The organism is Yoonia sediminilitoris, assembly GCF_003058085.1.
GTDB lineage: Bacteria > Pseudomonadota > Alphaproteobacteria > Rhodobacterales > Rhodobacteraceae > Yoonia > Yoonia sediminilitoris.
In genome coordinates this window covers 970,614-1,027,437 of the sequence record NZ_QBUD01000001.1, presented here as the reverse complement: position 1 = coordinate 1,027,437, position 56,824 = coordinate 970,614, and the positions used below count along the sequence as shown (strand labels likewise).

General features: G+C 57.9%; 57 protein-coding genes (2 of these 57 only partly in view). 16 read left to right on the top strand and 41 right to left on the bottom strand.

Features of this window, described 5'->3' with window-relative positions; all coding sequences use genetic code 11:
• Positions 1–730 carry the 3' portion of a quinoprotein dehydrogenase-associated SoxYZ-like carrier gene (locus tag C8N45_RS05080; protein WP_108385053.1) on the top strand. The gene continues 68 nt to the left of window position 1, outside the view, so only the last 730 of its 798 coding nucleotides appear in the window; its start codon lies beyond the left edge, outside the window; the stop codon is at positions 728–730.
• 25 nt (positions 731–755) lie between these two features.
• Here C8N45_RS05080 and C8N45_RS05075 read toward each other — a convergent pair whose 3' ends face one another.
• From C8N45_RS05075 to pedA1, 20 genes are all read right to left on the bottom strand, one after another.
• Complete coding sequence (locus C8N45_RS05075) at positions 756–1,265, bottom strand: GNAT family N-acetyltransferase (protein WP_108385182.1); 510 nt, start codon at positions 1,263–1,265, stop codon at positions 756–758.
• A gap of 66 nt (positions 1,266–1,331) precedes the next feature.
• Positions 1,332–1,676, bottom strand: a complete 345-nt coding sequence (locus tag C8N45_RS05070) for a hypothetical protein (protein ID WP_108385052.1) — start codon at positions 1,674–1,676, stop codon at positions 1,332–1,334.
• Positions 1,673–2,317 carry a hypothetical protein gene (locus C8N45_RS05065; protein WP_181868896.1) on the bottom strand — a complete coding sequence of 215 codons (645 nt, stop codon included), beginning with the start codon at positions 2,315–2,317 and terminating at the stop codon, positions 1,673–1,675. Before C8N45_RS05065 ends, C8N45_RS05070 begins: the two co-directional genes overlap by 4 nt.
• Positions 2,318–2,365: 48 nt before the next feature.
• Positions 2,366–4,627: a PAS-domain containing protein gene (locus C8N45_RS05060; protein ID WP_108385051.1), complete on the bottom strand. Its 2,262-nt coding sequence runs from the start codon at positions 4,625–4,627 to the stop codon at positions 2,366–2,368.
• On the bottom strand, positions 4,624–5,790 hold the full coding sequence (locus C8N45_RS05055; protein WP_108385050.1) for an FIST N-terminal domain-containing protein: 1,167 nt from the start codon (positions 5,788–5,790) through the stop codon (positions 4,624–4,626). The genes C8N45_RS05060 and C8N45_RS05055 overlap by 4 nt, the downstream gene beginning before the upstream one ends.
• 7 nt (positions 5,791–5,797) lie before the next feature.
• Positions 5,798–6,526, bottom strand: coding sequence for a response regulator (locus tag C8N45_RS05050; RefSeq protein ID WP_108385049.1), 729 nt, complete (start codon positions 6,524–6,526; stop codon positions 5,798–5,800).
• A gap of 92 nt (positions 6,527–6,618) precedes the next feature.
• The gene (locus tag C8N45_RS05045; protein WP_108385048.1) at positions 6,619–7,845 is read right to left on the bottom strand and encodes a BatD family protein; all 1,227 of its coding nucleotides are present in this window, start codon (positions 7,843–7,845) and stop codon (positions 6,619–6,621) included.
• Complete coding sequence (locus tag C8N45_RS05040) at positions 7,845–8,528, bottom strand: tetratricopeptide repeat protein (protein ID WP_108385047.1); 684 nt, start codon at positions 8,526–8,528, stop codon at positions 7,845–7,847. Before C8N45_RS05040 ends, C8N45_RS05045 begins: the two co-directional genes overlap by 1 nt.
• Positions 8,528–9,454: a vWA domain-containing protein gene (locus C8N45_RS05035; RefSeq protein WP_108385046.1), complete on the bottom strand. Its 927-nt coding sequence runs from the start codon at positions 9,452–9,454 to the stop codon at positions 8,528–8,530. Before C8N45_RS05035 ends, C8N45_RS05040 begins: the two co-directional genes overlap by 1 nt.
• Positions 9,451–10,407: a VWA domain-containing protein gene (locus tag C8N45_RS05030; protein ID WP_108385045.1), complete on the bottom strand. Its 957-nt coding sequence runs from the start codon at positions 10,405–10,407 to the stop codon at positions 9,451–9,453. The genes C8N45_RS05035 and C8N45_RS05030 overlap by 4 nt, the downstream gene beginning before the upstream one ends.
• Positions 10,400–10,786, bottom strand: a complete 387-nt coding sequence (locus C8N45_RS05025; protein WP_108385044.1) for a hypothetical protein — start codon at positions 10,784–10,786, stop codon at positions 10,400–10,402. The genes C8N45_RS05030 and C8N45_RS05025 overlap by 8 nt, the downstream gene beginning before the upstream one ends.
• Positions 10,786–11,673: a DUF58 domain-containing protein gene (locus tag C8N45_RS05020; RefSeq protein ID WP_108385043.1), complete on the bottom strand. Its 888-nt coding sequence runs from the start codon at positions 11,671–11,673 to the stop codon at positions 10,786–10,788. The genes C8N45_RS05025 and C8N45_RS05020 overlap by 1 nt, the downstream gene beginning before the upstream one ends.
• The gene (locus C8N45_RS05015; protein WP_108385042.1) at positions 11,670–12,629 is read right to left on the bottom strand and encodes an AAA family ATPase; all 960 of its coding nucleotides are present in this window, start codon (positions 12,627–12,629) and stop codon (positions 11,670–11,672) included. Before C8N45_RS05015 ends, C8N45_RS05020 begins: the two co-directional genes overlap by 4 nt.
• Positions 12,630–12,700: 71 nt before the next feature.
• On the bottom strand, positions 12,701–13,654 hold the full coding sequence (locus C8N45_RS05010) for a hypothetical protein (RefSeq protein WP_133175940.1): 954 nt from the start codon (positions 13,652–13,654) through the stop codon (positions 12,701–12,703).
• A gap of 129 nt (positions 13,655–13,783) precedes the next feature.
• Positions 13,784–14,209, bottom strand: coding sequence for a hypothetical protein (locus C8N45_RS05005; protein WP_108385040.1), 426 nt, complete (start codon positions 14,207–14,209; stop codon positions 13,784–13,786).
• A 20-nt stretch (positions 14,210–14,229) separates the two neighbouring features.
• Entirely contained in the window at positions 14,230–14,823 is a 594-nt protein-coding gene (locus C8N45_RS05000; protein WP_108385039.1) for an ABC transporter ATP-binding protein, read from the bottom strand.
• Positions 14,820–15,557 carry an ABC transporter permease gene (locus tag C8N45_RS04995; RefSeq protein ID WP_245882547.1) on the bottom strand — a complete coding sequence of 246 codons (738 nt, stop codon included), beginning with the start codon at positions 15,555–15,557 and terminating at the stop codon, positions 14,820–14,822. The genes C8N45_RS05000 and C8N45_RS04995 overlap by 4 nt, the downstream gene beginning before the upstream one ends.
• 28 nt (positions 15,558–15,585) lie before the next feature.
• Positions 15,586–16,575, bottom strand: coding sequence for an ABC transporter substrate-binding protein (locus C8N45_RS04990; RefSeq protein WP_211095446.1), 990 nt, complete (start codon positions 16,573–16,575; stop codon positions 15,586–15,588).
• A gap of 21 nt (positions 16,576–16,596) precedes the next feature.
• On the bottom strand, positions 16,597–17,586 hold the full coding sequence (locus C8N45_RS04985) for a YVTN family beta-propeller repeat protein (protein WP_211095445.1): 990 nt from the start codon (positions 17,584–17,586) through the stop codon (positions 16,597–16,599).
• A gap of 11 nt (positions 17,587–17,597) precedes the next feature.
• Positions 17,598–18,785 carry a lanthanide ABC transporter ABC transporter substrate-binding protein PedA1 gene (gene pedA1 / locus C8N45_RS04980; protein WP_108385036.1) on the bottom strand — a complete coding sequence of 396 codons (1,188 nt, stop codon included), beginning with the start codon at positions 18,783–18,785 and terminating at the stop codon, positions 17,598–17,600.
• A gap of 258 nt (positions 18,786–19,043) precedes the next feature.
• Between pedA1 and C8N45_RS04975 the strand changes: the two genes are divergently transcribed.
• From C8N45_RS04975 to gnd, 5 genes are all read left to right on the top strand, one after another.
• The gene (locus C8N45_RS04975; RefSeq protein ID WP_181868895.1) at positions 19,044–19,580 is read left to right on the top strand and encodes an SRPBCC family protein; all 537 of its coding nucleotides are present in this window, start codon (positions 19,044–19,046) and stop codon (positions 19,578–19,580) included.
• Entirely contained in the window at positions 19,501–20,532 is a 1,032-nt protein-coding gene (locus tag C8N45_RS04970) for a YncE family protein (RefSeq protein WP_108385034.1), read from the top strand. Before C8N45_RS04975 ends, C8N45_RS04970 begins: the two co-directional genes overlap by 80 nt.
• Positions 20,529–21,365 (top strand): quinoprotein dehydrogenase-associated SoxYZ-like carrier, encoded by an 837-nt coding sequence (locus C8N45_RS04965; protein ID WP_245882545.1) that lies wholly within the window; start codon positions 20,529–20,531, stop codon positions 21,363–21,365. The genes C8N45_RS04970 and C8N45_RS04965 overlap by 4 nt, the downstream gene beginning before the upstream one ends.
• A gap of 176 nt (positions 21,366–21,541) precedes the next feature.
• Positions 21,542–22,519, top strand: coding sequence for a calcium/sodium antiporter (locus C8N45_RS04960; RefSeq protein WP_108385033.1), 978 nt, complete (start codon positions 21,542–21,544; stop codon positions 22,517–22,519).
• Positions 22,520–22,563: 44 nt separating this feature from the next.
• On the top strand, positions 22,564–23,964 hold the full coding sequence (gnd, locus tag C8N45_RS04955; RefSeq protein WP_108385032.1) for an NADP-dependent phosphogluconate dehydrogenase: 1,401 nt from the start codon (positions 22,564–22,566) through the stop codon (positions 23,962–23,964).
• Positions 23,965–24,007: 43 nt separating this feature from the next.
• On the opposite strand, the gene phoB is transcribed toward gnd, so the two are convergent.
• The 7 genes from phoB to C8N45_RS04920 all read right to left on the bottom strand — a co-directional run bounded on the left by phoB (position 24,008) and on the right by C8N45_RS04920 (position 30,977).
• Positions 24,008–24,694 (bottom strand): phosphate regulon transcriptional regulator PhoB, encoded by a 687-nt coding sequence (phoB, locus tag C8N45_RS04950; protein WP_108385031.1) that lies wholly within the window; start codon positions 24,692–24,694, stop codon positions 24,008–24,010.
• Positions 24,695–24,700: 6 nt separating this feature from the next.
• Positions 24,701–25,408: a phosphate signaling complex protein PhoU gene (gene phoU, locus C8N45_RS04945; protein WP_108385179.1), complete on the bottom strand. Its 708-nt coding sequence runs from the start codon at positions 25,406–25,408 to the stop codon at positions 24,701–24,703.
• A 13-nt stretch (positions 25,409–25,421) separates the two neighbouring features.
• Positions 25,422–26,183, bottom strand: coding sequence for a phosphate ABC transporter ATP-binding protein PstB (gene pstB, locus C8N45_RS04940; RefSeq protein ID WP_108385178.1), 762 nt, complete (start codon positions 26,181–26,183; stop codon positions 25,422–25,424).
• Between the two features lie 48 nt (positions 26,184–26,231).
• Positions 26,232–27,551 (bottom strand): phosphate ABC transporter permease PstA, encoded by a 1,320-nt coding sequence (gene pstA / locus C8N45_RS04935; RefSeq protein WP_108385030.1) that lies wholly within the window; start codon positions 27,549–27,551, stop codon positions 26,232–26,234.
• The gene (pstC, locus tag C8N45_RS04930; RefSeq protein WP_108385029.1) at positions 27,548–28,750 is read right to left on the bottom strand and encodes a phosphate ABC transporter permease subunit PstC; all 1,203 of its coding nucleotides are present in this window, start codon (positions 28,748–28,750) and stop codon (positions 27,548–27,550) included. The genes pstA and pstC overlap by 4 nt, the downstream gene beginning before the upstream one ends.
• Positions 28,751–28,813: 63 nt before the next feature.
• The gene (locus C8N45_RS04925; protein ID WP_108385028.1) at positions 28,814–29,848 is read right to left on the bottom strand and encodes a substrate-binding domain-containing protein; all 1,035 of its coding nucleotides are present in this window, start codon (positions 29,846–29,848) and stop codon (positions 28,814–28,816) included.
• Positions 29,849–29,963: 115 nt separating this feature from the next.
• The gene (locus C8N45_RS04920; protein ID WP_108385177.1) at positions 29,964–30,977 is read right to left on the bottom strand and encodes a sensor histidine kinase; all 1,014 of its coding nucleotides are present in this window, start codon (positions 30,975–30,977) and stop codon (positions 29,964–29,966) included.
• A 165-nt stretch (positions 30,978–31,142) separates the two neighbouring features.
• Between C8N45_RS04920 and C8N45_RS04915 the strand changes: the two genes are divergently transcribed.
• Positions 31,143–31,544 carry a hypothetical protein gene (locus C8N45_RS04915; RefSeq protein WP_108385027.1) on the top strand — a complete coding sequence of 134 codons (402 nt, stop codon included), beginning with the start codon at positions 31,143–31,145 and terminating at the stop codon, positions 31,542–31,544.
• 16 nt (positions 31,545–31,560) lie between these two features.
• On the opposite strand, the gene C8N45_RS04910 is transcribed toward C8N45_RS04915, so the two are convergent.
• Genes C8N45_RS04910 through C8N45_RS04900 form a run of 3 tightly spaced genes read right to left on the bottom strand, consistent with a single transcriptional unit; the run spans position 31,561 to position 33,611 of the window.
• On the bottom strand, positions 31,561–32,082 hold the full coding sequence (locus tag C8N45_RS04910) for a gamma carbonic anhydrase family protein (RefSeq protein WP_108385026.1): 522 nt from the start codon (positions 32,080–32,082) through the stop codon (positions 31,561–31,563).
• Positions 32,079–32,717, bottom strand: coding sequence for a guanylate kinase (gene gmk, locus C8N45_RS04905; protein ID WP_108385025.1), 639 nt, complete (start codon positions 32,715–32,717; stop codon positions 32,079–32,081). Before gmk ends, C8N45_RS04910 begins: the two co-directional genes overlap by 4 nt.
• 3 nt (positions 32,718–32,720) lie before the next feature.
• Positions 32,721–33,611: a YicC/YloC family endoribonuclease gene (locus C8N45_RS04900; protein WP_108385176.1), complete on the bottom strand. Its 891-nt coding sequence runs from the start codon at positions 33,609–33,611 to the stop codon at positions 32,721–32,723.
• A 196-nt stretch (positions 33,612–33,807) separates the two neighbouring features.
• Between C8N45_RS04900 and C8N45_RS04895 the strand changes: the two genes are divergently transcribed.
• A complete protein-coding gene (locus C8N45_RS04895) occupies positions 33,808–34,449 on the top strand; it encodes a PAS domain-containing protein (RefSeq protein WP_108385175.1) in 642 nt (213 codons plus the stop codon).
• A gap of 125 nt (positions 34,450–34,574) precedes the next feature.
• Here C8N45_RS04895 and C8N45_RS04890 read toward each other — a convergent pair whose 3' ends face one another.
• Positions 34,575–35,945, bottom strand: coding sequence for a class II 3-deoxy-7-phosphoheptulonate synthase (locus tag C8N45_RS04890; RefSeq protein WP_108385174.1), 1,371 nt, complete (start codon positions 35,943–35,945; stop codon positions 34,575–34,577).
• Positions 35,946–36,024: 79 nt separating this feature from the next.
• Between C8N45_RS04890 and C8N45_RS04885 the strand changes: the two genes are divergently transcribed.
• The 4 genes from C8N45_RS04885 (at position 36,025) to C8N45_RS04875 (ending at position 40,437) form a co-directional block, all read left to right on the top strand.
• Positions 36,025–37,149: a GlxA family transcriptional regulator gene (locus C8N45_RS04885; protein ID WP_108385024.1), complete on the top strand. Its 1,125-nt coding sequence runs from the start codon at positions 36,025–36,027 to the stop codon at positions 37,147–37,149.
• A 109-nt stretch (positions 37,150–37,258) separates the two neighbouring features.
• Complete coding sequence (locus tag C8N45_RS23150) at positions 37,259–37,417, top strand: hypothetical protein (protein WP_168769398.1); 159 nt, start codon at positions 37,259–37,261, stop codon at positions 37,415–37,417.
• 99 nt (positions 37,418–37,516) lie between these two features.
• Positions 37,517–37,804 (top strand): hypothetical protein, encoded by a 288-nt coding sequence (locus C8N45_RS04880; RefSeq protein WP_133175939.1) that lies wholly within the window; start codon positions 37,517–37,519, stop codon positions 37,802–37,804.
• A gap of 167 nt (positions 37,805–37,971) precedes the next feature.
• Positions 37,972–40,437 carry a penicillin acylase family protein gene (locus C8N45_RS04875; RefSeq protein WP_108385022.1) on the top strand — a complete coding sequence of 822 codons (2,466 nt, stop codon included), beginning with the start codon at positions 37,972–37,974 and terminating at the stop codon, positions 40,435–40,437.
• Position 40,438: 1 nt separating this feature from the next.
• Here the strand turns inward: C8N45_RS04875 and hflX are convergent, their stop codons facing one another.
• The 9 genes from hflX to dusB form a co-directional block, all read right to left on the bottom strand.
• Entirely contained in the window at positions 40,439–41,713 is a 1,275-nt protein-coding gene (hflX, locus tag C8N45_RS04870) for a GTPase HflX (protein WP_108385021.1), read from the bottom strand.
• 2 nt (positions 41,714–41,715) lie between these two features.
• Complete coding sequence (hfq, locus tag C8N45_RS04865) at positions 41,716–41,949, bottom strand: RNA chaperone Hfq (RefSeq protein WP_007204924.1); 234 nt, start codon at positions 41,947–41,949, stop codon at positions 41,716–41,718.
• Between the two features lie 114 nt (positions 41,950–42,063).
• Entirely contained in the window at positions 42,064–43,584 is a 1,521-nt protein-coding gene (locus tag C8N45_RS04860; RefSeq protein WP_108385020.1) for a TrkH family potassium uptake protein, read from the bottom strand.
• Complete coding sequence (gene trkA, locus C8N45_RS04855) at positions 43,584–44,960, bottom strand: Trk system potassium transporter TrkA (RefSeq protein WP_108385019.1); 1,377 nt, start codon at positions 44,958–44,960, stop codon at positions 43,584–43,586. Before trkA ends, C8N45_RS04860 begins: the two co-directional genes overlap by 1 nt.
• Entirely contained in the window at positions 44,957–46,360 is a 1,404-nt protein-coding gene (ntrX, locus tag C8N45_RS04850) for a nitrogen assimilation response regulator NtrX (RefSeq protein ID WP_108385018.1), read from the bottom strand. Before ntrX ends, trkA begins: the two co-directional genes overlap by 4 nt.
• A gap of 8 nt (positions 46,361–46,368) precedes the next feature.
• Positions 46,369–48,618, bottom strand: coding sequence for a sensor histidine kinase (locus C8N45_RS04845; RefSeq protein ID WP_245882544.1), 2,250 nt, complete (start codon positions 48,616–48,618; stop codon positions 46,369–46,371).
• A 102-nt stretch (positions 48,619–48,720) separates the two neighbouring features.
• Positions 48,721–50,094, bottom strand: coding sequence for a response regulator (locus C8N45_RS04840; protein ID WP_108385017.1), 1,374 nt, complete (start codon positions 50,092–50,094; stop codon positions 48,721–48,723).
• The gene (locus tag C8N45_RS04835) at positions 50,094–51,170 is read right to left on the bottom strand and encodes a two-component system sensor histidine kinase NtrB (RefSeq protein WP_108385016.1); all 1,077 of its coding nucleotides are present in this window, start codon (positions 51,168–51,170) and stop codon (positions 50,094–50,096) included. Before C8N45_RS04835 ends, C8N45_RS04840 begins: the two co-directional genes overlap by 1 nt.
• Complete coding sequence (gene dusB / locus C8N45_RS04830; RefSeq protein WP_108385015.1) at positions 51,167–52,168, bottom strand: tRNA dihydrouridine synthase DusB; 1,002 nt, start codon at positions 52,166–52,168, stop codon at positions 51,167–51,169. The genes C8N45_RS04835 and dusB overlap by 4 nt, the downstream gene beginning before the upstream one ends.
• A 187-nt stretch (positions 52,169–52,355) precedes the next feature.
• Between dusB and C8N45_RS04825 the strand changes: the two genes are divergently transcribed.
• From C8N45_RS04825 to C8N45_RS04810, 4 genes are all read left to right on the top strand, one after another.
• Entirely contained in the window at positions 52,356–53,489 is a 1,134-nt protein-coding gene (locus tag C8N45_RS04825; protein ID WP_108385014.1) for a bifunctional 2-C-methyl-D-erythritol 4-phosphate cytidylyltransferase/2-C-methyl-D-erythritol 2,4-cyclodiphosphate synthase, read from the top strand.
• Positions 53,486–53,974, top strand: coding sequence for a phosphatidylglycerophosphatase A family protein (locus C8N45_RS04820; protein ID WP_108385013.1), 489 nt, complete (start codon positions 53,486–53,488; stop codon positions 53,972–53,974). Before C8N45_RS04825 ends, C8N45_RS04820 begins: the two co-directional genes overlap by 4 nt.
• Before the next feature lie 5 nt (positions 53,975–53,979).
• The gene (locus C8N45_RS04815; RefSeq protein WP_108385012.1) at positions 53,980–54,453 is read left to right on the top strand and encodes a CinA family protein; all 474 of its coding nucleotides are present in this window, start codon (positions 53,980–53,982) and stop codon (positions 54,451–54,453) included.
• A 146-nt stretch (positions 54,454–54,599) separates the two neighbouring features.
• On the top strand, positions 54,600–55,781 hold the full coding sequence (locus tag C8N45_RS04810; RefSeq protein WP_108385011.1) for an ammonium transporter: 1,182 nt from the start codon (positions 54,600–54,602) through the stop codon (positions 55,779–55,781).
• On the opposite strand, the gene C8N45_RS04805 is transcribed toward C8N45_RS04810, so the two are convergent.
• Positions 55,771–56,824, bottom strand: the 3' portion of a protein-coding gene (locus tag C8N45_RS04805) for an MmgE/PrpD family protein (RefSeq protein WP_108385010.1). Its footprint extends 161 nt past the window's final position; the window shows 1,054 of its 1,215 coding nt (coding positions 162–1,215); its start codon lies beyond the right edge, outside the window; it ends in the stop codon at positions 55,771–55,773. The two genes, C8N45_RS04810 and C8N45_RS04805, sit on opposite strands and share 11 nt — an antisense overlap.

Genomic DNA, 56,824 nt, shown 5'->3' with positions numbered 1-56,824 from the left:
GCTGATCGACGGACCGAGTTGGGCCGACCTGCGTGAGGATTTTGTCGGTGATACACCGTTACTCGTCGCGGACGATCTGTTTACGGTCGATGCCCCCTACAGGGCCCACGACGCCGCCACCGTGCCAATCGTTATCGCACAATCCGCAGGGGCAACGCCAATTGATCATGCCGTTGTGATCATTGATGAAAACCCTGCCCCAATGGCGGCTGATCTGACATTTGGATCAGCGATGCATCCGCTGAAGTTTGAACTTCGCGTGCGGGTAAACCAGTATTCCAATGTGCGCATTCTGGCCGATACGGCTGAAGGCACGTTTATGAAAGGGCGTTACGTCAAGGCATCGGGTGGCTGTTCGGCCCCCGCGTCACGCGACCCTGAGGTTGCGCTTGCCTCTATGGGGTTGATGCGCTTGCAGCAGTTTGACGACCCCGTGCAGATGTCGGGACAGATTCGCGATGCGCAGATCATGATCCGCCATCCCAACTACTCTGGCCTGCAACGCGATCAGGTGACCCAGTTGTTTATTGGCGCCCACTTCATCGACAAATTGGAAGTGTTTCAGGGCGACGAGATGCTGTTCACGATGGAGGGCGGCATTTCTGTCAGCGAAAACCCTGTGTTTCGCTTCTCGTACCGTGAAAACGGCGCGCCTGCATTCCATGTCCGGGCACGGGACACCGAAGGCAATGTCTTTGAAGAAACCCTGCAAAAGAACGTGGAAAGCTAGGTCATCCGGGGTGCGAGAGACCGCCTCAATCAAGCTGGCGGGAATAGACATTGTTTAGGTAGTTCTGATCCTGAATGCTGAAATGGGTTTCCCCGACCTGCACGAACCCTCGTGCGCGGTAAAAGCCGATGGCGGCTGCATTTTCTGCGTTGGTGGCGAGCCAAACAGAACTGACATCATTGTCCCGGCAATGCTGGAAAGCCGCTTTCAGCAGACTTTTCCCGACCCCTTTGCCGTGGTGGCGCGGTTGCACATAAAGCGTGGTGATTTCCGTATCGGAGCAGCCCGGAACAGGGGCTTTTCTGCCCGACGAAAGGCGAATGAACCCGTCGATCCCTTCTTCGTTTTCCGACACCAAGAGAAATTCGCGGGGGTCACGCAGAAACGCCTCGGTTCGCGGCACCGTGAATTCAGCCAAAGCAAAATCAGCGAAAAAGCTGTTCACGCCGCGTTTGAGATAAGTGCCGATCCAAACCTCAAGAGAGATGGCGGCGATGCTTGATGCATCAGATATACGGGGCTTTCTGAGTGTCATACGCAACAGGTGCCACATTTGACGGCCCAGTGAAACAACGCACCAGAGTTACGGCGCGCCGGGACCTTACATAAAGCACAAAATCTCGGCTTCGGCCTGGGCGCGGCGCAGGTCGGCAACCAATGCCTTGGCCGGGGCTGCGGTCCGAAAGATCGACAGGCGCTCGCCGCCGCCCAACTGCAAGGACAAGACGGTTTCTGCCTCCACGTATTTTTCATATGGCAGGACTGATGCAATATGGTCGATCGAGCAGGCACATTTGCGCAGCACATCCTGCCCCTGTCCGTTTGCCGCCATACAGCCAAAGATGTAGTCGGCGCGGGCAATGGTTGGATAGTCGTTCAGCTGCTCCGACACGGATTGCGCCGCAAGCGGTCCGGCAAGAAATATCGCAATTAGCGCGGCCCTCATTGCGCGGGCCCCGATGGTTGCAACGTCAGCGCGTTGGAATAGCCCGGCGTGCCGTCCGGGCCGACAGCGTTTGCGGCCAGCGACACATACCAGCCCGGTGCGTTCTCCGACATCGTGAAAGTCAGCGCCAGATCGGCATAAATCCCCATCCGGTCGCGGTTTTTGTCATTCTCGAAAGGCCGCAGGGTGATTTCTTTTGTCTCCAACTCATCCGGGCCAAAAGCTGCAACGCCGTCGATGATCGGCGCAGACGTCACCAGCGCCTCTTTGATCCGGTTGCGGATGTAAAACGGGCTGCCGCCAGCCTCTTGCGCCACATCGCGCAGGACGGTTTCGACAAAATACATGATCACCGGATTTCCCACAGTCGCCGGGAAGTTACCAACATTGCGGTATTTCTCGTCCTGAACAAACCGCAAACGGGCCATGTCGTCAGGTTCAAAATTTAATCGGATTTTGCCTGTATTCCGGTCGGCATAATCGGGATTTTCAGCAATGATGACCGCGCGGTCATATTCCAGTACCTGCGTCTCAGACAGGTCTGACAGCGTTCCTTGCTTGAAAATCAGGTCGTATGTTTCATCAGCGCTCAGCGGTGTCGCAAGCAACATCGCAAGCAGCAGGAATCGTATCATCTTCATCATGCCATCCTTTTGATTGTCTTTAGCTTATCCTTGCTGCGACGCGGGTCACTGCCGACTTTCGTCATAGTAGGTTGGTTGCTGACGTGTCTTCCAGTCAATCAGCGAGCGCAACCGCGACAGGTTGACAGGTTTGGTCAGCACCGAAAAATCGTGACGCGCGCCCAGATCCTTAATCGCATCCTCCTGATTGGCGGTAATCATGATCGCAGGGAGGTTTTCTTTTGCCGCACCGCGCAGAGCCAGAATTGAGTCAACGCCGGTCTCGCCATCGTTGAGTTGATAGTCGGCAAGGATGATGTCAGGGCTCATCCCGATGTCGGCAACCATTTGCAAAGCTTCTTTGGTTGATGCGCAAGCCAGCACACTCGCCCCCCAGCTTTCTAGTTTCTGTTCCATGGCAAACAACACACCGGGGTCGTTTTCGACCAGTAATATAATCAAATCCATACCTGCACCGACAGGCGTAGTCGGACGGTCGGCCTCTTGCGTAATCGCGTCATGCGCGGGCACGATCGGCAGGGTGATGGAAAAGACGGACCCGACCCCCGGTTTTGAGCGGACAGACACATCATGCCCCAGATGCGCGCAAGCCCGCTGCACGATTGATAAGCCAAGGCCCATGCCATAGCCGGTCCCCGCTGCGGGATCGACACGGGTGAATTCCTGAAACACCCTTTCCTGATCGGCCTTGGCAATCCCTTTGCCCGTGTCCCAAACTTCAAGCACCAGTTGCGCACCACGGCGACGGCAGCCGACCAGCACCCGGCCCGTCCGGGTGTACTGGATCGCGTTGTTGACCAGATTCTGGACAGACCTCGCCAGATAGCGACGGTCACTGCACACCCATAGTTTGGAGGGCACGACGTCAAGCCGCAGACCCTTTTCGGCGGCGATAGGTGTGAAATCCTCAATGATGGGGCGGAGCACACTGTCGATCTCAAAATCCGAGGTCGCCAGCTTCATATCCACCGATTCAAGCCGCGAGATATCCAGCAGCGCATGCAGCAGGGTTTCCATCGACTGAAAAGACCGATCAAGGCGCTGCACCGTGTCCTGCATCTGCGGCGCGAGCGCTTCATCGCCCAGCGATGAAATCAGCAGTTTCGCCGCATTGATCGGTTGCAGCAGATCGTGGCTGGCGGCGGCGAAAAAGCGGGTTTTTGAACTCATCGCCGCTTCGACTTCGGCTTTGGCTATGCGCAGGTCTTCCTCGACGCGGGCCTGTTCTGCATATTGCCGACGCAGCGCCGTGTTCACATCGGTCAGTTCGCGGGTCCGCGCCTGCACCATGTCTTCAAGCTGCTGGGTTGTCTGGAACTGAACAGTGACGTCCATGACATTCACGATACAGCCCCCGTCGGGCAACGGGTGCAGGCCAATCTCAAGCGCGGCTCCGCCGACGTGCCGCTGTCGGAGATGCATGTTATGAGCCCGGCGCAGGTAGCGCATCAAACCGGCAAAGCTTGCGTGCCACCCCCCCTCAACCAACGCCTTGGTGTTGAGATATTCCACAATCTGCGCATAGGACGTGCCCACTTGCGTCAGGTGCAATGGCAATTGCAAAAGCGTGGCAAATTGCGCGTTGTTGATCAACAAGGTGCCATCCGCCGAAAAGGTGCAGACCCCCTGTGGCATGTTGTCAAACGCGGCCTTCAGGAAATGTTCCTGCGCGTCAATCAGCCGGTCTTTTTCAAGACGGTTGGACCGGACAATCGCCGTCACCTCGGTCTGAAGCACGACGGTATTGTTGCGGCTGGTCTGCCGGTAGCTGATGACGAACCAACGATCATCCTTTAGCGCAAAGACAAAGGGCGCGGCCGCGCCGACACCCTGGTCAATGGTCCTGTTGGCAAGGTTCAGCTGGTCGGCCTGATCGCTTCGGGACACGTCATTGCTGTTTGTCACCGCATCAAGATAGCGGTCCAGCGACAGCCCGGGTTGAATGAAGGCACTGACGTCCGGGATCAGCGTCTTGAAAAAATCATTGCAGACCCGCAGCTGACCACCCGCAAAGAGGGCAAAGCCGCCGTCCATCGATTCAAGCGCATCAGTCAGGCTTTGCTGGGTCTGATTGCGCGCTTCTTCAGAGGTTTCGAGGTCCGTGTTGGTCCGCCCAAGCGTATACAGCGCATCCTCGAGATCGCGCGTTTTTTGCGATACCTTGCTTTGCAGCATCACCGCCGACTGAAACAGCGCATAGGCCGAGCGGCCCAATTCATGACGCTGGTTGGCCCGCTCGATCAGGGCCTGAATGATCTTGTCCTGCCTTTCGACCTGAACGGCAAGCGGCTGACTGCGATCAATCAAAGGACAAACTCTTGATCGGCGGAAAAGAAGGCGATGCCGACAAAAGTCTGGTTCATGTGAATCCCGCCATGCTGTTCGCCATATGTGTTGAACCCCAGAACCCGGTGACTGCGCAGGACTTCTGACGCATCGGTATCAAGCTGCTTTTGCGCAATCTCCAACCTGCGCAAAACACAGTCAAAGCCCAGAATGAAATGTGGCGCTTCGCCTTTGGCGCTGCGTACAGCGAGTTCGCTGGACATGGTTTCAATGACTTCCTTACCCCGTCCCAGCGTCAGCACCAGACCGTTTTCAATCGCCGACAGAAACATCAGCGACCCATCTTCGAGCACGCCCTGAATGGCGCGCACATGCCAGTTGTTCAAATTGCGCACCAGCACCGGATTTTCCGCAAAGACCTGTGGTGACAGGTCTGACAGCGGGCAGTCGATCATGCGCGCATATTCTTCTGCGGCAGGCGTTCCGTTGATTTCATGCACAACCCTGTCCTCGGGGTTCGCCTCGGTCACGACAAGTTGACGATTGGTTGGCCTGAAATGGTCAAACACCACACTTTCAAACTGCAGGTCTGTTTCGACAATCAGCAAGACCGCCGCGTCGGTATGAAATTCGCCGCCATGGAGCACGAACGTGACGTCATAGGCCAACCCGTGCCCGGCTGATCCACCAAAGACCGGAATGTCGCCCAGCCCTGCATCAAGCGCCGCGACAAAAGTATCTTCCTGCTTGGCCAATCCATCCGCAAAGGTCAGTGCAAACCGGTTCCAGTTCGCCGTAGTCCGAAACCGCTGGGCGAGTGTCTGGGCCTCTTGTGCTGTCTCGGCAACTGACACGGGCTTGAGCGGATGAAAAAGCGTAGAAGAACAGCGGAAATGTTCGCGCGGGAAAGCGACCAACAGCAGCGATCGGTCAGCATAGCCCTCCGGCGTAATCTGCCCGCCGCTGGTGCAGCCGAACACCGGCGTACGCGGCAAATCATGCCGCAAGGCCTCGGCGACGATGCTGTGATCCAGATGTTCGGGCACGAACACAAGCACAAAGCAGATTGCAATGTCATCAAGTTGCGCCACCGCATCTGCGACGGCGCTTTTGGCGTCCTCTTCGACCGAAACGCCGACCGAAACGATCCGCGCCGGCGCAAAACTTTCAACAAAGCGGTTCATCAGGCGTTCAGTTCAACAAGGCCCGGGCGTCCATGTCCGAAAACTCTGTACGGCCACGGTCAAGGTTAGCGCTGTTGGCAAGGATCGCGGCCTGCGTGCGGTTGCTGACCCCAAGGCGGCGCAATAGCGCTGTGATATGCGCTTTGACGGTGCCCTCTGTGACAGACAGTTCATAGGCGATCACCTTATTGGGTTTGCCTGCACAAATCAGATTGATGATCCGGCTTTGCTGCGGGGTCAGCGCGGCCAGTCGCTGCGAAATATCCTCTGGGCTGGCCGCATCCTGCGCGCGCGCGCGTGGTTGCGGCCAAAAACCGGGCGGTAGGAATTTTTCACCATCCTGCACTTCCGCCAGCGCGTCTGCAATCACGTGCCGGGGGGCATCCTTGGGAATAAATCCGGCGGCGCCTGCGTCCATCGACGCCTGAATCGTCTCATCACTGGAATCGGCCGAGATCACCAAAATCGGCACATCCGGCAGCAACTCCTTGAGCTTCAAAAATCCGCTGAGCCCTGTGGTGTCAGGCAGCCCAATATCCAGCAGAACCAGATCAGGCACCAGCCCCCCCGACAAAAGGCGGGTCGCCTCTGTCAACGAATTGGCGGCTTTGACCTGTTGCACCTTGAATGCGGTCAGAAGTGAGCTGCACATCGCGTCACAATATAAAGGATGGTCATCGACGATAAGCGTCATCTTGACCGTTTTCTCTTTTGGATTGGCTTTGCCATCATACATGTTAATTCCCTCCCCGAACGGAAAGTTACCCGAATGCGCGCGCGAAACAAGTCATGTTGGCGGTTTTGTCGCGAATGGCCTGTGGTGCACTTTCAGCCAGACGTCGCTTTGGTTGGGGATGTTGGTAGCGGCAAATCGCGCAAGCTGCGCCGAAAATCGCGGCTGAACTCTCTCGGGTCCCACATGTCGGCAGCAGGCCCGAACAGCTGTGAATCAAGCCGTGATAACAGGGCTGTGCGCATGGGGTCGGGTGGATGTTCGGCGTTCAACGCATGGGCCGCCCGCCTAAGCGCGGATGCATCTTTGCGCGCGACGGCCCGATTAAATTGCCACAACAGCCGCTTGCGATAAAGCCAGCCTTGCAATGGCGCGACAGAGATATCCTGCCGCCGCAACAGCAAAGCCATCGTCACAGTGAAAGCCAGAGCCGCTACAGCGAACAACAGCATTGGATGCATCCTGACTTCAGGATCGGGCGCGGCGGGTGCCTGTGGTAGCCCGCCTGTCACATCGCCAAACGCCACGCGCTGCGCCGAGATTTCGACCGACCGCATCTGCCGTTCAACCGTATCGAAATATGTGAAGGAAATCGGCTCCAGAATGGCGGAATGTCCGTTGGTCGGCGTGATTGTCCAGCGCCAATAGGCAACCGCCTCGGGGCCGTAGGGTGTCAGATCGACCAGTCGCTTTTCGGGGTGCGCAAAGATCAGCGCCGAGGGCGATGTCAGTGTCGGCATCGGCGGGATCATGTCCGGGCTGGCCCCCAGTGCCGATACGCGGATGATCCGCAGCACCCCTGCCCCTTCGGTCAGTTGATCGGGCGGATTTGACCAATTGTCGGCCACCTGCAATCTGCGCACGGGAAACCACCAGTCAGTCCCTGCCTGCGCGGGGGCGACCTCAAGCGTGACAGGTTCGGACTGAACGGTATGTTCAAACCATTTGTTGTCTTCATCCAGCAAGGTCAGATTGTGCCTGAATGCACCGATTGTCAGCTTGCCCGTCTTGTCAGGGAAAAGCGCCATGCGCCGGCGCATGTTCTTGACGGGTCGCCCGTCCATCATGCTTTCAAACCAGTGATCCTGCCCCAACTGCATCCAGTTGAACCCCTCCAAATCCGGCTGCTCCAGCTTTTCAAGCGTAATATGCCGCTTGTAGATCCCATGGATCGTCAACAGCACCATTTCCTGCCGCATCGGCGTTGCGGGTAGTTCTTCAAGTGTGACTGTCAGAGACAAATCATCGGGGTCGACCGTCAGGCTCTGTGCGGCGGACTGCATGGGTAACCAGACCCACAGCATCAGGATGACAAAGCGCATTACCATTCCGTCTCCTGTGGTTCTTGGCCGGTGCCATCCTTGCGCCGGCGTTTATGTTCATGGCTGATACGCGCGGAAAGGAACGCCCCCGGTACATCCTCAAGCGTGGCCAGCCACCGTGCGTTGGCCGCGATAAACGTGTCGTCAAAGACGCGACGGACATGGGCGCCGCCTGATGTTTCCAGCTCTGCCAAAGCGAGCGCGCCACCGCTGTTGGTGACACTGTCGCCTGACCCCGCGCCGCGCGCATCGCCGCGTGCAATCGGTGCGGCGGCTGTGGGCCCTTCCTTGTCGCCAAATGCGAATACCGACCCCGCATCAATGGCAGTGCCTGCATAAAATGCCCGGACCAGATCGAAATTCGCGCGTGCCTTGCTGTCCTCTTGCCCGGCCAACGCCAGATCATAAGCCTCAAGTGCTGCGGCGTAGTTGCCCTGCTGCACAAAGGTATTGCCCAGATTGTAAAGTCCCTGCGGACCTGCCGCTGTCAGTATTGCTGTTGCATCCTCAAACTGACCCGCCCGATAATATGCGACACCGCGCCATTGCGCATCCGTAAAGATATGTGCCGCCAATCGCGGCATACCCAGCGCCAAGGCCAACCGGCCAAAAGGCGCTGTCCCTCCAAGAGCCATGGCTAGGCCAAGCAGCACTACGGCGGATATGGCAATAATCTTGCGCATCAGGTCCGGTCCCGTCGAAAAAGCATCAGCGCCGGGACCATCGCCAGAACCAGCAGATAACGCCCAAAATCTGTCAGCAACAGCAACTGCAGGTCCTGGCGCGCGACCCTCGCAGGAACTTGGACTGACAGATCAGCCATGAAACCGGTCAGATTGTCGGGTTGATAAAGCCTGCCACCGCCTATGCTGACAAGCGTATCAACCATGTCCCGGCCTGCGGGGCGCGTACCGGACACGGTCGTGTCGGCCACCACAACGGACAGTTGCGCGCCTGTCTGCGTAATCCGCTCCGCCGCCCGGATCGCCGGCGGTTCCAGCCCTTCTCCATCGGTGAGCAAGATCACCTCGCCCGCGAGCACCTGCGCCTCTTCCAACAGCCCAGCCGCACGATCAAGTGCCAGCGCGGGCCGGTTGCCCTTGTCAGGCACGGTCTTGGCATCCAGCAGCGACACGGACTGGCCCAACTGCGCATGATCAATGGTTAAGGGCGATGCAAGATAGCTGTCACCGGCATAGACAATAAGTGCGGCAGGTTTGCTGCCCAGCACGCTCAACCCGCCACGGGCCATCGTCACGATCTTGGGCCAGATCGGATCGCGGGTCATTGACCCCGAAACATCCATCACAAAGACAACCCCATCAAGGTTGCGGAACGTCTGCGCCCCTTTGCGTTCGACGGCAGGACCGCAAAGCGCCACCGCGACAATGCCTGCCACGACAAAGGGCAGCGTCGTGGCGACCCGGCTTTGTGCTGTTGATACCTTGCCAAGAGCGGCCATCGCTGCCAGCAAATGCGGCTGGATATGGGTCTGCCAATCGCCGGGTTGGCCGCCCCTGCGCAAGCGCCAGACCATCAGGGCCAGCACAACGGGGACGGCCAGTCCCCAAAGGGGGCGTAGGAAAGTGATGTCTGTTAAACCGCTCATCTGCGTATCCACAGCCCGAACCAAAGACTGAGCGCACCAGCAAGTAAAGCGGGCCAGATCCAGTATTCCCGATAGGTTTGCGCCGACAGCCCTGCCCTTGCTGTTGGTTCCAGCGCATCCAGCGCCTGTGCAACGCCACGCAAATCATCCGTCGTGCGCACCCGAAACATCTGGCCGCCACTCAGGTCCGACATGGCGCGCAGCGTATCCACATCGACGACACCGCGCTGATCGGGTGCCTCGGCCAGCGCGATGGGCCCCAAGGCGATTGTATGCACCCTGACACCCATCTTGCCAGCAAGTGCGGCCACATCGCGCGGGGTTGCTGCCCCGGCGTTATTGGCCCCGTCCGACAGCAGAATGACCACCTTGGTGTCGGCGTCAGAGCTTTCCAGACGCTTCAACGAAAGCCCCAAACCGTCGCTGATATTGGTTGCCCTGCCAGATATACCGATAACCAGTTCTGTGATCGTGCGGGCTATCGCATCCGTATCAAACGTTGGCGCTGCGGCGACGTAAGCCTCTGACCCAAAGACGACCAGCCCCACCCGGTCGCCTGCGCGCGCGCGGGCAAAGGCCGCGCCCACATGCTTGACCGCATCAAGCCGGGTGGCCTTGGCACCATCCAGCGTGAAATCATCCCGCACCATCGAGCCGGACAGATCCAGCGCAATCATCAGGTCGCGCCCTGACATCGGCAGTGCCTGCTGCGGGGCCAGTGCGCGCGGCCCTGCCAGCGCTGTCACCAGCAAGACCCAGACGGCGAAAGGTGCCAGCAGTCGCACCCCGGCAAGTCCGCGCGCGCCCGTGGCTGCCCCCGCCATGATATGCCGCCCCACCCCTTCGGGTACGACCAACGCAGTCCCCGCAGACATTTGTCGTGGCAAAAGGAAATAGGAAAGCACCGGTAGCGGCAGCAGAAAAAACGCGCGGGGGTCTGCAAATTCAAGCATCGGCCTGCACCGTTTCAAGAAGCTTTTTTTCAAGTGCCCGCGCATCGGGAAAACCCTCAGGCGCATAGATTTTCTGGGGGTCCGGGCCTAGCAAGGCTGGCGCATGCGCCCGCACCAACCGCAACAGCTCCAGCTGATATGCATCCTGCGGCAAAGCGTGAAGCGCGGCAATATCTGCGGCAAGATCAGGGGCCGCGTCAGATTGCGCGCGCGGCCGGGTGAAGAGCGGGATCAGAAAACTGAAGACCAGCGCAAGCGCAAGCCCCAGCCCCGCCGCAGCCGCCAATTCCGCCCAAAGCCCGCCGGGTGCATCGGCAGGCAGGCGGATGTCATGCAGGCTTTGCAGCATCGTGTCACGGGTGATGCTGTGATCGGCCATCAGATTGTAACGCCAGCCATTGCGTCGCGCGGCGGCATTCCAGCATCAATCCGCGCAACATCGTGGTTGGCAAGGCTTTCAGGTAAACCACGCGCCGTACCTGACTTGCGGAACCTTGCCGCGCGCCGGTTTCCGTCGGGGCCATGCAGCGGATAATGTCCGGCGGGCAAGTTGTGCAGGGCCTGATCTTCGATCAACAGGAAGCGCGGGGCACGATGCTGCGACAACTGCCCTATCACGCTGTCAAAATCGGTCCCGACACTATCAAGCGCCGAGGCTATAATGACCGACGCACCACGCGGCACGATCCGCTGCAATCCGGCAAGGGCCTGATCCAGCGGCGGGTCAGCGGCAAAACTGTGGTCCGCGGCACGCGCCTGCGCGCTGTCCATTGCCGCGTCATGGGCGCGTACAAGCCCGCCGATGACGGCCAGCATCCCGCGGGTGCCGCCACGGGTGCGCACGATCACAGGCTCACTGCTTGTTATTGCCATCAGCCCAACACGCCCGCCACGCGCAACGGCCTGCCAGCCCAGCCATGACAAAGCTTCTGCAGCTGCGACTGACCGAAACGCGCGCCGCATCCCCCACAACATCGCAGGCCGGAAATCAGCAACCAGAAAGCTGACCTGATCGCGCTCTTCGTGGAAAGTCCGCACATGCAAATGACCCGTGCGTGCCGTTGCCCCGCGATCCACATAACGCATGTCGTCCCCATGCATGTAGATCCGGCTGTCGGCGATGACCGTCCCCTGCCCACGCTTTCTGATCGCATAACCACCGGGCAAGGCACTGGTCGGTGGAATCTGACCGGCATGCTGGCTGACGGCATCGCGGGTCGCAATCAACCCACTTGCCGTGACCCGGGTGCCATCTGCTGCAATCATAAAGCCTCGGTCTGGGTTTGGATGTCGGTGATAACGGCCCTGACCGTCCGCCCCTTGGCGGAGGCCGCCCAGTTCAGCGCCATCCGGTGGGCCAAAGCGTCCTGCGCGAGCGCATCAACATCTTCGGGCAACGCATGATCGCGCCCCGCAAGATAGGCCCGCGCGCGCGCAGAGGCGGCCAGCGCCAGCGACCCCCGCGGAGAGACCGCATGTTCAACCTCTGCATCAAAGGGGGCGGTGCGTGTGGCGACCACCAATCGCACGATATAGTCACGCAAGGCCGGCGAGAGATGCACGCGCGCCACATCATCGCGTGCCTGTTGCACAGCGGCCGGATCAAGCTGCGGCGCCCTTGTACTGCCGCCGCTGCTTTCGCTCTCCACCAAGTCCAGAATCCGGCGCTCGGTCGCGAGGTCCGGCTGCTCAAGCATCACATGCAGCAGGAACCGGTCCAACTGCGCCTCTGGCAAGGGAAAGGTGCCTTCATGCTCGATCGAGTTTTGGGTCGCCACAACAAAGAAGGGCGTGGGCAGCGGATGGGTCTTGCCACCGCTTGTGACTTGGGTTTCGGCCATCGCCTCCAACAGGGCTGATTGCACTTTTGGCGGGGCGCGGTTGATTTCGTCCACCAGAACCAGATTGTGAAAGACCGGACCGGGCGCAAAGGCAAAACGTCCGGTTTCGGGGTTGAACACGTCTGTGCCCGTCAGATCGGCAGGTAACAGGTCAGGCGTACATTGCACACGCGCAAAAGTGCCATGCAACGCTTGGGCCAGCAGTTTGACTGCGCGTGTCTTGGCCAGACCGGGCGCGCCTTCAATCAAGACATGCCCCCCGGTCAACACTCCGATCAAGAGCCTCTGTATCAGCGTATCACTGCCTATCAGCCCCGCCTGCAACCACGTCCGGAGCTCTGATATCTGGTCAAAACTCTGTTGCGACTTTTCTTGTAACACTGGTGGTCCCCTGCATTTGCATCGATTTTGCCCGAAACAGCCAACAAAGCCACATCGCCAAAGGTCTAGGGTCAGCCAGGGATCGCTTCGCAAGTGTCGTCGAACAGCATATGGAGATCTGGCCGTGTCATCGTCTGACGCGACAAGTCACGCAAATCATCAAAATTCTGGTCAATGTATTCCAGCAAGGCGATGGAATTCACCGTTTCAAGATGTGCGGCCGCCAGTGCGTGCAGCATGAAAATGTCAAAACCGCACAGCCCGCTGGGATTGCTGCCCAGAAGTCCGCTCATGAATTGTTCCGATTGCCACGGCACATAGCGCAGATTGACAGGCACCTCTTGCAGCTTGGAGTAAAACGGGGTCTGGCGATCGAATTTGAGGATATCAGCCCCGAAACTGACGGCTTGAAACATTTCTTCGACAAGGATGGATTTGTAATAGTCCTGTTCAAGCGGTGTCAGGTCGCGCAGGGGGGGCTGGTTGATCAGCAAATGGGCCACCGCCCCGTTGCGCCCAAAATAGCCAACCGTCTGCGCGGGCGATCTGATCGGTTCCCGCCAGCCATTGGGCAGCCGGATGTCATACGTCTGGTTCAGCTTCCGAATATCGGCGTTGAACAAGGATGATGGCGGTCTGCCGGAATAAAGCCGGATATAGACCCTCTGTTGTTCGGGACAGTTGGCTATTTCGCGCCCTGCAAATGTCACAGCGATACGCCTGTCGAACACCTCGCGTAGCAAGGTGGTAAAGCGAACAACGACCTGTCGGGCCAGCGCATGCGGCGGATCGCCGAACAAGCAAATCTCGCCTTTTGCGACTTCAAGGCTGTCAAACCGGACTGGCGGCAGATCAACGTCGCGCCGGCTCCGCGCTGAATGCAGATCAAAGACCCATCCGCTACGCGCCAGCGTCAGATAATCAGCGCGAGTCGGCCCGCTGTTCTGGGTGTTGCCCAAACCCGGCATAAGAAGGCAAAACGCGCATAGCCAAGGTCCAAGAAACCGTTTGAACGGTTGCATCATGTTATGTCCTTGCGCCCGCCCGGTTTGGCCGATCTGGCAGTCAGACGCTGTGAACAAGATAGCGGGCAAATCGAGCAAGGAAAGTCCAACGACAGATTTCTTGCCCGTTCGCCTGCTTCGCACGGGGTCTTATTCGATCACGATTTCCACGCGCTGGCCCTCACCGGTAGAGCCGGGTTGCCGCAATTCGAAGCGCCCCGGCTTGATGGCGATAAACTCGATTTCCATCGTGCCCGCTTCGTCAAACTCGACACTGTCTATGCCCAAGGGGCGGATTTCCAGCCCGTTAATAACGATTTCATTGATCCAGATCGCCCGAAAGAACCCGGCCCCTTCAAGTGCCAGTTCGCCTGTGCCATCCGCGATGATCTCGATCTCGTAGGCGGTGCCTGATTTCAACATCAGGGGGCCGTCGGCAATCGGTTTTCCGACCGACAAGGTCAGAGGTTCAAGATCCTCTTTGTTAGTGCTGGATAACAAGCCCGCAAAGCCAAGGTCATGCGCAAATGCCGGTGCGGCTACGACCACCGCCGCCAAAAATGGTAAAATCTTCATTCTGTTATCTCCTCTGTTGATTAGGTAACAAGCGTTGCGGGTGCGCCGTGAAGGGTCAGAACCCGCGTGGCGAGTCGCTCAGCCTCTGCGATGGCGTGCGTCACAAAGATCGTTGCGGGTTTCGTCTGGGCAATCAACCGCTCGGTCAGCGCCAGCATTTCATCCGCGGCCTTTGCATCAAGCGACACAAAGGGTTCGTCCATGATCAGCAAATCAGGACGGCCCGCAAAGCCGCGCGCCAGTGACAGGCGGCGTTGCTGGCCAAGTGACAGTTGGCCGGGAAAAAGGTTCGCTTTTTCGGCCAGTCCGACCTCATTCAGGGCTTCCAATGCAGCGTCATTTGTAAGATCCGGATGGACCAGACGGATATTTTCAATGGCAGACCGCCACAGCATCAAGGTCGGTTCCTGAAAGACCATTGCCATCTTATCGGGCCGGGTGATGTGGCCCTCAAATTTTGTGTCCAGCCCGGCGATCAGCCGCAGCAGCGTCGTCTTGCCAATCCCGGAGGGACCCAGCAGCGCAACGGTTTCCCCTGCCCGCACTTCAAAGCGTATAGAGTTCAACACCTGCGTGTTGCCGAATTGCTTGGCCAGGACATCCACAGTGATCATGCGCCCCTCCAACGTCTGACGCGGGCTTCCCACGGTTGCAGGACCAGCCATTCAACCAAAAGCATCACGGCGATAAAAGACAGGGCATAAATCAAGACATGCAGTACATCGAAAAGTTGGAAATACAGGTGGATCTGAAATCCAATCCCATTCGAGCGACCCAGAAATTCGACCACCAGCACGATCTTCCAGATAACCGCGACTCCTGAACGGGCGGCACCGGCAATGAATGGTGCCATCTGTGGCAAGATGATGTGGCGCAGCACCGTGCCACGCGGCATCCGGAACACCCGCGCCATATCGCGCAGGTTCGGGTCCATTGCACGCGCACCTTCCCTGATAATGGTTGTCACATTGGGGATCTTGTTCAAAGTCACCGCGATTATCGCCGCCGTTTCATTCAGCCCAATCCACAGGTAGCACAGCACGATCAGGACCAGTGCGGGCAGGTTCAGGAACACCACCAGCCACGGGTCAAGCCAGCGATCAACCGTTGGCAGCAAGCCCATGACCAGCCCCAGTGCCAGCCCGATCGACATAGCCAGCGCAAACGCCCAGATCACCCGGATCAAAGTCCGGCCCAGGTGGTAGAACAACTCACCTGACGTGGCCTCTTCCCAGAACGGGAGCACCAAAGCGTGCGGCATCGGCAAGACCTGCGGATCGGCCGCGATCCACGCCACGGCAGCCCACAGGGCAAGCAACCCCAGCAATGAAAAGATGCGGATGCTCACTTAGTCGTGCACCTTGGCGCAGCCTTCTTCATTCGATCGGCGCAAACAGCCCTGCGGGCAGGGTCGTTGCATCCCCAACCAGATCAGCACCGCCAAGCTTGGCCATCAATTGCAGCAGCTTGTCTGCACCTTCTGCATTGATTGGACCGGGGGCGGGAATCCCTGCACGAAAGTCCGTGCGCAGGCTTTCGAATTGCGCGTCATTGTTGGCGTTCATCATCGGACGCAGCACGTCCCACGCGGCATCATCTTCGCGCAAGAGGGTCTTTGCATCACGCGACGCCTGATAAAGCGCTTGTGCGATACCGGGGTTTTCAGCCAGAAAACTTTCTTTCATGACATAGCCCAACAGCGGCACTTCGGGGTCCAGACCCAACGCCACAGACGCCTCTTCCACAGAGATCAGTTCGCGCATCCCACCGGCTTTCATCTTGGCCAGAAAGTGCCAGAAGTTGATCGCGCCGTCGGTTTCTCCCGACAAAGCCGATTTGAAAATCAGGGGTGGCGCGCCAAAGACCTGTTCGGTCTCGGCCTTGAGGTCCAGACCGTACTCCTGCTGGGCATAAGCGCGCAGGATCAGCCAGCTTTTATCCAGCGGTCCGCCTGCTATTCCGATGCTGCCGCCGGCAAGGTCGGCGAGGCTTTGCGCGGAACTGTCCTGCGGAACAACCACACCGCCAACGGCCTTGGAGTAAGGAATAAAGACATAATCCTTGCCTGCCGCGCGCTGGCGCGCCACCCAGATCCAGTCTGCGACGGCAAGGTCCGCCTCGCCGCCTTCCAATGCAACCCGCGTCGCCCCGTTATCGGCAAAGGGCTGGACTGCGAGTGTGAAGCCATTCGCCTTGTCAAACCCGTTGCGTGTGATCGTATCCAGTTCCCAGTTAACCGTACCGATTTTCAGAACCGCCGCGCGGATCACCGGCATGTCATCCTGCGCGCTTGCGGTGAGTGTTGATGCCATCAGGGCCGCGGTGGCCGCAAGCGACACCATCCATCTACGTGAAATTGAAATCATTTGAGTCCCCTCAGCTTTGCATTATTCGTCAGGCATGACCGCAACGCCCCAAGGCTGCTGGCCGACCTGTACAGATTTGATTGCGCGTTGTTTGGCCACATCAATGACGGTGACATCATTGGAATTGCCGTTTGTCGTGATGAGAAATTCCTGCCCCGGTGTAAAGGCCATCTGCCAAACCCTTTGGCCGACAAGAATATAATCGACAACTTCAAGTGTCTCCGCATCAATGACGGCAACACGGTTTGCAGGTCCAAGCGCCACGAACAGCCATTTATTGTCAGCCGTGATCTTCATACCCACCGGCTGCAACCATTCAGGCTGCACGCCCGAGACCTCAAAACCGATCTTGTCTGTCAGAACGGGCCCGTCAGCGCCATTGGGGTCAATCACACTGACCGTGCCGCCGATTTCAGAGCTGACAAACAGCTTGTTGCCGTCGTCACTGTAGACAGCGTAGCGCGGGCGCTGATCCACAAGGATGTTATGCTTGATCTTGTAATCCGATGTGTCGATGAAATGCGCCATGTTGGTCGTCTCGGATGTGTTGATGACAAACCGCGCATCCGGACTGATGGCCATGCCTTCGGGTTCAACGCCGACGGGTATTTCAGCAACAATCGTACGGCTTTGCGTGTCAACGACGGTGACCAGATTATCGTCTTCGTTGGCCACATAAAGCAGCTCGCCCGAGGGGTGGATCGTGAAAAGCTCGGGGTCAGGACCCGATGGCAAGGTCCAGACTTCCTGATAGGTTTCGGTATCGAACACGCGGATCGTGTCATCATCCGATGCACAGACATACAGATATTTGCCATCCGGGCTGATCCCGATGCCACGCGGACGGTTGCCGCCGGGAAATTCGGTGATGGGTTCCCATGTGTCGCTGTCGATCACGGTAATCGTGTTGCCTTTTTCGTTGCTGACAAAGACCTTATTGGCCGAAGCTGCACTCGACAGGCCGAAGGTGGAAAGGCATAGGCAGGCAAGAAAGTTCACGTGACGGTTCATTCGGTCCATCCTCATTGGTCAAAGGCGCTGCAAGCGCTTTCCGGTTGGTCGAGCCCCAGCGTATCCAGCGTGGAGCGTTGGTGCAAATAGCCATCCTGTGGGGACACGCTGACCGTCAATTTGCTGTCCGTCAGCAGAATCGGCTGGCGTAACTGGCCGTTCCATGGGCGGAAATTCACCTTGCGCCCCTTAAAGGCCGCAAGTTCGAAATCCTCACTCAGGATGTAATTCATCAAAACATCAGGTGCGGCGCTGTTTGTGCGGATCACCGCCTCTCCGATCACGCGCAAGGCAAGCCAGACCTGATAGTCGGCCTCTTGGACATAGCGGCCCGACAAAGCCTCGAAACGGCGTTGGAACTGAGTCGCGCCCCATGCTTCGTGGGCCGCATGAAAAGTCACAGGCCGCAACCCGCCTGACCCCATGACCGGACGGGGTGTCCACAGATGAAACGGCAGGTAGAGCCCGAAGACATCAGACGCATCCGCCGCAAGCACCACGTCATGGTCGGCCGCATCCTGCGTAAACACCGGAATCTGGCGCTGCACGAGCACATGACCCGTGTCCGTGCGCCGTGACCCGCCAGTATCCTCAAATTCACGCTCTTCGACAATTTCGGCCCCGAATTTCGTCGCTGCCCGGCGGTACGCATCGCCCAAAGCCCGATCGGCAGGATTTGAGCCATGGATCAGAAACAGACGGCGCCAGCGTTTCCACATCGCAAACTGCACCACGGCATCAGCCATCATCGACTGGCTGGGGGCCACATGCAGCGTATTTGCACGGCACATATCATCCCGCAGATGCGTATCGCGTGCGGTGGCGTTTATCACCATCACGTCCACGCCCGCCCGATCAGCGATCTTCAACAGATCATCGGCGTCGGCCATAACAATCAAGAGGTCAGTGCCTTGCGCCAGTATGGAATCAAGTTGCGCGTCCAACGCTTCGGGTGCCGTTGACACGAATTCGGTTTCAAACGTCATGCCCAGAAAAGACCCGGTTGTCTGGTTGTCCTCGTCTCCAAGTACAGCCCCGGCAAAGCCCAGATCGTCCGGCACCAGATCATACCGCGAGATTGGCAAAAGTGACGGGTAGTCAACGCGCAAAACAGTTGCGCGCACGTCAAGCGCATAGGCCGGCATGATCATGCAAAACGCAATTAGAATAGTGCCAAAAAGGCGCGTCAACACCCGCATGCTGTCTATCCCCCCTGATTGGTCTCCTCCCGAATCCGGCTTGGCCGGACCCATTCCGACCAATCGTGCACCAAAATGGTCAGAAAGCAAAACCGCTACCTTTGGCCAATTGCATGGGCTTTGGTGCCACTGCTAGCGTTCCCGCCACAAGGTGGCTCTTGCGGGTCATCTTTGCGGTGCGTGATCACTTCTTGGCCCCGACCCCGAGGCTCAGGTGGTCATACAGCGGTAAATGTCCCCTCCAACAAGAGGTTGCAAATGCGACTATTCAGACGTTCCATCCTTCTTCTTCTCACGTTTCTGCCGATCATGGCACATGCACATGGGCCAACGCGGCAAAAGGTGACACTGACCACCGGGGTCAGCGCCTCCCCGGCAGAGGTCTGGGCGGTCATTGGCAATTTTCAGGACATGAGCTGGCACCCGGCTGTGCATTCCAGCACCGGCGAGGGTGATAACGCGATTGACGCCACGCGCCTGCTGGTTTTGGGCGAAGAAGGCGGCCCAACAATCGCAGAAGTGCTTTATAAATACTCTGACGAAAAGATGAGCTATTCCTACCGCATCACAGATGTCGCGGTTGAGGTGTTGCCGGTCACGAACTATTCGTCCCACCTGACTGTCAAACCGCTGGATGATGGCGGATCGCTGATCGAATGGCGCGGTGCCTTTTATCGCGGCTATCCCAACAACGACCCCCCCGAAGAGTTGAACGATGCTGCCGCAATTACCGCTGTCACAGGCGTCTATCAGGCTGGTTTGGACGCGCTTGTCGCCCGCTTTGACAGCAACTAGGTCAGTCAGCTTTGCGGCCTTGATCACGTTTGCCGCCACTGCTTTGGCGGCAGACGAATTTGCGTTCGTAACAAACCAGAACAGCAGCGACCTGAGCGTCATTGATCTTGAAGCTAGGTCCGAGGTGGCCCGCATCGCTGTCCCCGGTGAACCGGCTGGTATTGCATTGCATCCCACAACAGGCGCGATCTTTACCGTCAGTGCCGGCAGCAAGGAAATTAACAAATTCGATCTGCACACAGGGGTGCGGCTGGCCAGGGTCAGACTTGACGGCGGGCCGATCGGGATTGCTGTGGGGCACGCGGGCAAGGCTGTCTATGTCTCTGACTGGTACAATGCCCGCATTTGGGTCCTCGACGCCGGTGATCTGTCTTTGCGCCAGACACTGACCACGGGCAGCGCGCCTGCCGGGCTGGTTGTTGCGGCGGATGGCAGTTGGCTTGCATCGGCTGACAGGGATTCAGACCAGGTATCAATCTTCGACCTGCCTGCCGGTACCTTGCGCCACCGCACCGATGCAGGTGTGCGTCCGTTTGGCATTTCCACCGGTCCGGAAGGGCGGATTTACACTGCTGATGTGGGTTCCAATTCGGTTACCGTCGTGGACCCCAATGACGGCGCTGTCTTGGGCACGGTCCCCGTGGGCGAACGCCCCTACGGTGTAGCCTTTGCCAACGGCCTTGGCTTTGTCACCAATCAATATGCCGACACAGTCAGCGCCTTTGACCTGCAAAACCTGCAAGTCATGGCAACAATCGACGTGGGCGAGTATCCCGAAGGGATTGACACAACCGCAGATGATGGCAGCATCATCGTCGCAAATTGGTTTTCGAACACGATTAGTGTTATTGATCCGCAGACGCTGACCGTGACGGCTGAAATTGAAACTGGCGATGGCCCCCGTGCCTTTGGAAAGTTCATCGCATCAGGATTTGGAGAGGCGAAGCAATGATGAAGAAACGCGCGTTGATCACTGCAGTGGTTTGCACTCTGTTGGCCAGTCCCGCTGTTGCGTTGGACCCAAGCTGGCCAGAGCTGCGGGAAACTCTGTACGGCGACAAATTCCTGACGCCCGCAGGCGACGTCATCACCATTGACGCCCCCTATCGTTCGCAAATGGATGCCCGGACGCAAATCGGCGCCACTGTGACCGCGCCACAAGGGCGGATGCTGGAAAGTATCACAGTCATTCTGGACGAAAACCCAATGCCGGTTTCTGCCGTGTTCACCTTTGATGAACCGGTGCCCCACTTCTTCTTTGACGTAACAATGCGGGTGAACGGGCCAACACCACTGCACGTCGTGGCGCGCACGACCGAAGGGCAGCTTTTCGTGGCCGACAGCTTTGTGAAAACATCCGGTCAGGGCGCCTGTGCTGCCCCTCCGGGGACTGACCCGGAACTGGCGCTGGCCACATTGGGCAATATGCAGATCAACGTCACTGAATTCGATGCGCCCGGCACGCTGTTGGAAGCTGCAATGCCATCCACCGGTACGGCGACGCATGATCAAGGCAAGCGCATGGACCTTGACCTGCAACACCCCAGCCATTCGGGAATGCAGATGGATCAAATCACCCTTCTGTATCTGCCCGCCCGCTTTGTTGATAATATCGCGGTTGATCTGGACGGGGCGGGGTTTGTCGATGTGACAGGTAGCATTTCCTTCAGCGAAGACCCGCAAATCAGCCTGTCCGTCCCCAGCCACACAAGATCAGTTGATGTGACCATGACCGACACAGACGGGTTTATCGCAACTGCACATAAAACACTTCCCGGTTTCTGACTGTTAACGCCTATGCGTTTAAGATCGTCAGAGAACAGGCATCTGGACTGAAAAGCACAGCATCAGACAGGTTTTTTCCGGCTGGCCGTGACTTTGCCTCGCTTGCGCGCTAGGTCCTTGCAGAACAGTCGCGCTGGCACAGGCCCGCGCGCACATTTGACCGGGAAAGAACACACTTGGAATTGCCTCATTACGACCTGTTTGTACTGGCCGCAGGGGCCATTCTGTTCGGCCTATTTCTATTGATCAAAGGTGGGGATTGGACCATTGACGCCGCGGTTTTCATGGCCGAACGGACGGGGCTGTCGCCGCTATTCATCGGGGCTACGATCGTGTCGTTCGGGACATCCGTGCCAGAGCTTTTTGCCTCTGTGAACGCGAATCTGCAAGGGTTTCCCGGTATTGCGCTGGGCAACGTTCTGGGGTCGAATATTGCCAACATTCTGCTGGTGCTTGGGGCCACGGCCTTTGTCTACAAGATCGAGGGCAAACCAAAGGATCTGATTAAGGATCTGGCCATGATGCTGCTTGCGACCGCACTATTGGTGGTGGGTATGCTTTCGGGCCAGATTACGACTGTCTTGGCGCTTGGGATGTTTGTGATTTTGGCGTCTTTCGTAACCTACCAGTACCTAACCAACAGCATTGTGCTGGAAGAAGAGGATGACGACGACGCAGCCGGTCATATCCAGACAATGGGTGCGGCTGTCCTGTTTTTGCTGGGCGGACTTCTGGCGCTGGCGGTCGGGGCCGAAATGCTGGTCAAAGGAGCTGTTGTTTCAGGCACAATCATCGGTGTGCCCGATGCGATTATCGGCATGACGGTTGTGGCATTCGGCACATCGCTTCCCGAATTGTCCACCTGTGTGGCGGCGGCGCGCAAGCGGTCTGTCGGTCTGATCCTTGGCAACATCATCGGATCGAACACATTCAACATTCTGTCTATCGTCGCACTGACCGCACTCATCAAACCCCTTGACGTCGTCCCCGAGTTGGCCGGTTTCCAGATGTGGGCAACCGTTGCCATCAGTGTGGCCTTTGCCGTGTGGATGCTTGTCGTCGGCAAAGTTACCAAACGTGTCGGCGGGTTGATGGTGGTCGCTTATGCGGTATTTATCGCCGGACAATATGTGGCGCCAAAACTGCTGGGCTGATGCCCCGCAGGACCGCCACTATCAAGCACAAAGGACCACGACAGATGAGCAAAGCAGAGATTGGATTGATTGGCTTGGGCACGATGGGTGCGGCACTCGCTCTCAATATTGCTGACAACGGCTTTGACATCGCTGTCTGGAACCGGACAACAGAGAAAACAAAGCAGTTTCATGCGGATGCTGGTGCGCTTGCAGACAGGATCACCCCGACAGAGTCGCTGGAAGAGCTTGTGGCCGCCATTGCAAAACCTCGTGCCATTATCCTGATGGTGCCTGCGGGACGGGCGGTTGATGACCAGATCACAGCCCTGCGCGCCCTTTTGGATGATGACGACCTGATCATTGACGCGGGCAACGCCAACTTTCACGACACCAACCGCCGCGCCCGTGACGCGGGCGACCTCCCCTTTCTGGGGATCGGCGTGTCGGGTGGCGAAGAAGGCGCACGTTTTGGCCCGTCGATCATGGGCGGCGGCAAGCGCGCCTATTGGGACCGTGTGGCCCATATCCTGACTGCGATTTCCGCCAAACACGAAGGCACCCCCTGCGCCACATGGATGGGCGAAGAAGGGGCCGGGCATTTCGTCAAGGCGGTCCACAACGGGATCGAATATGCAGACATGCAGATGATCGCCGAAACCTACGGGATCATGCGCGACGGTCTGGATATGACGGATGCACAAATAGCCGACGTTTTTGCCAAATGGGACAAGGGCCCGCTCAAATCCTACCTGATCGAGATTTCAGGAAAAGTAGCAGGCGCAATCGACCCCAAAACCAACAAGCCGATGCTTGACGTCATTGTTGATGCCGCAGGCCAGAAGGGCACTGGGCGGTGGACCGTGATCGAAGCGCAGCATCTCGCCGCCCCGGTACCCGCGATAGAAGCCGCAGTCGTCGCGCGCAACCTGTCGTCACAGCGGGACATGCGTGCCAAGGGCGAGGGTCTGTTCGGCACCGCCCCGCACCATATCCCGCACGACAATCTGGGCACCGAAACGCTGGAAAGCGCGCTCATTGCCGGGAAAATCCTGTGTTACGCGCAAGGATTTGATATGATTTCGAAAGCGTCCGAGGCGTTTGGCTGGGCGCTGCCCCTGCCCGCGATTGCCAAGGTCTGGCGCGAAGGCTGCATTATCAGGTCTGCGATGCTGGATGATATGGCGGATGCGCTCGCCACCGATGCGGACGGCAATCTGATGTTTGCCCCGCATTTTGCCGACCATCTCAAACAGCATCATGGCGCGCTTCGGCAGGTGGTCGCCCAAGCCGCACTGCACGGCATCGCCCTGCCCGCGCTGTCATCGGGGCTGGCATATTTCGACGCAATGCGCACGGCCCGCGGTACCGCCAACATGATCCAAGGCCAGCGCGATTTCTTTGGCGCGCACGGGTTTGAGCGCATAGACGGCGGATCAGACCAACATGGGCCATGGGGGAGTTGATCGGGGATGGATCAAGATCCATCTTACGGTCTGGTATCGGGCGTTACCCCAGCGCGTAACCTGCGCCCCTGACCGTCCTGACCGGGTCGTTGCCTCCATGCTGGGTCAACACCTTGCGCAGGCGCCCGACATGCACATCTACCGTGCGCGTATCGACATAAATGTCCCGGCCCCAAACCCGGTCAAGCAGCATATCGCGTGACCAGACCCGCCCCGGCTTTTCCATGAAGGTTGTGAGCAGGCGAAATTCCGTCGGCCCCAGCTTGAGGGGGTGATCTGCTCGTGTGACCCGGTGGGTCTCTGCATCAAGCACGATATCATCATAGGTCAGCAGCTGCCCCACGGTCGAGGGGCGCGCCCGCCGCAGCTGGCTGCGCACCCGTGCCATCAATTCGGAAACGGAATATGGTTTGACAACATAATCATCCGCGCCCATTTCAAGGCCCCGCACCTTGTCGACCTCTTCGGAGCGTGCAGACAACATGATGATAGGGATGTTGCGTGTCTCGGGCCTGATCTTGATCCGGCGGCAAACCTCGATGCCCGAAAGATGCGGCATCATCCAGTCAAGCACGATCACGTCGGGGGCTTCTTCATCAACACATAACAACCCTTCTTCGCCATTCTCGGCGCGGGTCACACGAAACCCTTCGGCCTCAAGGTTGTAGGCAAGCACTTCGCGCTGGGCCGCTTCGTCTTCGACGATCAGGACATGCGGTTGCGGTGCCATAGCGTGTTACTCCGGATCTGTGACAAATGGCGTCTTGTCACCCTTTGGCCGGGCTTCTTCGGGCATTTCGCCGGTGACAAGATAGATGATCTGTTCTGACATGTTGGTCGTCAGATCGCCCATCCGTTCGATGTTCTTGGCCATGAAATGCAGATGCATGCAGGCGGTGATGTTGCGCGGGTCTTCCATCATGAAGGTAAGGAATTCGCGAAACAGCGCATTGTACATCTGGTCCACTTCCTGATCACGCTGGCGCACATCCTCGGCGAGGTCGGCATCATAGCGCATGTAGGCGTCCAGCGTGTCCTTCAGCATCGCTTGCACTTCGCGGGCCATCCGGCGCAGGGCGACGTCCGCACCGCTGACGGGTGGCATGTCCACGACCGCGCTGGTGCGCTTGGCGATATTCTTGGCGTAGTCCCCGATCCTTTCCAGCGATGCTGCCAGCCGCAGCACCGTCAACAAAGCCCGCAGATCCTTGGACACCGGTGCACGCAGCGCGATGGTGCGGGCCGCATCTTCGTTGATCTGCAACTCAAGAGCGTCGATGACCTTGTCGGCTTTGCGAACCTTTTCGGCCAGCTCAAGGTCACGGTCCGCCAGCGATTGTGCGGCTAGCAGAATCGCTTCTTCGACCAATCCACCCATCTTCATAATCAGGGTAGTGATCGCTTCAAGGTCGCGGTCGTAGGCCGAGGAAATATGTTGATCAATCATTATGTTGCTCCTACCCGATCCGGCCAGAGATGTAACTTTCGGTACGCGGGTCTTCCGGGTTGGTGAAAATCTTGTCGGTCTCGTCATATTCGACGAGATTGCCCAGATGGAAAAAGGCGGTCTTCTGGCTGACACGGGCGGCTTGCTGCATTGAGTGGGTGACAATCACCACCGAAAAGCTTTGGCGCAATTCGTCAATCAGTTCTTCGACCTGCGCTGTGGCAATGGGGTCAAGCGCCGAGCAGGGTTCGTCCATCAAAAGCACCTCTGGCGAGGTCGCGATCGCGCGCGCGATACAAAGCCGCTGCTGTTGGCCACCAGACAAGCCGGTGCCGGGGGCTGCAAGCCTGTCTTTGGCTTCGTTCCAAAGGGCTGCCTTGCGCAACGATTTTTCAACGATTTCGTCCAGTTCCGCCTTGTTGCGGGCGAGGCCATGGATTTTTGGGCCGTAGGCCACATTGTCATAGATCGACTTGGGGAACGGGTTTGGCTTTTGAAACACCATGCCCACTTTGGCGCGCAACTGCACCGGGTCCACCTTGGGATCATAGATGTCTTCGCCGTCAATGCGTATGTCACCTTCGACCCGGCAGATATCAATCGTGTCATTCATCCGGTTCAAACAGCGCAAGAAAGTGGATTTGCCGCAACCTGACGGGCCGATGAATGCCGTCACCGTCTTGTCCGCAATATCGACATTGACGTCTTTGATGGCCTGGTTGTCGCCGTAGTACACCTGTACGTTCCTGGCGGTGATCTTGTTATCTTGCATTGTGCCTACTGTTCGGTCTGAATGATATTTGATGTCTAGCATAGCCTGTTACCACCGCCGCTCAAACTTGCGGCGCAAATAGATCGCGACCGCGTTCATAATCAGGAGAAACACAAGCAATGTGATGACGGCCGCGAAGGCGCGTTCAAAGAATGCCGGATCAGACCGTTGTGTCCAGTTGTAAACCTGCACTGGCAAGGCTGTTGCAGCCTCCCCAAACAGGCCAGATTCGGATGTATAGGCAGCCGGATATTCACGCACGAACGCAACCATCCCGATCAACAAGAGTGGCGCGGTTTCGCCCAAAGCTTGCGCCAGCCCGATGATCGTGCCGGTCAGGATGCCCGGGGCCGCCAGAGGCAGGACATGGTGAAAGACCGATTGCATCTTGGAAGCGCCCACACCCAGTGCCGCGTCCCGTATGGACGGAGGCACGGATTTGAGGGCCGCCCGCGTCGAGATGATGATCGTGGGTAGCGTCATCAATGTCAGCACCAGACCACCAACCAAAGGCGACGACTGGTTCAGTTCCATGAAGTTGATGAAAATCGCCAGCCCGAGGATACCAAAAACAATCGACGGCACAGCAGCAAGGTTCGAGATATTCACCTCGATCAGGTCGGTCCAGCGGTTTCTGGGCGCGAATTCCTCCAGATAAATCGACGAGGCAACACCGATCGGCAAGGCCAAACACAAGACCACCGCCATCATATAAAGAGAACCGAGGATCGCCACGCCCAGCCCTGCCGCCTCTGGCCGCTGGTCAGACGCATCAGGCAAGACAAAGAAATTCCAGTTGAATTTTGTTTCGATCACGCCGGCGTCTTTGAGTTCCTGCGCCAACACTAAAGCCTCGGGCGAGGTGTTCTGATCCAGAGCCGCTGACTCTGCTGTCACCCGGCCTTTGAAATACCCGTCAATCCGGCCCGAAGCGAGCAGATCAAAGCGCACGGTTGTGCCCACAAGCTCCGGGTTGGCCAGCACCCTGTTGCGCACGGTCGCAGCCGCCTCTTTTGAGATCATTTTACCGACGTCCTTGTCGCTTAGGTCGGTGGTCAAACCGAGCGCCGCAACCTGCGCCACCAACGCATCACGCAAAATAGGCGCGTAGCCGATTGTCGTGACTTTCGACATGACCTCCAGATCGCGGGTGCCGGATTTGTCCAACCGCGCCTCGGGTAACTGCACATCCAACGCGATATAGGTTTGCTGGAACGCACCCAATCCACTGCTCAGCACGGAACCCAACAGGAAAACGAGCGAAACCATCGCGATGCAAATTGCCCCAAGCCCGTAGGCTTTGAAGCGCTTTTCAGCCGCATTGCGCTTTTTGGTGCGCGCGTCGGTGGTGAGCAAAGAGGTCGTCATTCGTACTGCTCCCGATATCTGCGCACAATGAACAGCGCAAAGACGTTCAATCCCAACGTGATCACAAACAGCGTCAGGCCCAACGCGAAGGCCACAAGCGTTTCAGGGCTGGCAAAATCAGTGTCGCCGGTCAACTGGCTCACGATTTTGACGGTGACTGTGGTCATCGCTTCAAACGGGTTCAGCGACAGGCGGGCCGCCGCCCCTGCCCCAAGAACAACGATCATCGTCTCGCCAATCGCACGAGACGCGGCCAGCAGGACAGCACCAATCACGCCGGGCAAGGCGGCGGGAATGACAACCTGCCGAATGGTCTCTGACTTGGTGGCCCCCAGACCAAGCGATCCATCGCGCATGGACTGTGGGACAGCGTTGATGATGTCATCCGACAATGAACTGACAAAAGGGATCAACATGATCCCCATCACAAGGCCCGCTGTCATGACTGACGACGCGCTCTGCCCCAGCCCCATCGGTTCGGCAAAGTAATCGCGCAGCGCAGGTCCGACGATAAACAGCGCAAAGAGCCCGTAAACAATCGTGGGGATACCTGCCAGCACCTCAATCGCCGGTTTCGCGACCGACCGCATTCGTGGGCCCGCATATTCCGACAGGTAGATCGCAGCAAACAACCCGATTGGCACAGCAAAAGCCAGCGCGATAAAGCTGATGTAAAGTGTCCCCCACAGCAAAGGCAGAATACCAAGGTCAGAATTGCCACGGAAGTTCGGCGACCATGTGGTCGAGAAAAAGAAATTACGCCAGTCGTATTGCCCAAAGAAGTTGTATGTTTCGAACAGCATGGAAAAGACAATGCCGACAGTCGTCATAATCGCGATGGTTGAGGCAAAGATCAGCAGTCCCAAGATCCACCGTTCTGCAAGTGTTCTGGCCCGACGATCCTGCTTGATACCGATCAATGACGTGGCAAATCCAGTCACCGCCAAGCCAATGACCACAAAGCCAAAAAACCATGACCCCTGTCCGCCGGTCAGCCGCAGATAAAGGGAAATCAAAAGGATCGCGGCCAACGCAGGCACACTGGTTGACAGCACCGTGTTCAGCGCATGTTGCCGTGGCAAGGATACCAGTGTGCGGATGTCGCCCCCCGCAACCTTCATGGCGCGGGATTTTGCAATGAAATAACCTGCTACAGCGAGGCCGGTAATCACCAGAAGTAATGGCGTCAGCGATTGCATGGCGAAAACCCTTGTTCGTGTCAGCCAAGGGGCGCCCGTTCGGGCACCCTTTGGCTATTGGTGTTAGCTGCCGGAGCCCATTGTCACTTCGTCAGCCACAGTTTCCTGCACTTCTATCAACGCGGGATCAGACACAAGACCATACTCGGCCAATGGGCCATCTGGGCCAGCAATGTCGTCAGAGACAAAGAATTCTGCGAATTCCTTGACACCGGGGACAACGCCGATGTGTGCCGCCTTGATGTAGAAGTAAAGCGGACGGGACACAGGGTAATCACCTGCGGCGATGGTTTCAGTGGTTGGGACAACATCTGCCATGGTCGCGACCTGCAACTTGTCCGTGTTGTTTTCATAGAATGCCAGACCAAAGACACCGATTCCGTTCGTATCGGCCTGAATCCGGGCGAGTGTTTCGGTATAGTCGCCATCGATATCGACAGAACGACCATCGGTGCGGATCGCCATGCATTTCCCTTCGGCAGTGTCCTCATCAACGCCCGCGTCCAGCATCGCCTGAAAGAAGCCACCTTCCTCGCAACCAGCGAGGATCACCTTTTCTTCGAACACCTCACGAGTGCCGTGCTTGGTGCCGGGGATGAAAGCCTGAATCGGCTGGTCAGGGAAAGCAGGGTTCACTTCGTTCCAGTTGGTGAAAGTGTTCGGAACCAGTTCACCATCGATGAAGTGCTCGTTGGCAAGCGCCTTGTACCAATCTTCTGGTGTGAATTCGAAAGCGTTGCCGTTGATGTCGGAAGCAAAGACAATTCCGTCATAGCCAATACGAACTTCGATGATGTCAGTGACGCCAGCAGCGGCACAGGCTTCAACCTCTGACGATTTGATCGCGCGTGACGCGTTGGCAATATCAATGGTGTTTTCGCCAACACCTTCGCAAAAGCGCTTGAGGCCCGCAGATGAACCACCGGATTCGATAACGGGTGTCGGGAAGTCGAAGTTTTCGCCAAAGACTTCTGCAACGATCGACGCATATGGCAACACAGTCGAAGACCCTGCGACCTGTACGTTGTCACGGGCTGTTGCGGCGGTTGCCATGAGGGCCGCAGCTGCAGTTGTGGCAGTCAGTTTCATGAGCGACATCAGATTACTCCTGTTGTGTCTAACATCAGCAACGCGCGAGCCGCGTTACCGTTGTGGCCCACCTATTGGCCCGACACCACGCTTTTGTGACAGTTATGTAAATGTTTTATGACAGTCAGTGTGACGGCAAAAAAACAGACACCTGCGTGCCCTGTCCAAGGGTGCTTTCAATAGTCAATTTCCCCCTGTGCCGGTTGACGATGTGCTTGACAATCGCCAGCCCGAGGCCGGTGCCGCCAACAGCCCGCGATCTGTGATTATCGACGCGGTAGAACCGCTCTGTCAGGCGGGCAAGGTGATGTTCGGCGATTCCCTCGCCACTGTCTGATACGCAGATCCGCACGCCATTGGCGCGCAACTTTGTCTGCATCTGCGCCGCATCCAGCACAACGGACAAAACGCCCCCGCGCGCACCATATTTCAAACCATTTTCAATGAGGTTGGCAAAGACCTGAGCCAACTGGCCTGCATCGCCAGGTATCGTCTGGGTGGCGTCCGGGACCGAGAGCGAGACAGTCACACCTGCCGCCGACGCCTGCGGCTCAAGGCCTTTGATCACGGATGCCAGCACCCCGCCAAGGTCCACAGGCTCCAACGGGCGGACCCGCGCATCACTTTCAACCCTGCTGAGCGACAAAAGATCATCAACGAGCCGGGTCATTCGGTTCGCTTCATGCGCCATGATCTGAAGAAAACGATCGCGGGCGGCCGGGTCATCGCGCGCAGCACCTGTCAGTGTTTCGATGAACCCCAGCAGCGCCGTAAGAGGGGTGCGCAATTCATGGCTGACGTTGGCCACAAAATCACGGCGCATTTGGCCTGCGTCTTCTGCGGCGGACTGATCTTCGAAGGACAGGACCACGCAATCACCGGCGGGCGCCACTTTGACGTCGTAGACGGTATCTTTGCTGCCGTCCCGTAAAAAGTAACGGGTCTGGACCGGCGGACCACCGGCAAGCACTGACGCAATTGCATCTGCAACTGCGGGCTGGCGCAAGGTTGTGATGTAATGCTTGCCCAACTGGCCCGCACCGACAAGTGCCGCAAACGGGTCATTCATCGCAACCAAACGCTCGTCAGGACCAACAACAAGGGTTGGCGCCGCCAATGCATGGACCAGCGATGTCATCGTCTTGATTTCCAAAGTCTTACACAGCTCCAAATTATTAACAGTCTGTGTCAATTTGTCCGAACAAGAAATAAATCTTTAAGCATTAGGAACATTACCGTTAATCTCCGCGTTGTCTCAATAAGTGACAAACGAACAGAGCAAAAATACGAGATTGGGTGACGGATGTCAGGTTATGCGCGGCAGGACCTTGAGCGACCCCTTTCCTTTCATCTGGAAGGATTAACGAATACCACAGTGGTGATCGGGGATATTGCGCGTTGGAAAGCCGAAGGGCGAAATGTGCAGGCACTCAATGGTTTCCATTTCATAGATATTGATGAATTGACCCCGGAGCTTCTGGAGAAGCAAAAGGCCGATATGATATTGTCGCCGTTGGTCGCACATAATTTCGATGCCGTTGATGTGGTGTCAAAGCTGATCGAACTGGAATTCCGCGGCAAATATCGCGCGGTGTCCGATGATATCCCAGATTCTGAAATCATCAGAAAAGAGGTTCAGCTATTCGCGCCAGAGATTGATTTCGACTTGCTTTTGATGCCCAATCCAGAGCTGGGCTTCAACTGACGCCATCTGCACTGGCTCAAATGGCCTTCAGGTCCTTTCGGAATCTTGCGGCATTCTGCTGGTAGTTCAGTGCAGATGCCCTGAGCGCATTGATCGCAGCCTCGTCCAATTCACGCACCACCTTACCGGGAGCGCCCATCACCAATGAACCATAGGGGATTTGTTTGCCTTCGGTAATCAGCGCTCCGGCCCCGATCAGGCAATTTTCCCCAATCACGGCACCGTTCAGAACAGTAGCCCCCATCCCGATCAGGCTGTTGTTGCCAATCGTGCAACCATGCAGCATGGCCTTGTGACCAATGGTGCATCCGGTCCCTATGGTCAGCGGATAGCCCATATCTGTATGCAACACTGCGTTTTCCTGAATATTGCTCCCCTCGCCCACATCGATCAGTTCGTTGTCTCCTCGCAGGGTACTGCCAAACCAGACCGACGCAAGCGGCCCCAGCCTGACCCGGCCAATGATATGACAGCCCGGCGCAACCCATGCGTCGTCGGCCACCTCGGGGGTCCTGTTACCCAGCATATAAAGTGTCATGGTCTGTCTCCAAACTCTGATTGCAGCTTGCGCACGTGGTCGACCAGATGCGGCTGTTGCGGCCGGCGCAGCCGTTCGGCGGCGATGATCGTCTTGAGCCTGTCCTCGGTCGTGTCCAGATCATCATTCACCAATACGTAATCATACCCGTCCCAATGGCTGATTTCATCCCAGCTTTTTTGCATCCGCTTCTCAATCACTTCAGGGGCATCCTGACCACGGCTGACCAGCCTGCGGTGCAACTCTTTGATGGACGGCGGCAGAATGAAGATCGACAGCACATGCTCTTGCAGGTCAGAGTTCTTGATCTGCTGTGCACCTTGCCAGTCGATATCAAAAAGCACGTCACGGCCGCTTTCGATCGCGGTTTTGACAGGGCCCTTGGGGGATCCGTAGTAGTTTTCGAACACCCGTGCATGTTCCAGCATGTCACCTGCGGCGACCTGATCCTGAAAGTCGGCAACGCTGGAAAAGTAATAGTCCTGGCCGTTCACTTCGCCCGGACGGGGGGCGCGGGTCGTGGCTGACACGGAAAATTGCAGCGTGTCGTCCCATTGGCGCAACCGGCCCGCAAGCGTGGATTTCCCCGCCCCCGATGGTGACGACAGGATAATCAAAAGACCACGACGGGACATGCGTTACTCCACATTTTGAATTTGTTCGCGCATCTGGTCGATCACAGCCTTGAGATCAAGACCAATGGCGGTGAGCGGCGCCGACTGCGCCTTGGCACACAACGTATTGGCTTCCCGGTTGAATTCCTGTGCAAGAAAATCCAGTTTGCGGCCTGCGGGTGATCCGTTTGACAATAAGTCACGTGCCGCCGCAACATGCGCCCCGAGCCTGTCGATTTCCTCTGTCACGTCCGATTTTACAGCCAACAGGGCAAGCTCCTGTGCGACGCGGGATTCTTCGATCTCGGCCACATCTTCCAGCACCCGACGCAATGCCCGCGTCAGGTTTTCCCTGACCTGCGGGCCCCGGTCTGCGGCAGCGCCGGAGGCGGCCGCTGTCAGCGTCTCGATCTGCGAAAGTTGATCCAGCAAGACGGCATGGAGCGCGTCGCCTTCGGCCTCGCGCATCTTGATGAAATCCGCAATCAGCGGCGTAATGTCGGCGATGAGTGCCGCTGCAAGCGCCTGTGATTGGTCATCCGATTTGGCGGGAACAAGCACACCGCGCTGCGACAGGACGTCAGCCGCAGTGGGCTGGCCCAACGTCACACCCATCGCAAATGCCCGTTCCTGTACCGCATCCAACGCGCGCAGCACGCTATCAAGTTGCTGTTCGTCCAAGGCATAGGTGCCGCCGGTTTCTTCGCGGGACAGGCGCAGGTTGACGGTAATATTGCCCCGAGCCAGCGACTTTGAAAGCGCGGCACGCAAAGCGGCCTCCAACCCTTCGATACCTTCGGGCAGACGCAAACGCAGATCCAGGCCGCGCGCATTCACACCCCGCATTTCCCATGCCCAGGTGATCGTGCCCATCGCACCCGTCCTGCTGGCAAATGCTGTCATCGAGTTCGTCATCATGACCTCGTCACTGTCGTTGCGCCTGTGCTGTTATGGTAGAATCCCGACCATGCGCAACCTTTGGCTCTCTACCCGAATTAACCCATTAATACTTTGTTAAGTGAACTCGTGAGTAATGTTTGTTAAAAACTCTTTAAAGATACAAATTGGTTTTGCATCAAATGATGCACCCACAGCGAAAGTTGAGGTCGAAATGAAGATCGTCGAAGATAACCCGCAGCGCCGCAAAGCTGACCTGCCCGGAGTAGGCAATCCAACGCTTGAAAGCCTCGAGCGTTATTGGAGAGCCCTGCGTCATGCACAGTCGGTGCCATCACGCAATGACATCGAGCCCAGCCAGATTGATGCAGCCCTGCCCCATGCTTTCATTTTGCAGCGGGTCGCACCGGGGATTGCCCGCATGCGTGTCGCTGGCCAAAGCCTGCATGACCTGCTCAAGATGGATGCCCGTGGCATGCCACTCAGCACCTTCTTTGACCCAAGTGCACGTGACGAAATCGCCAAGCTGGTCGAAGCCGCCTTTTCCGAACCTGCAATCATCAGCGTTCCACTGAATTCTCAGGGGTCACTGATCCGGTCGCATTTGACCGGCACGATGCTGTTGCTGCCGTTACGCGACGACAAGGGCGAAACAACCCGCATCCTTGGGGCGATCGTGACAGAAGGAGAGGCAGGTTCACGCCCACGTCGGTTCGAAATCACCAAAGGCGCGCGTATTCGCCATGAAACGCTTGGACTGCAACTGGCCAGCGTTCAGCCTCTTGTCCACAAAAGCCCGGAGCCTGCAACAGAACGCAAGGCGCCTTTCCTGAGACTGGTTGTGAACAACGGCTAAAGTGACCTCACGGTAAAATGCTGTGTGGTGCACTGTACGCGATCAGGGCGCTTGATACCAAATACATGTTTCACAATGAAAAAAGGCCGCTGCAAAGCGGCCTTTTCTTGCTGTGATCGTTGGAATTATCCAGCTTTTGCCTGCAACATCGATGTCCGGCGCGCGGACAGTTCTTCAGAGACCAAAAACGCCAGCTCCAGAGATTGTGACGCATTCAGCCGCGGGTCACAGGCGGTATGGTAACGGTCTGACAGGTCCTCGTCCGTAACGGCGCGCACGCCACCGGTACATTCAGTCACGTCCTTCCCCGTCATTTCGAAATGAACCCCACCAGGGACAGTGCCTTCGGCATTATGCACAGCAAAGAATTCCTTGACCTCACGCAGCACGCTTTCAAAAGGACGCGTCTTGTAGCCCGTGGATGACTTGATCGTGTTGCCATGCATCGCGTCACAGGTCCACACCACATTGGCACCCTCTTCTTGCACGGCCTTGATCAGACGTGGCAGATGCTCGCCCACTGACCCCGCGCCGAAACGGGAGATCAAGGTCAACCGGCCTGCTTCATTGTCGGGGTTCAGGCTGGCCATCAGCGATTTGAGATGCCCGGAGGTCATGCTTGGCCCGCATTTCAGGCCAATCGGGTTTTGCACACCCTTGCAGAATTCCACATGGGCACCGTCAGGCTGGCGTGTGCGGTCGCCGATCCAGATCATATGCCCGGACCCGGCCAGCCACTTGCCTGACGTCGAATCAAGCCGGCAAAGCGCCTCTTCATACTCCAGCAACAAGGCTTCGTGGCTGGTGTAGAAATCGACGGTCTGCAACTCGTGGTTATGATCCGTGCTCAGTCCCGCAGCCTGCATGAAATCAAGCGTGTCGCTGATTCGTGCCGCCATTTCGCTGTATTTGCTGACTTCATTCATATCGGTAAAGCCCAGCGTCCACTTATGGACATCATGCACATTGGCATAGCCACCGGTCGAAAAGGCGCGCAACAGGTTCAGTGTCGCAGCGGCCTGCAAATAGGCCTGCAACATCCGCTCGGGGTCGGGAATCCGGCTGTCAGGCGTGAAATCAAAGCCGTTGATGATATCGCCGCGGTAGCTTGGCAGTTCCACGCCATCCACCGTTTCAGTCGGGGCAGAGCGTGGCTTGGCCATCTGGCCTGCCATACGTCCGACCTTCACAACAGGCACTTTCGCACCATAGGTCAGAACCATCGCCATTTGCAGCATGACCTTGAACGTATCCCGGATGCTGTCGGCACCAAACTCGGCAAAGCTTTCGGCACAATCGCCACCTTGCAGCAAGAACGCCTCGCCACGGCTGACGGCAGCCAGTTCCGCTTTCAGCTTGCGTGCTTCGCCTGCGAACACGAGGGGTGGATAACTGGCGAGACGCGCTTCAACAGCGCTGAGGGCGGCTGCATCAGTATAGTCAGGCATCTGCACCCGCGGCTTGTTGCGCCAGTCAGATTTTTGCCAGTCGGTCATTGTCATGCTCCATATCAGTTAGGACAGCGGGGTTAACGCTATCGTAGGGTGCGTATAACCCGTGAAACAAGGCGGGCCAATGGCAAATCATACCAAGGTTGCCACCATATCAAAGCAAAGGGCCGATGCATTGCCTCTTGAACGCGCTTTGCAAACCTGCTGTGGTCTGGCTTCGAATCCATCGAAGCGGATTAGCCTTTTGAACACCACCGACCCCAATATTGTCGAAGTTGCCCACACAGGCAAACCGCGCCGGTTTGTCTTTGTTCTGATGCAGGACTTCACGCTCCTCAGCTTTGCCAGCGCGATTGAATGTCTGCGCATCGCCAACCGAACGACAGGCAAGACACTTTATACATGGACGATCATTGCGGAAAACGGCGATCAGATCAGCTGCTCGAACGGGTGCAATTTTGCCCCCGACAGTGGTCTGATCGAACTCGACCGCGACGACACGATCATGATGTGCGGCGGGATCAATGTGCACAATGCCACGACAAAGCGCATCCTGAACTGGCTGCGCCGGGAGGCACGGCGCGGGGTGGTGATCGCGGGCCTGTGTACCGCCGGTTACACGCTGGCCAAGGCTGGCCTGCTGGATGGCAAGAAAGCGACGATCCACTGGGAGAATCAGGACAGTTTTGCCGAAGAATTTGACGAGATCGAACTGACCAAATCGGTGTTTGTCATTGATGGAAAGCGGATGACCACCGCAGGCGGGACCGCCTCTATTGACCTGATGCTGAGTATCGTGGCCGACGAGCACGGCGAAGATCTGGCCAACGCCATTGCCGACATCCTGATCTATTCGGCGATCCGCACAGATCAGGACACCCAACGCCTGTCGATCCCGACGCGCATTGGTGTGCGCCACCCCAAATTGTCGCGCGTGATCCAGATGATGGAAGAAAACATCGAAGACCCGATCAGCCCTGCCATACTAGCCCGTGACGTGGGCATGTCGACGCGCCAGCTGGAGCGTCTGTTCCGCCGCTATCTGTCACGCAGCCCAAAACGCTATTACATGGAACTGCGCCTGCAAAAGGCGCGCAACCTGTTGATGCAAACGGACATGACCGTCATCAACGTGGCACTGGCCTGTGGTTTTGCATCGCCATCGCATTTTTCAAAATGCTACCGTTCGCATTATGATCGCACTCCCTACCGCGAACGCGGCAGCCACGCGTCCCGGCTGTCCATCTGAGCCTGCTCAAACAATGGTGGCTGTTTGGTCGCAACTATGGTTTGGTCCATACAGGGGCCTGCCCAATCGTGGGGCCCGAAGGAATTGAGAACAATAAGGTAACTGCGGTATGAAATTCTTGCTGACTGTCATATTCGGGATGATCCTTGGGTCAGCTGCGACGTTCTATTATATTTACCAGAACCACGCAGATGCATCAGAGCAAGCACTGATGCGCGACACCCTCACGACCTATTTGCCCTTCATGGAAGAATATATAAATCCGTAGCCGATGTTCATCAGGTCTGTCCTGACTGCGGCTTTCTGTAGCGGTATGCTGGCACTCCCGGCTGTCGCACAGTCATTTGATTGCGCAATGGGTCCCTGTGTGACTGCGACTGACTGCGCGAATATCCCGCACAAGGTGAGTTTCGCGATTGACCGAAACCAGTTTGTTGATGCTGTCGACAAACGCGACCCACCGCGCCGCAAAGTCACCACGGTGCAAACTGACGCCCGGCGTTTTGAAGCGGAGCCCTTCATCTTGGGTGATCTGCGGGGGTTTTCTGTCGATGCGGGCCGTGTCATGTTTGTTGTGCAGCCGAATGGCAATGCCCTGTACAGCGATATTGCCAGAGGGCACAAACGCACGGGGCAGTGTCTTGTGACGAAATAGGTCCGGTTTGCCGTAACAAGCCGCGCCAGCTGGCCCCGGTTTAATGGACGCAGGCCCCAACCAATTCTTGTTCTTCAGCGCGGCCCTGTTAAACAGTAAAAAAATCCGAGCCGGACCGGCATTTCGCGAGACAAACCGCGAAACGTGAAAGAGGAACGACGAGCCCCATGGCACTTTTATTTCGCTGGCTGGTCACGTTGGCCACTGCACTGATTTGCCTGGTCGTCGCCGCCCTTGTTCTGGCCTATTATTTTTTCGAACGATCCCTGCCCGACTACAACGCCGCCAGCACCGTGACGGGAATCACAGCCCCGGTCGAGATCGTGCGCGACAACGCCAATGTGCCACATATTTTCGGCGAAACAGACGCAGATGTGTTCTTTGCGCTAGGCTATGCGCACGCACAGGACAGGCTGTGGCAAATGACCCTGAACCGGCGCGCGGCCCAGGGGCGCTTGGCCGAACTGTTCGGCGCCTCTGAAATTCAGACAGACGTGCTGATCCGTCGGTTGGATATCTACGGCCATGCCGTTGCATCCGTGGCCGCACAAAACGAAGATACGACAATCGCCCTGAATGCCTATTCCGACGGGGTGAATGCATGGTTGAACGAGGTTAATGCAGGCGCGCGCGGACGCGGCGCACCGGAAATGTGGCTATTCAACCATCCGATCTCCCCTTGGGAGCCAGCAGATTCGCTGGCGATCCTCAAACTGATGGCGTTGACCCTGACATCACAGGCGCAGAATGAAGTCCTGCGGGCGCGGACATCGTTGATCCTTGATAATAATGACCGGCTGCGCGACATCATGCCCGATGACCCAACCAGCGGCATCGCCGCGCTGCCCGAATTTGCCGCACTGGTCCCCAACGTGCCGGACTATATGCCAAATATGCGCATGGCTTACGACCCGCTCTCGCCGATCAAGCCTCCAATGCTGGCGGGCGCGTCCAATGCCTGGGCGGCGAATGCCGCACGGTCGGCGTCAGGGGCTACCTTGCTGGCCAACGACCCTCATCTGGGACTGACCGCACCGACAATCTGGTACCTGGCCCGGCTGGAACTCAGCAGTGGCGGCGTCATCGGCGGCACAATTCCCGGCATGCCGCTGGTACTGACCGGACGCAGTGATGCCTTGGGATGGGGGCTGACGTCGGCCAATGTCGATGATCAGGATATTCTGATTGAGGAGGTGAACCCGCAAAACCCTGACGAATATCGCGATATCGATGGCTGGAAGCCGTTCCGGACCCGCGACAGTATTATCAGTGTCAAAGGCGGTGCCGCGATCACGATCAAGCTGCGCTGGACCATCAATGGCCCGGTGCTGCCGCCCGACCAGCTTGATCTGGGGACCATCACGCCACCGGGACACGTAACAGCACTGGCTTGGAGCGCGCTGACCGACAAGGATACCTCGATGTCGGCAGCCATCGGGATCATGCGTTCCAGCACTGTTGATGAAGCGATCTACGCAGGACGGGATTTCATCGCACCCTCGCAAAACCTGACGCTGGCTGACCGCAACCGTATCGCGCTCAAGACCATCGGTGCCCTGCCCGCCCGTGACGAGGCGCACCAAAGCAAGGGGCGCTATCCATCTTTTGGCTATCTGCCGGAAAACCGCTGGCGCGGCCGGTTTCCCTATATCGACAATCCCGAATTCATCAATCCCACAGGCGGTATTCTGGGCAACACCAACAACAAGATCGTTGACCGCGAATTCCCCTTGCATGTGTCCTACAATTGGGGCGACACGCAACGGATTTACCGCTGGCGCAGGTTGATGCAAGCGCGCAGCGTCCATACCCGCGACAGCTTTATCGAAGCCCAGCAGGACACCGTCAGTTTCGCCGCACGCTCGATTCTCACACTGATGGGGGCGGACTTATGGTTTACCGGTGACGCGGCCCTTCAGGGCACGCCCGAACGCAGACGGCAGACTGCACTTGACCTGCTGTCGGCGTGGAACGGCGAGATGAACGAACATCTGCCAGAGCCGCTGATTTATGCCGCATGGGTGCGCGAATTCCAGAAACGGCTGATCCGCGATGAACTTGGGCCGCTGGCCTCTGAATTCACCCACGCCAATCCTGTCTTTATCGAGCGCGTTTTCCGCGACATTGACGGCGCGTCGGTGTGGTGTGACGTGATCCAGTCCGCGTCGGTCGAAACCTGCACGGACATTGCGCGGCAGGCACTGGATGATGCGCTGATCTGGATCACCGAAAACCATGGCCCCGCGATCGAGGCCGTGCGCTGGGGCGATGCCCATCAGGCCACACATGATCACCCGGTTCTGGGGCAAGCGCCCTTGCTGCATTGGTTCGTCAACATCCGCCAGTCGACCAGCGGCGGCGATCATACGTTGCAGCGCGGGCTGACATCTGGCACCGGCCTGCAACCGTTTCAGAATGTGCATTCTGCGGGCTACAGAGGCGTTTACGATTTTGCGGACCCTGACAGTTCCGTCTTTATCACCGCCACTGGCCAATCGGGCCATCCGCTGTCGCGCTATTATGACAATCTGGGCGAGTTGTGGCGGCGCGGCGAATATATCCCGATGTCACTCGACCCCGATCTGGCACGCGCCGCTGCCGTCGGCGTCTCTGTCTTGCGGCCAGCCAGATAAGCTAAAGCTTCTCGTAGCGGTCCTTTTGCAACTGCGTCCAGAACACAGTCAATTGCGTGCCACTGTCGTCCTGCGCTTCGTCTGTCACGACGCCCTGTTCAAACAGCCACGCCCGCTTGCGCCCGTCGGAAAAGTCCAGGTGCAGCACCTCTTCGGTACGAGGGGCTTTCAGCCGGTTTGGAATATCCGTCAGCAGCGCATCCAGCCCTTCGCCGGTGACGGCTGAAATGGCAAACAGGTCGTCGCGGCGGGCAGCCTGCGTCAACATTGCATCACGCGCATCGCCGTCAATCAGGTCGATCTTGTTCCAGACCTCGATCACAGGTGCTTCTTCGGCGACGCCCAGACTTTGCAGAATGGCCATCACATCCTGCGCCTGTTCTTCGGTTTGTGGGTGACTGATATCGCGCACATGCACGATCAGGTCAGCGTCAAGCACCTCTTCAAGTGTGGCGCGAAAGGCCGCAACAAGTTCGGTCGGCAAGTCACTGATAAAGCCGACAGTATCGGACATGATAACCTCATCCCCCGCAGGCAGGATGATCTTGCGCATGGTTGGATCAAGTGTCGCAAACAGCATGTCCTTGGCCATCACATCCGCCCCGGTCAGACGATTGAACAGGGTCGATTTGCCTGCGTTGGTATAGCCGACCAGCGCCACAATCGGGAACGGCACCTTCTTACGTGATGCGCGGTGCAATTCGCGGGTCTTGACCACTTTGGCCAACTGTTTGCGCAAGCGCCCCAACTGTTCGTCAATCGCGCGCCTGTCTGCTTCGATCTGTGTCTCACCGGGACCGCCGACAAAACCCAGTCCGCCCCGCTGTCGTTCAAGGTGGGTCCACGCCCTGACCAGTCGCGTGCGTTGATAGGATAATGCCGCCATTTCGACCTGCAACACACCTTCGGATGTGCGCGCGCGGTCGCTGAAAATCTCGAGAATCAGGCCGGTCCGGTCAAGAAGTTTGACGCCCCACGCCTTTTCCAGGTTGCGCTGCTGGACCGGCGTGACCGGCCCGTCGATCAGGACCAGTTCAACCTCGGCGTCGTGAAAGGCTGATTTCAGTTCCTCGATCTTGCCAGAGCCGAACAGCATGCCCGGATGAATGCGCGGCAACCGCACCACGTCAGAGCCGACGACTTGCAGGTCGGGCAATGCCGCTGCAAGTGCGACGGCCTCTTCCAGCGCAGGAACAGCGTCCCTGCGGTTCTGATCAGATTTCAAATCAGGGTGTAGCACCCAGGCCCTTGTCACAGGGCGGTCATGTTCGAGCAAATCTACTCTTCGCCTTCATAAAGGCTGATGGGCTGTGCAGGCATGATGGTCGAGATCGCACTTTTATAGACAAGCTGCGACTGACCATCGCGGCGCAACAGCACACAAAAGCTGTCAAACCATGTAATCACGCCCTGCAATTTGACACCATTCACCAGAAAAATAGTGACCGGCACCTTGGTTTTGCGGACGTGGTTGAGAAATGCATCTTGCAAGTTTGCTTTATCGGCGGCCATTACGACACCCTTTTTCTTGTTCTTGCGACCGCGGACCGGTCCCCCAGTTGTGGGTGCAGTATGTCGCGGGCATTCACGAGTTTCCACCCCAAAAACACGCAGTAAAATGCAACTCTATCGCTGCCAGATTTCAGGGTTGAAAAGTGCGATGATGGCCAACGTTTCCAGCCGCCCCAACACCATTGCACCAGCCAAAACCAGCTTGGCTGCATCCGGCAAGCCCGAATAGGCAATCGGCGCCTCGGCGGCGACAGTGGCAAGCGGGCCTGTGGTCGACAAAGCTGAAACGGCCAGCACCATCGAGGTTTCAAACTGCACGCCTGTAAGCGAAAGCATCAGCACGACCAATGCGATGCTCAGCGCGAAGAGCATGAAGAATATCCAGGAGATATATGCCCCCTGCTTGCGAATGCGCCGCGCGGCCTTCCCCCCGCCCCCGATGGAAGAAGGGTACAAAAGCCGGTTCTGCTCACGTTCACCATGCCGGTAAAGGGCGTAGATCCGCAACAGCTTGACCCCGCCCGCCGTCGTGGCCACCCCACCCCCGATCAGAGCCATGCCGATCAGGAACAGACCCGGCGTGCGCAAGCCGGACCAGACAGCCGCCCCTTCCCAGAACCGTGATTCAAACCCCGACGTTGTTAGAAAAGACGTGGTCGTAAAGAGCGCGCCCCAAAGTGCGTTAGCGATATCGCGCGGGGAAAAGTCAGCGTCACTTTCCGCCGCCCCCACAAAATGCCGCAAGAACAGCATAGCCGTCGCCGCCCCGATCAGCACCAATGCTGTCCGGAATTCAGGATCGCGGCGCAGCCCTTGATCGCTTTCACCCGTCAGCCCCTTGCTGAAGGTGAGCCGCGACAGGGCAAAGACAAAGAACAGGAAGATGAGCAATTCACCCCAAAAGCCGGAGGCTGCGAAATAAAGTCCCCCGATCGGTGATATGCCGGATGTGGCCAACACCGACATCGCATGACACAGCGCGATATACGGAAATTCACCCGCGATGACCAACCCGAGCCAGAGCAACAGCGTCAGCCCTGTATAGATCGGGGTCAGTGTGGCGGCATAGCGCATCAATCTTTCTGACGGGTCTGCAACAGCAGAAAACTGACGATACCTGCCGACTTGTGCGCTGCCCGAATTTGCTGCCGCGCGTACCTCGAACCCGCCAAGGTTCATCGGCGCAAAGATCGACACCGCGGTGATCCACATCAGCAGGCCGCCCATCCACCCCACCAACGCGCGCCACAGATGCTGTGACGGGGTCAGACGGCCCGCAGTGTCGTAAACGGTCGCGCCTGTTGTGGTAAAGCTGGATACCATTTCGAACCATGCATTCAGAAATGTCGTGTTGGGAACCGCCTCGTAGAAGGGCAGTGCAAACATCAAGGGCAACACCGTAAATGCCGCAAGCAACGCCACCAATTGACTCCGGGCCACGCTTTGCCGCGCATAGCTGACCGTGGCTAGACCGATCATCAGGGTCAGGATCGAAAACAGGATGAACCCGTAAAAGAAGATACGCATCGTGCCGAAATCTTCCATAACGACACCATGCAGCGCTGGCACCAGCATCGCACAGGCCCCAATGCCCATCAAGACAACGAACAATGGCAGGCGCGTGATCCAATCCATCAGAAAAAGTCGATCGAAACCTGCAACAGACGCTCCACTTCGGGAACATCTTTGGCCATCGCGAAAATGGCGATCACATCGCCTTCATCAATCCGGGTCTCACCGGTAGGTTTGACGACCTTTGCAGCCTTCACAAGGCCACCGATCAATGTACCCTCGGGAAAGGCGATATCCTTGATTTTCTGACCCGCGATAGGGGACGTCCCCAAGACCTGTGCCTCGATTACTTCGGCCTCGGCATCACCAATGGAATAAACACCGCGAACCCGCCCGTGCCGGATATGGCGCAGGATCGAACTGACGGTCGTGGCACGCGGGTTGATGTAGGCATCAATATCCAGTGGACCCATCAAAGGCACCAGAGTCGGATCATTTATCAGACAGATCGACATCGGGCAGCCCATTTCCTTGGCCCGGACCGACGCAAGCAAGTTGGTCTTGTCATCATCAGTCACAGCAAGCACGGCGTCGGCGGTGGCGATGTTTGCCTCTTCCAGCAGGCCGCTGTCCAGACCGTCACCGTTCAGAACAATCGTGCGATCCAATGCGTCGGCGGCATGTTCGGCACAGTCGCGGTCTTTCTCGATGATCTTGACGCGCACGCGATCGGTGCGGGTCTCTAACGCGCGCGCCACGCCCAGTCCGACGTTGCCGCCACCAATGATAACGATCCGTTCCTGTTTGGACTGGGTTTTGCCGAATATTTCCAGCGTGCGGGGCATATCTTCGGTGTTGGTGAAGATATAGCAGTCGTCACCGGCGAATATCTGATCACCGGGTGACGGGACGAACAAGACCCCATCCCGGCGGATGCCCACAACAATCGCGCGCAATGTCGAAAACAGGTCGGTCAGTTGGCGCAGTGGCGTGTTGATGACCGGACAATCTTCGTCAATTGTGATGCCAAGCAGCTGGGCACGGCCTTTGAAGAAACTTTCGGTGTCAAAGGCGGCAGGTGCCGCCAGACGCTGCAAGGCAGCTTCGGCAACTTCCTTTTCTGGGGAAATCACCACATCAATCGGCAGATGGTCGCGCCGGTAAAGGTCGGAATAGATGGCGTTCAGATAGCTTTGCGACCGTAGACGCGCAATCTTGCGCTGGATAGAAAAGACCGAGTGGGCCACCTGACATGTGACCATGTTCACTTCGTCAGAATAGGTGGCGGCGATAATCATATCGGCATCGCGCGCGCCAGCCCGGTCAAGGATATCGGGGTAGCTGGCAAAGCCCGCAATCCCCTGCACATCCAGCGTATCCGTCGCGCGACGAACCAGCTCAGGGTTGTTGTCCACAACTGTCACATCGTTGTTTTCACCCGACAAATGGCGGGCAATTTGCCAGCCGACCTGCCCTGCGCCGCAGATGATAACCTTCAAGACGCTTCTTCTTCAATGTAGGCAACACGTCCGCCTGCTTTGTTCGTGGTGACGACACCCAGCGACTTCAGCTTGCGGTGCAAGGCAGAACGTTCCATGCCCACAAAGGACGCGGTGCGGCTGATGTTGCCGCCGAAACGATTGATCTGGGTCAGCAGATATTCACGCTCGAATAACTCGCGCGCTTCACGCAACGGCAAGGTGGCCAGACCACCCGCCAGTACGATACGACCCTCGCTGGTTCCGCCTTCCTCTGACGCGGGCAGTTCCTTGGCGCTGATATCACCACTGCCTTCGCCCAGAATAAGCACACGTTCGATGACATTCTTCAACTGCCGCACGTTGCCGGGCCACAGCATCGTTTGCAGCAAGGCCCGCGCATCATCGGCCAGCTTGCGCAACGGCAGACCCTGGGCCTTGTTGCACAGATCAATGAAATGTTCGGCCAGCAGCGGGATGTCCTCGCGCCGTTCCTCGAGCGATGGCACCGCAATCGGCACTACGTTCAGCCGGTGAAAAAGTTCTTCTCGGAACGTGCCCGCGTCGATGGCGGCGGCAAGATCGCGGTTTGTGCTGGAAATGACCCGCAGATCGACCTGCACCTTGTCATTCCCACCGACCCGCTGAAAACGCTGGTCCACAAGCACCCGCAAGATCTTGGATTGCGTACCCAGGGGCATATCCGCGATTTCATCAAAATAGATCACACCGCCGTTGGCCTCCTCCAGCAGTCCTCTTTCGATACCTCTGCCGCTGTCTTCACGCCCGAACAGGACCTCCTCCATGCGGTCCGGTTCAATCGACGCGGAATTCACCGTGATAAAAGGCGAAGAAGAGCGGTTGGATTGCGCATGAATATAGCGGGCGGCTATTTCCTTGCCTGCGCCCGCCGGGCCAGTCAGCATAACCCTGCCATTGGACTTTGTAACCTTGTCCAACTGTGATTTCAGGTTCCGGAACGCGGCGCTGTCCCCCAGCATATCGGCATTGGCTGTCTCGCCGCGTTTGAGCTGGATATTCTCGCGGCGCAGGTTCGCGGTTTCCATCGCCCGCCGAATGACCACCATCAACTGATCAATGTTGAACGGCTTTTCGATAAAATCGTAAGCCCCCTGCTTGATCGCGGCGACCGCGATTTCGATGTTCCCATGGCCCGAGATGATGACAATCGGAATGTCAGGATGGTCCCGTTTCACCGATTTCAAGATGTCGATCCCGTCCATGTTGCTGTCCTTGAGCCAGATATCAAGGATCATCATCGCTGGTGGCTCTGCCGCGATTTGCGCCATACATTCGTCAGAAGTACCTGCGAGCCGGGTCGTAAACCCCTCATCTTGCAAAATTTCCGAGATCAGCTCCCTGATATCGCGCTCATCATCGGTGATTAGAATATCGCCCATTGTCGCCCTCATGCTGGTATTTTTGTTGCCAGCGCGCCCGCAGGCTGCACCGGAAGTTGAATTGTCGCGCAGGCCCCTTGATGGCTGTTGCCTTCAAAGGTTTCTGCATTGCCAAGTGTCAGCGTACCGCTGTGTTCCTCGATAATCTTCTTGACGATTGGCAGACCAAGCCCTGTGCCGCTGCTGCGGGTGGTCACATAGGGCTCGAACAACCGACTGCGGTCCGCAGGCAGGCCGATGCCATTGTCCTGAATCGTGATATTGATTGCCTCGTCCGTGCGCGTGACCGCGACCCGAATTTCAGGTGTGTATCCAGCGGTGCCGTGCTCTTCGATATAGGTTTGGGTGGCTTCGCCAGCATTCTTGATCAGGTTTGTAAGGGCCTGACTGATCATCGTGGCGTCCAACTCTGCCAAAATCGATTCCGCTGGTACATCGGCGATGATGCGCACATCCGGTTGGCCCGCCTGTTGCAAGGTGACCGCATCCGTGACCAGCTTGGTCAGGTCACTGAGGGTCAGACGCGGCTCTGGCATACGCGCAAATTTTGAGAACTCATCCACAATTCGGCGCAAATCATTGGTCTGACGTACAATCACATCGGTCATCTGTTCCAGCTTGTCCGCATCCTCGCCCACCTGTGCCCTGAACTTGCGCTTGATCCGTTCTGCGGACAGCTGAATCGGGGTTAGCGGGTTCTTGATTTCATGCGCGATGCGGCGGGCCACATCCCCCCATGCAGCCATCCGCTGGGCGCTGACCAGATCGGTCACATCATCAAAGGCCACAACGTACCCTTCCAACGCACCGTCTGCGTTCCGGCGCGGCGACATACGCACCAGCAGGCTTTCCTGCTGTCCTTTGCGCACCAGATTGATCTGGTCCTGCACACTGTCGTTTCCGCCGCGTCTGACGCGCTCGAACAGTTTTGCAAATTCCGGGATAGCGACAGACAGGGCACTTTCCGCCTGATCGGGCTTTACCGACAAAAGGCGCCTCGCCGACGGGTTCACAAAAGTAATCCGGCCATCCGCATCAAGCCCCACCACGCCCGAGGTGACAGAACTGAGCACACTATCGAACAACCGTCGCCGCCGTTCGCTGGCGCGGTTCGTTTCAAGCAATTCATCGCGCTGCCCCTTGAGCCGCCCTGTCATCTGGTTGAAATAATGACCCAATTGCGCGATCTCATCATCGCCGTCGTCCTCGATCACCCGCACATCAAGGTCGCCGGACCCGACCCGTTGCGACGCCGACACCAAACGCCCGACAGGACGCGACAGCCGCTCTGCAAATGACAGCCCGCCCCAGATCGCCCCAAGGATCAGAACAATCGCGAAACCGAAATAAAGCAGGCCGAACTGAAACATCAACTGCCCCCGCTCGGCCGCCAGTTCTTCGTACTGCACGACAGTCTCGGTGGTATCATCAAGCAGTGACAACACATTCCCGTCCACATCACGGGTCACATAAAGAAAGCGATCCCGAAAGGCGCTAAGCGGGATCAAAGCCCTGAATTCGTTGCTTTCAGGATCTTCGATAATAGCCAGATCAGCCGATTGCGCGATCTCGAAAGTCTCTGGTGCGGGGCGTTCAAAGTCGAACTCATATGAACGATCCCCCCGTGCCTTGATATTACCAAGCCCGTCAATGACATAGGCCTCGCTCAGGCCGCGCTCAATCTGGGGCTGGGCGTCTTTCAGCGCGCTGCGGACCTGCCCGTCGTCCATAAAGAAATTCCGTTGACGCAGCCGGTTCAGATAGGCGGCCAACGCACGGCCATCGCGGGTCAGTTCCTGCCGGTGTTCTTCCTCATAGGCCTTGGCCGTCGTCAGCGACGTGCGTAGCACGTTTCCTACGGGTTCGGAAAACAGCCCTTCCAGCGCAATCGACAACAGCAAGACCGAAAAGACCGCCACCAGCACCGTCGGGATCAGCGCCGCAAAGGCAAAGACCCGCGTCAGCCGCACATGCAAGCGCGACCCTGCGGATTTGGCACGGCGGGCCGCAATCATCCGCACAACCTGTCCCGAGACAAAGGCCGCAATCACCAGCGCATAGACCAGATCGGCCAACAGCGTGCCCCGCAACAGCGCCGAACCGGGCCCTTTATCCAAGGGGCCAACAACAACATAGGTCATGACTGCCAGTACTGGCGCCAGCAGCACCAACAGCAATGCGAAAGCGGAACGCACGTGGCGCTGGCGCTGCCAGCGGTTGAACCGCTGAAAATTCAATCCCAATAGGGTACGCCGCACGCGCAATGCCCTGTTTTGTGGTGGGGCAACCCCCACGATACCGCCAAATTCTGTGGTCTTTATGCTACGCTGACGCAGCACCGCCACGGTTATGTTGCGGTTTTACATCAATTTGCGGCGTCGTGTCACGCGGATATCGAGGTCAGTGATCTTCTTGCGCAAGGTATTGCGGTTGATACCCAGCAAATCGGCGCATTTGGCCTGATTGCCGCCTGTCGCATCCAGTGCGATTTCAATCAGCGGGGCCTCGACCTCCTTGAGGATGCGATTGTACAGACCGGGCGGCGGCTGCACCCCGCCATGCAGATCAAAGTAGCGGCGCAAGTGTTTGGCAACACTTGCAGAAAGCTTTTCACCTTCACCGCCCGAACGCAATGGTTCAATCGCGGGCTGGTTCCCCAGAACCATCTCGACTTCGCCGCGCGTGATCTCCTCTTCGGCAGCGGTAAAAACGAGACGGCGCACTGCATTTTCTAGCTGGCGCACATTGCCCGGCCAACTGTAGGCGCGCACAAGTTCCAGTGCTGCGGGGCCAAATCGGCGCAAAGTCGCGCCTTCACGCTCGGCCCGGGCCAGAAAATGGTCGGCCAGCAGCGGAATATCGTCGACTCGCTCACGCAAGGACGGCACATCGACTGTCACGCCGCCCAACCGGTAAAACAGGTCCTCGCGGAATAGGCCATCTTCCATGCGGGCCATCAGGTCGGTTTGCGATGTGGCCATGATCCGGGGCGCATTGTCGCCCAACGCATCAAGCATCCGCACGATGCGCGCCTGCGCCTCCTGGGTCAGGTCGCTGACCTCGTCAAACAGGATCGACCCGCCTCTGGCGCGGCTCAGGACTGTGGATGGCCCATCCATTCCTTCAAGATCGGCGGCTGACACGGTCACAAACGGAAGGTTGCGCCGATCAGAAAAATCATGCACCGCGCGCGCAATCAATGACTTGCCGGTGCCACTTTCGCCGGTAATCAGAACCGGCAGTTGCGTGTTCATCACCCGCGCCACAAGCCGGTAAAGCGCCTGCATCACTGCGGTGCGACCGACCAAAGGCAAATCATCGGGTTCATCATCATTCACAGGTTCGGGACTGCGGCTGACAGGCGCGCGGCGCTTGACCTCAAGCGCACGGGCCGCCCGCTTCATCAGGTCAGGCAGGTCAAAGGGCTTGGGCAAGTAATCATAGGCGTCCGCCTCTGCCGCCTGAATGGCGGTCATGATTGTATTCTGCGCCGAGATCACAATCACCGGCAAACCGGGGCGGACCGCAGCAATTTCAGGCAGTTGTTCCAGCCCGTTGCCGTCGGGCATGATCACATCCGAGATCACAAGATCACCCTTGCCTTCGTCGACCCACCTGCGCAGCGTCACAAGCGAGGACGTCGCATGCACCTTGCAGCCCGCCCGGGTCAACGCCTGCGTCAATACTGTGCGGATTGTCCGATCATCGTCGGCAACAAGAACGGTTCCGTCCATTAGTTTTCTCCTGTCAGACTGTCATTGGGTGCGCGCGGTAGCGATATCCTGAACACCGTGCGCCCCGGCACGCTATCAACGGAAATCCATCCGCCTGCGTCACCAATCAATTTAGAGACCAGCGCAAGGCCAAGCCCGGTCCCGTTTTCCTTGCTTGAGATAAAAGGCTCGAATATGTCGTCAGCGATCTCGGACGGCAGCCCGGGGCCGTCGTCTATGATCTGGATCTGTAGCGGCAAATGTGCATGTGTGCCGTCCGGCCTGCGCACCCGCAAGGACGTATCATAAAACGTGTGCAGCCGTATTGTGCCGCCACTTTTGTTTGCCTCTGATGCGTTCTTGAGAAGATTCAGGATCACTTGCAGCAACTGGTCTGAATCCGCCAGACTTTGCGGCAGCGACGGGTCATAATCTTCGATAAAATTCATATGCGCGCCAAAACCGACCGCCGCCGACCGCCGCGCACGATCCAGAACGTCGTGGATATTCAATGGCTTCAGGATGGGCTTGCGCAAATTCCCGAACTGTTCGACCTGTTCCAGCAACTGCACAATGCGCCTGCTTTCGGCCACGATCAGGTCCGTCATCTCGCGGTCTTCGGAATTGAGCCCCATCGACAAAAGCTGTGCTGCACCGGTAATCCCTGCCAACGGGTTCTTGATCTCGTGGGCCAGCATTTCGGCCATACCGATCGCCGATTTCGCAGCCTTGCCAGAAGAGTGATATTGATTGATCCGGCTGGCAATTTCGCGCGGGCTTATCATGACGATCATCGCGTCATCTGCCCCTTGCAAAGGGGCGAATTGCAGGTTGCAGAGCATGGGCGCACGTTCCCCGCTGCCGACATAGACATCATTCACGAAGAGCGACGTCCGGTTGGTACGCGCCTTGTCAAACGGGACTTCGAGCGGTGAATCGATCATCACCTTTTCCCAGATCACCTTTCCTTCAAGCTGTTTTGCCGACAGGTTAAGAAAGCTTTCAGCTGCGGCATTGCTTGAATCGATGATATTGCCGTCCACGATCAACAGCGCAGGGACAGGCAGGGACGACCATAATGCGGTATCAAGGATCATGCCGCCACCTTTCCTGCCAAGGCATCGGGCAGGTCACGCAAGACATTGGACGGGCTGGCATGGGTCAGCATTGCCTTGCGCAGGTCCGGCGGTGTGCCCGCATCATCCATGTACCACCCAAGATGTTTGCGCGCGACCTTGCGGCCATGATCGGCCCCGTAGAACGCCAGCATGGCCTCGTAATGCGCGCCGACCATGTCAATCAGCGCACTACCCTGTGGAATGTGCGGCGGCGGCGTGCCGTGCAGGTTTGCCGCCACCTGTGCCAATATCCACGGTCGCCCTTGCGCACCGCGCCCGATCATCACGCCGTTTGCGCCCGATTGGTGCAGCGCACTGCGGGCTGTCCCCCCGTCCACTATGTCGCCATTGGCGATCACAGGGATTGTCACCGCATCCTTGACCGCGCGGATAGCGGCCCAGTCGGCTGATCCTTTATAGAACTGACAGCGCGTGCGACCGTGGATTGTGACCAGCCGGATGCCCGCACTTTCGGCCCGTTTGGCCACATCCGCTGCATTCAGGCTGTCATGATCCCATCCCAACCGGGTTTTCAAAGTTACCGGAATCTCCACAGCATTCACTACCGCCTCGATCAGCGACAGGGCGTGATCCGGCGTGCGCAGCAAGGCAGACCCCGAATAGCCGCTTGTCACTTTTTTGGCGGGGCACCCCATATTGATGTCGATCATCGCCGCACCGTTGGCTTCGATCATGCGGGCGGCTTCGGCCATCCAGTGCGCTTCCCTGCCCGCAATCTGCACAGCCGTGCCTGCTTGATCATAGCCAAGTTCGGCGCGGTCCCTGACGCTTGGCTTGGCCTGCACCATTTCCTGACTGGCGACCATTTCGCTGACAACCCAGCCCACGCCGAATGAAGCGACCAATTGCCGAAACGGCAAATCTGTGATCCCGGCCAAAGGGGCAAGGGCGACAGGGGGATGCAATTTCACAGCATCCAGCCCGATGGATTCGATATTTGCCAAGAGATCACTCATTCGCCCAAACTATGTGCACTTCGTCAGAGTTAGGTTCATTCACCCAAAAGAACAATGGAATCGGGCCGCAAACCTGTTCAAAAAAAGGCAACTGATTAAAAATAAGGCGGATAGCTACTAAAACTGCCGAATTGCACGCCGGGGCCGTCCGGCTTAAACCAGTCGCAGCAAGCCGGATAGAAGAGAAATGAAAACAACCGCCATCATTGTCGCCGCAGGCCGTGGGACCCGTGCTGGCGGCGATACACCCAAGCAATGGCAGCAACTGCGGGGCCGGCAGGTGGCATCATACGCGCTGGATGTGTTTCTGACCCACCCGCGTATTGATAATGTGATCCTTGTCATGCATCCCGACGATCTGGCTGCCGGTATTGCCCCCGATGCAACGCCCAACCGGATCGTGCCCGGCGGTGCCACGCGCAAGGCTTCCGTCATGTCGGGTATCGCCGCAGCGCCTGCTGATTGCGACCTTGTACTGATCCATGATGCCGCGCGCCCATTGGTCACGCACGATGTCATCACCCGGGTTCTGGATGCTCTGGAGACGCATCAAGGTGCTGCTCCGGCCGTTGATGTGACCGACACGCTTTGGCACGGTCAAAGCGGCATCGTCACCGGACTTCAAGATCGCGACGGGCTCTTTCGGGCACAAACGCCGCAAGGGTTTCACCTTGGGCCACTGTTGGCAGCCCACAGCACCAGCGCGGCAGAGGCGACCGACGATGTTGCCGTGGCACGCGCTGCCGGGCTTGATGTTGCGATTGTGTCCGGTGATCCGAACAATATCAAAATCACCACGGCTGACGACTTTGCGCGCGCCGAAAAACTGATGGGATCACAAATGGATATAAGGTGCGGCAACGGATATGACGTCCACCGGTTTGGCCCGGGCGATCATGTCTGGCTGTGTGGCGTGCAGATCCCGCACGCGCGCGGCCTGCAAGGCCATTCCGACGCCGACGTGGGGATGCACGCAGTCACCGATGCGATCTATGGCGCGCTCGGCATGGGCGACATCGGGCAGCATTTCCCCCCTTCCGACCCGCAATGGAAAGGGGCCGCAAGCCATATTTTTCTGGAACATGCGGTCGCTCAGGCCAGGCAACATGGCTACCGGATCAGCAATGCGGATTGCACGCTGGTGTGCGAATATCCCAAGATTGGCCCACATCAACCGGCAATGCGCGCGGCGATGGCGGCGATTATGGGGCTTGATCCATCACGGATCAGCGTCAAGGCCACCACGTCAGAGCGGTTGGGCTTTACCGGCCGCGAAGAAGGCATTGCCAGTCTGGCCACAGTAACATTGGTGAAACCATGACCCATCTCATCGCGACATTCTTTTACGCAGGCCACATGCGCCCTGCCCCGGGCACATGGGGGTCACTGGCCGCCCTGCCCGCCGCTTGGGCAATCTATATGCTGACCGGCCCATGGGGGCTGGTCATTGGGGTGCTGACATCATTTGCGCTGGGCCTTTGGGCGACTGCCGAGGAAACGCGCGGCCAGGACGATCATGATCCGTCGGAAATTGTCATTGACGAGGTGGCGGGCCAATGGATTGCCTTGCTGCCAATCGCCTTTGGCGCGGCGCGAAATGACGTGGCTATCACCGACCTTTGGCCCGGCTGGATCGCCGCATTCGTTCTTTTCCGTCTGTTCGACATCAGCAAACCCGGTCCCGTTGGATGGGCCGACCGGATGCATGGGCCCATGGGGGTGATGCTGGATGATGTGATTGCAGGCATTTTTGCGGCCATCGGTGTTGTCGGTCTGGCGGCACTGTTTCATCTGGTGCTGATGTGACTGCCATGGCCCTATTGCACGCCGCCCGCGCCAACCGCGTGATGATCGCCACCGCCGAAAGCTGCACCGGCGGTATGGTGGCTGCGGCGATCACCGATATACCGGGCAGCTCTGCCGCGTTTGATCGCGGCTTTGTCACCTATTCCAACGCCGCCAAAATCCAGATGCTGGGGGTCAGTCCCGCCACGCTAGAAACCCACGGCGCCGTATCAGAGCCGACAGCGCACGAGATGGCGCAAGGCGCCCTGCGCCGGTCGGATGCAGATATCGCGGTGGCCATCACGGGGATCGCAGGGCCAGGCGGGTCTGATCACAAGCCCGAGGGCCTGGTTTGTTTCGGCATCGCCACTGCCGACAGGGTCAGCACCGAAACAATCGCGTTTGGCGCGCTGGGCCGCCCGCACGTCCGCAAGGCCGCCTGCGATCATGCGCTCGCCCTGCTGCACAAGGCTGTCGATTCATTTCCGCCTCAAAATTAAGCATTTACGCCATATTTGGCGCGCTTTATGCGCGCTTAACGGATTGCTGCAATTGCAGGCAGAAATGAGGCCAAACGCAACTTTAATAAGCGCAACGAATCCGCCCTAACCCCGTCAACCAGATCAAAGACCTGTAGGAGGGGACTATGAACGGAGCCGACACCGCGTGGATCATTGTGGCCACGGCGCTTGTATTATTCATGACATTGCCGGGGCTGGCACTGTTCTACGGGGGCCTCGTGCGTGCCCGCAACGTGCTGAGCGTATTCATGCATTGCTACGCCATCGCCTGTTTGATGAGCATTCTGTGGTTTGCTTTCGGCTATTCAATCGCATTCGGACCGGGCACGTCGGGCCTGTGGGGCGGCTTGGACAAGATGTTTCTGTCCGGCGTCACAGCCGACAGCCTGTCAGGCACACTGCCAGAAGTTCTGTTCTTTGCCTTTCAGATGACATTCGCCATCATCACCCCCGCCCTGATCGTCGGCGCCTATGTGGAGCGGATCGGTTTTGGCTTTGTGCTGCTGTTTTCATCGCTCTGGATGCTGCTGTGCTATGCGCCTGTGGTCCATTGGGTCTGGGGCGGCGGTATTCTGGCTGATGGCGGTATCTTTGGCGACAGCGGCGTCAAGGATTTTGCAGGCGGCATTGTTGTGCATGAAACCGCAGGTCTGGCAGCGCTGATCCTTGCGATCTTTCTGGGGTCACGCAGGGATCCGTCCAAACCACCCCATAACCCAGGCATGGTCATGATCGGCGCGGCAATGCTGTGGGTGGGCTGGTTCGGCTTTAATGGCGGGTCGCAACTGGCAGCCGACGGTGGTGCAGCGATGGCCCTGACCGTGACCCATATTTCGGCAGCGGCGGCATCCCTGTCGTGGGCCCTGTGGGAGCGTATCAAATTCGGTAAATCATCGCTGGTCGGTCTGGTCACAGGCACGATTGCGGGCCTTGCCTCTATCACGCCAGCATCGGGCTTTGTCGGCCCGGTCGAGGCGCTGGTCATCGGATCGGTCGCAGGCATTCTGTGTCAGGAAGCCGTGAGTATGATCCGTAACCGGGTCAAGATCGACGATACGCTGGATGTCTTTGCCGTTCACGGCGTCGGTGGTATCTTTGGGACGCTGATGATTGCGGTGTTTGGCGCCGGTTCATGGGCCGCGCAACTGGGTTCATTGGTGATTGTGGGCGCCTTTACCACTGTGGTCACGGTCGCTCTGATCCTTGTCTGCCGCCTTGTCATGCCATTGCGCGTCGATGCCGAGACCGAAACGACCGGCCTTGACCTTGCTGTGCATGGTGAGCGTGCGTACGAGTTCAATAGCTGATCAGATTTTTCAGCCTGTGCGGGTCATCCGCATGGGCTGCATCCCACAAATCATCTGCCAAGGCCCGCCCGACAACAGCGCGGGCCTTTTGCGTCAGGCGCGCCGCCCGATCATCCAGTGACATGGGCAAGCTCAGGTCGTGAAAGAGGACCGCCTCTGACCCGTCTTCCAGAATGGCCACGACGCGGGCCTGCATTTCGCTCAGTTTCTCATCAGCCTCGACCGTTACTTTGCCAGCCAGCGCGCACAGGCGCGGGTCAGCCGCGTTTTCATCACTGAAGTTTGCAATGCGCGCCGTATCGACACCCGCCAAAGCCATCGCCGCTGTCATCGGATAAGAGAATTTGCATTCAAGTCCGGTCGTCGGGGACTGGATGTTGCAGACAGACAGCCAACGGGGATGGGTCATCACCTTGAGCGATTGCACGCTGTCAGGCAAACCAATCAGCGCCTCAAGCATCGCATGGAGACCATGGCAACAGGCATGGAACTTGTGGCTGATCCGCATGATCTTCCACGGCTCTGCCATGTCCCACGCGCTCTCGTCAGCTGTGCCCGCATGGGTTGGCCCGAACCCCTGCGCTGCCGATAGGCCCATTGCGGCAGATGTCATACCCGCCTTGGCCCACAAGACAGCTTCGACTCCCGCGCGGGCCGCAAGACCCGCATTCAGCGGTTTGCCCATTGTGCCGAACTGCCCCTTGAGGCCGGATGCCGCCGTGGCCGTCAACCCAATCGCGTGGCGCGTCTGTCCAGGCGTCAGCCCAAGCAGGCGCGCGCCTGCAATACAGGCCCCGAAAGCCCCTGCGGTGGCCGTCTGATGAAAACCAAGCTGATAGTGATCGCGACCCAGCCAGAGACCAGTACGCACGGCCGCCTCTGACCCGATCACGATCGCCTGCAAAATCGCGGCCATGTCTGCGCCGTCGGCGAGCGCCAGTACCGCAGGGCAAATAACCGCAGACGTGTGGCCGATATGGTCAAAATGGGTATCGTCGTAATCCAGTGCATGGCCGATGGCACCATTGGTCAGGGCGACGCTG

Bases quoted from the DNA above. Each gene is read 5' to 3' on its own strand.
- C8N45_RS05075 (WP_108385182.1), bottom strand. From the start codon at position 1,265: ATGACACTCAGAAAGCCCCGTATATCTGATGCATCAAGCATCGCCGCC.
- C8N45_RS05070 (WP_108385052.1), bottom strand. From the start codon at position 1,676: ATGAGGGCCGCGCTAATTGCGATATTTCTTGCCGGACCGCTTGCGGCG.
- C8N45_RS05065 (WP_181868896.1), bottom strand. From the start codon at position 2,317: ATGAAGATGATACGATTCCTGCTGCTTGCGATGTTGCTTGCGACACCG.
- C8N45_RS05055 (WP_108385050.1), bottom strand. From the start codon at position 5,790: ATGAACCGCTTTGTTGAAAGTTTTGCGCCGGCGCGGATCGTTTCGGTC.
- C8N45_RS05050 (WP_108385049.1), bottom strand. From the start codon at position 6,526: ATGTATGATGGCAAAGCCAATCCAAAAGAGAAAACGGTCAAGATGACG.
- C8N45_RS05045 (WP_108385048.1), bottom strand. From the start codon at position 7,845: ATGCGCTTTGTCATCCTGATGCTGTGGGTCTGGTTACCCATGCAGTCC.
- C8N45_RS05040 (WP_108385047.1), bottom strand. From the start codon at position 8,528: ATGCGCAAGATTATTGCCATATCCGCCGTAGTGCTGCTTGGCCTAGCC.
- C8N45_RS05035 (WP_108385046.1), bottom strand. From the start codon at position 9,454: ATGAGCGGTTTAACAGACATCACTTTCCTACGCCCCCTTTGGGGACTG.
- C8N45_RS05030 (WP_108385045.1), bottom strand. From the start codon at position 10,407: ATGCTTGAATTTGCAGACCCCCGCGCGTTTTTTCTGCTGCCGCTACCG.
- C8N45_RS05025 (WP_108385044.1), bottom strand. From the start codon at position 10,786: ATGGCCGATCACAGCATCACCCGTGACACGATGCTGCAAAGCCTGCAT.
- C8N45_RS05020 (WP_108385043.1), bottom strand. From the start codon at position 11,673: ATGATTGCAGCAGATGGCACCCGGGTCACGGCAAGTGGGTTGATTGCG.
- C8N45_RS05010 (WP_133175940.1), bottom strand. From the start codon at position 13,654: ATGATGCAACCGTTCAAACGGTTTCTTGGACCTTGGCTATGCGCGTTT.
- C8N45_RS05005 (WP_108385040.1), bottom strand. From the start codon at position 14,209: ATGAAGATTTTACCATTTTTGGCGGCGGTGGTCGTAGCCGCACCGGCA.
- C8N45_RS05000 (WP_108385039.1), bottom strand. From the start codon at position 14,823: ATGATCACTGTGGATGTCCTGGCCAAGCAATTCGGCAACACGCAGGTG.
- C8N45_RS04990 (WP_211095446.1), bottom strand. From the start codon at position 16,575: ATGATTTCAATTTCACGTAGATGGATGGTGTCGCTTGCGGCCACCGCG.
- C8N45_RS04985 (WP_211095445.1), bottom strand. From the start codon at position 17,586: ATGAACCGTCACGTGAACTTTCTTGCCTGCCTATGCCTTTCCACCTTC.
- pedA1 (WP_108385036.1), bottom strand. From the start codon at position 18,785: ATGCGGGTGTTGACGCGCCTTTTTGGCACTATTCTAATTGCGTTTTGC.
- C8N45_RS04975 (WP_181868895.1), top strand. From the start codon at position 19,044: ATGCGACTATTCAGACGTTCCATCCTTCTTCTTCTCACGTTTCTGCCG.
- C8N45_RS04970 (WP_108385034.1), top strand. From the start codon at position 19,501: ATGCTGCCGCAATTACCGCTGTCACAGGCGTCTATCAGGCTGGTTTGG.
- C8N45_RS04965 (WP_245882545.1), top strand. From the start codon at position 20,529: ATGATGAAGAAACGCGCGTTGATCACTGCAGTGGTTTGCACTCTGTTG.
- gnd (WP_108385032.1), top strand. From the start codon at position 22,564: ATGAGCAAAGCAGAGATTGGATTGATTGGCTTGGGCACGATGGGTGCG.
- phoB (WP_108385031.1), bottom strand. From the start codon at position 24,694: ATGGCACCGCAACCGCATGTCCTGATCGTCGAAGACGAAGCGGCCCAG.
- pstB (WP_108385178.1), bottom strand. From the start codon at position 26,183: ATGCAAGATAACAAGATCACCGCCAGGAACGTACAGGTGTACTACGGC.
- pstA (WP_108385030.1), bottom strand. From the start codon at position 27,551: ATGACGACCTCTTTGCTCACCACCGACGCGCGCACCAAAAAGCGCAAT.
- pstC (WP_108385029.1), bottom strand. From the start codon at position 28,750: ATGCAATCGCTGACGCCATTACTTCTGGTGATTACCGGCCTCGCTGTA.
- C8N45_RS04925 (WP_108385028.1), bottom strand. From the start codon at position 29,848: ATGTCGCTCATGAAACTGACTGCCACAACTGCAGCTGCGGCCCTCATG.
- C8N45_RS04920 (WP_108385177.1), bottom strand. From the start codon at position 30,977: ATGACATCGCTGGTCCATGCATTGGCGGCGCCAACCCTTGTTGTTGGT.
- C8N45_RS04915 (WP_108385027.1), top strand. From the start codon at position 31,143: ATGTCAGGTTATGCGCGGCAGGACCTTGAGCGACCCCTTTCCTTTCAT.
- C8N45_RS04910 (WP_108385026.1), bottom strand. From the start codon at position 32,082: ATGACACTTTATATGCTGGGTAACAGGACCCCCGAGGTGGCCGACGAC.
- gmk (WP_108385025.1), bottom strand. From the start codon at position 32,717: ATGTCCCGTCGTGGTCTTTTGATTATCCTGTCGTCACCATCGGGGGCG.
- C8N45_RS04900 (WP_108385176.1), bottom strand. From the start codon at position 33,611: ATGACGAACTCGATGACAGCATTTGCCAGCAGGACGGGTGCGATGGGC.
- C8N45_RS04895 (WP_108385175.1), top strand. From the start codon at position 33,808: ATGAAGATCGTCGAAGATAACCCGCAGCGCCGCAAAGCTGACCTGCCC.
- C8N45_RS04890 (WP_108385174.1), bottom strand. From the start codon at position 35,945: ATGACCGACTGGCAAAAATCTGACTGGCGCAACAAGCCGCGGGTGCAG.
- C8N45_RS04885 (WP_108385024.1), top strand. From the start codon at position 36,025: ATGGCAAATCATACCAAGGTTGCCACCATATCAAAGCAAAGGGCCGAT.
- C8N45_RS23150 (WP_168769398.1), top strand. From the start codon at position 37,259: ATGAAATTCTTGCTGACTGTCATATTCGGGATGATCCTTGGGTCAGCT.
- C8N45_RS04875 (WP_108385022.1), top strand. From the start codon at position 37,972: ATGGCACTTTTATTTCGCTGGCTGGTCACGTTGGCCACTGCACTGATT.
- hfq (WP_007204924.1), bottom strand. From the start codon at position 41,949: ATGGCCGCCGATAAAGCAAACTTGCAAGATGCATTTCTCAACCACGTC.
- C8N45_RS04860 (WP_108385020.1), bottom strand. From the start codon at position 43,584: ATGGATTGGATCACGCGCCTGCCATTGTTCGTTGTCTTGATGGGCATT.
- ntrX (WP_108385018.1), bottom strand. From the start codon at position 46,360: ATGGGCGATATTCTAATCACCGATGATGAGCGCGATATCAGGGAGCTG.
- C8N45_RS04840 (WP_108385017.1), bottom strand. From the start codon at position 50,094: ATGGACGGAACCGTTCTTGTTGCCGACGATGATCGGACAATCCGCACA.
- C8N45_RS04835 (WP_108385016.1), bottom strand. From the start codon at position 51,170: ATGATCCTTGATACCGCATTATGGTCGTCCCTGCCTGTCCCTGCGCTG.
- dusB (WP_108385015.1), bottom strand. From the start codon at position 52,168: ATGAGTGATCTCTTGGCAAATATCGAATCCATCGGGCTGGATGCTGTG.
- C8N45_RS04825 (WP_108385014.1), top strand. From the start codon at position 52,356: ATGAAAACAACCGCCATCATTGTCGCCGCAGGCCGTGGGACCCGTGCT.
- C8N45_RS04820 (WP_108385013.1), top strand. From the start codon at position 53,486: ATGACCCATCTCATCGCGACATTCTTTTACGCAGGCCACATGCGCCCT.
- C8N45_RS04815 (WP_108385012.1), top strand. From the start codon at position 53,980: ATGGCCCTATTGCACGCCGCCCGCGCCAACCGCGTGATGATCGCCACC.
- C8N45_RS04810 (WP_108385011.1), top strand. From the start codon at position 54,600: ATGAACGGAGCCGACACCGCGTGGATCATTGTGGCCACGGCGCTTGTA.